The organism is Proteiniphilum sp. X52 (assembly GCF_003712195.1).
Classification (GTDB): Bacteria; Bacteroidota; Bacteroidia; order Bacteroidales; family Dysgonomonadaceae; genus Proteiniphilum.
Genome location: NZ_RDSD01000028.1, coordinates 1 through 49,593 on the forward strand (window position 1 = coordinate 1; position 49,593 = coordinate 49,593).

General features: G+C 46.7%; 38 protein-coding genes. 26 read left to right on the forward strand and 12 right to left on the reverse strand.

What is annotated here, in order from left to right; translation table 11 throughout:
• Window positions 1-96 precede the first annotated feature (96 nt).
• The 20 genes from D7D25_RS15760 to D7D25_RS15855 all read left to right on the forward strand — a co-directional run bounded on the left by D7D25_RS15760 (window position 97) and on the right by D7D25_RS15855 (window position 30,148).
• A complete protein-coding gene (locus D7D25_RS15760; RefSeq protein WP_122969919.1) occupies window positions 97-3,672 on the forward strand; it encodes a TonB-dependent receptor in 3,576 nt (1,191 codons plus the stop codon).
• 30 nt (window positions 3,673-3,702) lie between these two features.
• Window positions 3,703-5,433 carry a RagB/SusD family nutrient uptake outer membrane protein gene (locus D7D25_RS15765; protein WP_122969891.1) on the forward strand — a complete coding sequence of 577 codons (1,731 nt, stop codon included), beginning with the start codon at window positions 3,703-3,705 and terminating at the stop codon, window positions 5,431-5,433.
• Between the two features lie 113 nt (window positions 5,434-5,546).
• Complete coding sequence (locus D7D25_RS15770; protein WP_158602644.1) at window positions 5,547-9,257, forward strand: TonB-dependent receptor; 3,711 nt, start codon at window positions 5,547-5,549, stop codon at window positions 9,255-9,257.
• 19 nt (window positions 9,258-9,276) lie between these two features.
• A complete protein-coding gene (locus D7D25_RS15775; protein WP_122969893.1) occupies window positions 9,277-11,061 on the forward strand; it encodes a RagB/SusD family nutrient uptake outer membrane protein in 1,785 nt (594 codons plus the stop codon).
• Between the two features lie 81 nt (window positions 11,062-11,142).
• Complete coding sequence (locus tag D7D25_RS15780) at window positions 11,143-12,510, forward strand: DUF4623 domain-containing protein (protein WP_255417351.1); 1,368 nt, start codon at window positions 11,143-11,145, stop codon at window positions 12,508-12,510.
• A 127-nt stretch (window positions 12,511-12,637) separates the two neighbouring features.
• The gene (locus tag D7D25_RS15785; RefSeq protein WP_122969895.1) at window positions 12,638-14,098 is read left to right on the forward strand and encodes a glycoside hydrolase family 10 protein; all 1,461 of its coding nucleotides are present in this window, start codon (window positions 12,638-12,640) and stop codon (window positions 14,096-14,098) included.
• A gap of 115 nt (window positions 14,099-14,213) precedes the next feature.
• Window positions 14,214-17,282 (forward strand): xanthan lyase, encoded by a 3,069-nt coding sequence (locus D7D25_RS15790; protein ID WP_122969896.1) that lies wholly within the window; start codon window positions 14,214-14,216, stop codon window positions 17,280-17,282.
• 301 nt (window positions 17,283-17,583) lie between these two features.
• Window positions 17,584-19,050, forward strand: coding sequence for a glycosyltransferase family A protein (locus D7D25_RS15795; RefSeq protein WP_122969897.1), 1,467 nt, complete (start codon window positions 17,584-17,586; stop codon window positions 19,048-19,050).
• Between the two features lie 105 nt (window positions 19,051-19,155).
• The gene (locus tag D7D25_RS15800) at window positions 19,156-20,478 is read left to right on the forward strand and encodes a SpoIID/LytB domain-containing protein (protein WP_122969898.1); all 1,323 of its coding nucleotides are present in this window, start codon (window positions 19,156-19,158) and stop codon (window positions 20,476-20,478) included.
• A gap of 104 nt (window positions 20,479-20,582) precedes the next feature.
• The gene (locus D7D25_RS15805) at window positions 20,583-20,948 is read left to right on the forward strand and encodes a four helix bundle protein (RefSeq protein WP_122969899.1); all 366 of its coding nucleotides are present in this window, start codon (window positions 20,583-20,585) and stop codon (window positions 20,946-20,948) included.
• A 38-nt stretch (window positions 20,949-20,986) separates the two neighbouring features.
• Window positions 20,987-22,303: an MFS transporter gene (locus tag D7D25_RS15810; RefSeq protein ID WP_122969900.1), complete on the forward strand. Its 1,317-nt coding sequence runs from the start codon at window positions 20,987-20,989 to the stop codon at window positions 22,301-22,303.
• Window positions 22,304-22,413: 110 nt separating this feature from the next.
• Complete coding sequence (locus D7D25_RS15815; RefSeq protein WP_122969901.1) at window positions 22,414-23,658, forward strand: exo-beta-N-acetylmuramidase NamZ domain-containing protein; 1,245 nt, start codon at window positions 22,414-22,416, stop codon at window positions 23,656-23,658.
• An 83-nt stretch (window positions 23,659-23,741) separates the two neighbouring features.
• A complete protein-coding gene (locus D7D25_RS15820) occupies window positions 23,742-24,914 on the forward strand; it encodes an acyltransferase family protein (RefSeq protein ID WP_122969920.1) in 1,173 nt (390 codons plus the stop codon).
• Window positions 24,915-24,990: 76 nt separating this feature from the next.
• Window positions 24,991-25,830, forward strand: a complete 840-nt coding sequence (locus tag D7D25_RS15825) for an ATPase (protein ID WP_122969902.1) — start codon at window positions 24,991-24,993, stop codon at window positions 25,828-25,830.
• Window positions 25,831-25,993: 163 nt separating this feature from the next.
• A complete protein-coding gene (murQ, locus tag D7D25_RS15830; RefSeq protein ID WP_122969903.1) occupies window positions 25,994-26,815 on the forward strand; it encodes an N-acetylmuramic acid 6-phosphate etherase in 822 nt (273 codons plus the stop codon).
• Window positions 26,816-26,841: 26 nt separating this feature from the next.
• Window positions 26,842-27,183 carry a hypothetical protein gene (locus D7D25_RS15835; RefSeq protein WP_122969904.1) on the forward strand — a complete coding sequence of 114 codons (342 nt, stop codon included), beginning with the start codon at window positions 26,842-26,844 and terminating at the stop codon, window positions 27,181-27,183.
• Window positions 27,184-27,315: 132 nt separating this feature from the next.
• Window positions 27,316-28,146 carry an alpha/beta hydrolase gene (locus D7D25_RS15840; RefSeq protein ID WP_122969905.1) on the forward strand — a complete coding sequence of 277 codons (831 nt, stop codon included), beginning with the start codon at window positions 27,316-27,318 and terminating at the stop codon, window positions 28,144-28,146.
• A 48-nt stretch (window positions 28,147-28,194) separates the two neighbouring features.
• Window positions 28,195-29,319: a peptidoglycan bridge formation glycyltransferase FemA/FemB family protein gene (locus D7D25_RS15845; RefSeq protein WP_122969921.1), complete on the forward strand. Its 1,125-nt coding sequence runs from the start codon at window positions 28,195-28,197 to the stop codon at window positions 29,317-29,319.
• Between the two features lie 136 nt (window positions 29,320-29,455).
• Window positions 29,456-29,680 (forward strand): hypothetical protein, encoded by a 225-nt coding sequence (locus tag D7D25_RS15850; protein ID WP_185140280.1) that lies wholly within the window; start codon window positions 29,456-29,458, stop codon window positions 29,678-29,680.
• 162 nt (window positions 29,681-29,842) lie between these two features.
• The gene (locus D7D25_RS15855; protein ID WP_122969922.1) at window positions 29,843-30,148 is read left to right on the forward strand and encodes a DUF433 domain-containing protein; all 306 of its coding nucleotides are present in this window, start codon (window positions 29,843-29,845) and stop codon (window positions 30,146-30,148) included.
• Window positions 30,149-30,237: 89 nt separating this feature from the next.
• Here D7D25_RS15855 and D7D25_RS15860 read toward each other — a convergent pair whose 3' ends face one another.
• Both D7D25_RS15860 and D7D25_RS15865 read right to left on the reverse strand, forming a co-directional pair.
• Window positions 30,238-31,320, reverse strand: coding sequence for a 3-oxoacyl-ACP synthase III family protein (locus D7D25_RS15860; protein WP_122969906.1), 1,083 nt, complete (start codon window positions 31,318-31,320; stop codon window positions 30,238-30,240).
• Between the two features lie 137 nt (window positions 31,321-31,457).
• Window positions 31,458-32,771 (reverse strand): mechanosensitive ion channel family protein, encoded by a 1,314-nt coding sequence (locus D7D25_RS15865; protein WP_122969907.1) that lies wholly within the window; start codon window positions 32,769-32,771, stop codon window positions 31,458-31,460.
• 355 nt (window positions 32,772-33,126) lie between these two features.
• Here D7D25_RS15865 and D7D25_RS15870 point away from each other — a divergent pair, with 355 nt between their 5' ends.
• From D7D25_RS15870 to metA, 4 genes are all read left to right on the forward strand, one after another.
• Window positions 33,127-34,329 carry a saccharopine dehydrogenase family protein gene (locus tag D7D25_RS15870; RefSeq protein WP_122969908.1) on the forward strand — a complete coding sequence of 401 codons (1,203 nt, stop codon included), beginning with the start codon at window positions 33,127-33,129 and terminating at the stop codon, window positions 34,327-34,329.
• Between the two features lie 78 nt (window positions 34,330-34,407).
• Entirely contained in the window at window positions 34,408-35,328 is a 921-nt protein-coding gene (pyrB, locus tag D7D25_RS15875; protein WP_122969909.1) for an aspartate carbamoyltransferase, read from the forward strand.
• A gap of 166 nt (window positions 35,329-35,494) precedes the next feature.
• Window positions 35,495-35,947, forward strand: coding sequence for an aspartate carbamoyltransferase regulatory subunit (gene pyrI, locus D7D25_RS15880; RefSeq protein ID WP_122969910.1), 453 nt, complete (start codon window positions 35,495-35,497; stop codon window positions 35,945-35,947).
• 17 nt (window positions 35,948-35,964) lie between these two features.
• Window positions 35,965-36,900 (forward strand): homoserine O-succinyltransferase, encoded by a 936-nt coding sequence (gene metA / locus D7D25_RS15885; protein WP_122969911.1) that lies wholly within the window; start codon window positions 35,965-35,967, stop codon window positions 36,898-36,900.
• Window positions 36,901-36,939: 39 nt separating this feature from the next.
• Here the strand turns inward: metA and D7D25_RS15890 are convergent, their stop codons facing one another.
• From D7D25_RS15890 to D7D25_RS15925, 8 genes are all read right to left on the reverse strand, one after another.
• The gene (locus D7D25_RS15890) at window positions 36,940-37,257 is read right to left on the reverse strand and encodes a PG0541 family transporter-associated protein (RefSeq protein WP_122969912.1); all 318 of its coding nucleotides are present in this window, start codon (window positions 37,255-37,257) and stop codon (window positions 36,940-36,942) included.
• An 84-nt stretch (window positions 37,258-37,341) separates the two neighbouring features.
• On the reverse strand, window positions 37,342-40,500 hold the full coding sequence (locus tag D7D25_RS15895) for an efflux RND transporter permease subunit (protein ID WP_122969913.1): 3,159 nt from the start codon (window positions 40,498-40,500) through the stop codon (window positions 37,342-37,344).
• Window positions 40,501-40,545: 45 nt separating this feature from the next.
• Window positions 40,546-41,613, reverse strand: a complete 1,068-nt coding sequence (locus tag D7D25_RS15900; RefSeq protein WP_122969914.1) for an efflux RND transporter periplasmic adaptor subunit — start codon at window positions 41,611-41,613, stop codon at window positions 40,546-40,548.
• Window positions 41,614-41,651: 38 nt separating this feature from the next.
• Complete coding sequence (locus D7D25_RS15905; protein ID WP_158602645.1) at window positions 41,652-43,148, reverse strand: TolC family protein; 1,497 nt, start codon at window positions 43,146-43,148, stop codon at window positions 41,652-41,654.
• A 270-nt stretch (window positions 43,149-43,418) separates the two neighbouring features.
• Entirely contained in the window at window positions 43,419-44,186 is a 768-nt protein-coding gene (locus tag D7D25_RS15910; RefSeq protein ID WP_122969916.1) for a LytTR family DNA-binding domain-containing protein, read from the reverse strand.
• Between the two features lie 11 nt (window positions 44,187-44,197).
• Window positions 44,198-45,280 (reverse strand): sensor histidine kinase, encoded by a 1,083-nt coding sequence (locus D7D25_RS15915; protein ID WP_255417349.1) that lies wholly within the window; start codon window positions 45,278-45,280, stop codon window positions 44,198-44,200.
• A 188-nt stretch (window positions 45,281-45,468) separates the two neighbouring features.
• Window positions 45,469-46,110, reverse strand: a complete 642-nt coding sequence (locus tag D7D25_RS15920; RefSeq protein ID WP_158602646.1) for a porin family protein — start codon at window positions 46,108-46,110, stop codon at window positions 45,469-45,471.
• Between the two features lie 196 nt (window positions 46,111-46,306).
• Window positions 46,307-47,509: a lactonase family protein gene (locus tag D7D25_RS15925; RefSeq protein ID WP_255417350.1), complete on the reverse strand. Its 1,203-nt coding sequence runs from the start codon at window positions 47,507-47,509 to the stop codon at window positions 46,307-46,309.
• Between the two features lie 239 nt (window positions 47,510-47,748).
• Between D7D25_RS15925 and D7D25_RS15930 the strand changes: the two genes are divergently transcribed.
• Both D7D25_RS15930 and D7D25_RS15935 read left to right on the forward strand, forming a co-directional pair.
• On the forward strand, window positions 47,749-48,192 hold the full coding sequence (locus D7D25_RS15930) for a DUF5606 domain-containing protein (RefSeq protein ID WP_122969925.1): 444 nt from the start codon (window positions 47,749-47,751) through the stop codon (window positions 48,190-48,192).
• 90 nt (window positions 48,193-48,282) lie between these two features.
• Window positions 48,283-49,119 (forward strand): phosphatidate cytidylyltransferase, encoded by an 837-nt coding sequence (locus D7D25_RS15935; RefSeq protein ID WP_122969918.1) that lies wholly within the window; start codon window positions 48,283-48,285, stop codon window positions 49,117-49,119.
• 152 nt (window positions 49,120-49,271) lie between these two features.
• Here D7D25_RS15935 and D7D25_RS18305 read toward each other — a convergent pair whose 3' ends face one another.
• Complete coding sequence (locus D7D25_RS18305) at window positions 49,272-49,409, reverse strand: hypothetical protein (protein ID WP_221408019.1); 138 nt, start codon at window positions 49,407-49,409, stop codon at window positions 49,272-49,274.
• A 92-nt stretch (window positions 49,410-49,501) separates the two neighbouring features.
• Window positions 49,502-49,585 carry a T9SS type A sorting domain-containing protein gene (locus D7D25_RS18835; protein ID WP_370453863.1) on the reverse strand — a complete coding sequence of 28 codons (84 nt, stop codon included), beginning with the start codon at window positions 49,583-49,585 and terminating at the stop codon, window positions 49,502-49,504.
• Window positions 49,586-49,593 lie beyond the last annotated feature (8 nt).

Consider the following 49,593-nt stretch of genomic DNA (forward strand, 5'->3'; position numbering starts at 1 on the left):
TATTGGTAACAAATTATAATTCAAAACAAAGGTATGCAAGAAAAGTATAAATGTAAACTATTTACCACGAAAAAAAATGACAAGTTTTTAAAAATCATGAAAATCTATTTTTTAATCACTTTCTTTTGCATCTTTTCAGTCACGGCTGAAAATATTTACTCACAGTCTAAAACGGTGAGTGCCGAATTGAAAAATGTGACGCTGAAAGAAGCATTTCGTGAATTGGAGAAAAACAGCGATTACCTCTTCCTCTTTATGGATAATACGGAGAACAGCCTGTCGAGAAATGTCAACGCTTCCCTGAGCAATAAATCCATGGAGGAAATTCTGGATATGTTGCTGAGCAATACGGACCTCACCTACTCCATTGTCAACCGGCAGATTACCATCTCAAGGAAACCCGGTGGTGTGGAGACTAACAAAGAGGCTGAAAACAAAATCAATACCCGGGAAGTGCGGCAAACCCGCAAGACAATTAGCGGAACGGTGACGGATGTGAATGGTGAGTCCATCATCGGGGCCAACATTATTGAAGTGGGCACCTCCAACGGCACCATCACCGATGTAAACGGAAATTTCACGTTGCAAGTGGCAAACGATGCAACCATACAGGTCTCCTATATCGGATATTTGAACCAGACAATCAATACAGAGGGAAACACAAATTTCAACATCACGCTCATAGAAGACTCTCAGGCATTGGAAGAGGTGGTGGTCGTGGGATACGGTATACAGAAAAAAGCCAATTTAACTGGAGCCGTGTCTACCGTGGATGTAAGCAAGACACTGGAGGCTCGCCCCTATTCGGATATTTCCAAAGCCTTACAAGGAGCGGTCCCGGGATTATCCGTCATAAGCAGCAGCGGCAAGTTAGGGGCACAGCCCACAGTTACGATCAGGGGGTTGGGAACATTGAGCAATGATGCGAAAAGTAATCCTCTGATAGTTGTGGATGGGGTACCGATGGACGACCTTTCCTTATTGAATACACAGGATATCCAAAGTGTTTCAGTGTTAAAAGATGCGGCCTCAACTTCTATTTACGGCACCAGAGCCGCTTTTGGGGTAATACTCATCACCACCAAATCAGCCCGCCAGGTCGACCGGGTATCGGTGAACTATAATGGAAATGTCGCTTGGGATACACCTACCATACTACCCGACTACCCCGACGTGCCCACTCAGTTGAAAGCGTTAATCGCGGCAAACGGTCGGAGCGGTGCGGCAAATGAGTTGTTCGGCATGTATTTGGATCAAATGCTTCCATATGCCGAAAAATGGAGAGATGAGCATAACGGTAAAAAATCAGGTTATAGGGAAATGATCCCGGGTCACAGAGATGCCCTTACGGATAGTTCCAAGCCACTCGGAGATTTCATTCTCGACAACAACGGAGTGGGTATGTATTTTGCCGATTGGGATGTGGTAGATATCATGTTCAGGAACTGGAAGCCGTCGCAAAGCCATAACTTGTCCGTACAGGGAACAAGTGGAAAAACATCTTACTACATGTCGGTAGGATACAACCATGATGAAGGTGTCATGACCTTCTTCCCCGAAAAACTGGATAAATGGACGGCCATGATGAATGTAACCACCGATGTAAAGGACTGGTTGCAGGTGGGAGCCCGATTCAATTACAGCAATAAAGACTTCATCGGGCCTGCCACCCGTAGAACGACTTATCAGTATATGTGGCGATGGGGAAGTTTCTTCGGCCCTTACGGCACCTATCAAGGTACTGATTTCAGGAATGATATAGCATACCGGAAGCAGGCAGGAGATTGGACCGACAATAATGGTTTTATCCGCATGGGTACGTTTGCAAAAGCTACCCTCGCAAAAGGGCTGACGTTAAATGCCGATTACACCTACGATGTAAATAACTATACTTACAAGGGTGCCTATATTCCCGTACAGGCTTGGAACTCTTGGGGTGGAGCCATTGAAAATATTGGAACTTTTGAAACCACCTCATACCTGATCCAGGAATCACGAAAGGATAAGTCATTCGCGTTCAATATTTTTTCCAATTATGAATTCTCGCTTGCCAATCAACATAATTTTAATTTTATGTTGGGAGCCAATGCTGAGAGCGGCACCCATTTCAGACATTCTTCCAGACGAGACAACCTTTTGGATTACAAGCTCCCGGAGTTCAATCTGGCAACCGGCCCTCAGTACGTGACCGGACAGCATAACCATTGGGCGACAGCAGGTTACTTCGGCCGTATTAATTACGATTACAAGGGTGTCTGGTTACTGGAGATGAACGGCCGTTACGACGGTTCATCACGTTTTCCCGCGTCCGATAGATGGGCGTTCTTCCCTTCCGCCTCGGCAGGTTACAGGATCAGCGAAGAATCATTTTTTATTCCTCTGAAAGAATCCATTAGCAACCTGAAATTCAGGGCCTCTTATGGTGAAATTGGTAATCAGGCGGTAGGGGACAACATGTTCCTGTCCACGTTGGCAAAGCGCTCCGATACCGATACCTATTGGCTGGCCGATGATGGCACCAAAGTGGTGGCATATGATTTACCCAAGTTGGTTTCGTCCACATTGATGTGGGAACGGATTCAAACGCTTGACGCGGGATTGGATTTAGGGCTGTTGAACAATGAACTGAACTTCACGTTCGACTGGTACCAACGTACCACAAAAGATATGTTGGCTCCCGGTCAAACCATGCCTCAGGTATTGGGTGCCGATGCTCCATATGTGAATGCCGGCACACTCCGCACACGTGGTTGGGAACTCACAGTGGACTGGCGTCACCGTTTCAATCAACTGCTTGTTTATGCCAATGCAAATATAGGAGATTTCGTCACCGATATTACCAAATGGGAAAATGAGGCGAAGTTACTGAATCAAAATTACTCCGGAAAAAGATATGGTGATATCTGGGGATTTGAGACTGAGCGTTATTTCACACAGGATGATTTTAATGCCGATGGGACTTATAAGACTGGGGTTGCTTCTCAAAAGGGACTGGAACAGGGAAGTTTCGTATTTGGTCCCGGTGATGTCAAGTTCAAGGATCTAAACGGAGACGGCGTGATCGATGGTGGAAAAGGCACTGCCGATGATCACGGCGACCTGAAAGTGATAGGTAATACGACCCCTCGTTATCAATATAGTTTCAGATTAGGTGCGGAATGGAAGGGTTTTGACATTGACATGTTTCTCCAGGGCGTGGGCAAACGGGCAGTTTGGACCCAAAGTGCTTTTGTTATGCCGATGATGCGCGGCGCCGATGCTATTTATGCAAACCAGACCAGCTATTGGACAGAAGAAAATCCCGATCCCAATGCTGATTTCCCCCGTTTATTCCCCGGTAATGCGGGAAGAGGAACTATCTCTGTGTTAGAGTTAGGAAATCATAATTTCTATCCCCAATCCAAATATCTTGTCAATATGGCCTATTTGCGGTTAAAGAATTTAACGGTCGGATATACTTTGCCTTCAGAGATTGCATCGAAGATCTACATGCAAAGAGCCAGGATATACTTTAGCGGGAATAACCTGATGGAGCTGATCAACAAAAGCAATGCTCCTGTCGATCCCGAGGTAAATGATAAAGAAGAAGGTGCAAGCCTGGGTAACGCCACATGGGGGCGTATAGACCCGATGTACAGGACAGTATCATTTGGAGTTCAGCTTACCTTCTAAATTGTTTTATTATTGAAAAAAGAAAGTAATATGAAGAATATAAATATAATATGCATATCTACTATCGCTTTAGTGCTGGCCTCGTGTAGCGATTTTCTGGACAAAGGACCGCTGGATACGTTCACTAACGATAATTTTTGGACCAATGAAAATAATGTGACCGGCTACGCCAACACCTTCTATCAAACATTCCTGGGGTATGGCAATGCCGGTGGAAGCGGACTCTTTTATTACCGTACTCTGTCGGATGATCAGGCAGGCAACAGTTTTGCGAACTGGACCTTTCAGAATGTGCCGGCAAGTAGCACCAACTGGCGGGACGGATGGGTGGAAATACGCCGAGCAAACATTTTGCTTGAGAACGTGGACAATGTGGATATGAGTGACGAGGCAAAAAACCATTGGAGAGGCGTGGGCCGTTTAATGCGCGCATGGCATTACTATCAGCTTGTGCGTGCCTACGGCGATCTACCCTGGGTCGATCAGTCTCTGGATATTACGGATGATGGATACCTCTACGGTACGCGTGAAAATCGTGACGGGATAATGGATAAAGTACTCGAAGACCTGAATTATGCTTGTCAGAATATGTATGATAACTCAGCAAAAAATAAGCTGAACCGGAATGTGGCTTACGCGATGAAAGCGGAGATATGCCTCTTTGAAGGAACTTACCGTAAATATAGGAAAGCAGAAGATAACCAATCGGCACCGGATATGACGGGAGCCAACAGGTTTCTGAATGAAACCAAGAGTGCAGCGGCCTATTTGATGGGGAAAGGATTTTCCCTAAACAGCTCATATCAGGGAAATTACAACTCAACTGATTTGTCGGGTAATCCCGAGATGATTTTTTATAAAGCATACAAGCAAAGTGTTTTACACCACTCCCTGATCGCTTATATCAGTTCATCGACACAGATCAGTGGAATGTCGAAAAACGCTTTTGAATCTTATCTGTTTACCGATGGTAGACCATTGGCATCGACATCACTCGACACAAGCGATGAAGCAGAATTCCTGGTAGGAACTAAAACAGTTGCCGGAGAAGTGGTCCCCGATACGGTATTGTCCATTAGGAAAATGTTGGAAATACGTGATAAACGGCTCAGTGAGACGATTGATACGGCGCTCTGTTATGTGGGAAGAGGGTTCACTCGTTTTGGAACCGGTATTTCCATGACTTCGTCTACCGGCTATGGAGTATCCAAATACGACAACAAGAATCTGGAGAACATATACAGGAACCAGACTTCGGCTAATTTCACGCATGCTCCTATTTTCTGGTTGGCGACCGTCTACCTGCAGTACGCGGAAGCTTGTGCGGAGTTGGGCGATATGAGCCAGGAGGATCTTGATAAATCGGTTAATAAATTGAAGAGCAGGGCTGGACTTCCTCCATTAACTGTGGATGTGGGTTTTTCCGATCCTGCCAATAATATGGGAGTAAGTGATCTAATCTGGGAAATCCGTCGTGAACGCCGTACCGAACTGATGTTTGACAACTGGACACGCTACTGGGATCTGATCAGATGGCATCAACTCGATAAGCTCGACTCGTCGGTATATCCCGATATCCTGCTGGGCGCCAATATTGCGAACGACCCCTATAACCGTGTCATAGACAAGGTGGGAACCTATATTGACGGTAGCAAGGAAATGACACGTCTGTTCGATAAGAAACACTATTGGTATCCCATACCCTCAGATCAGATTTCTTTGAATCCTCAATTAGGGCAGAACCCCGGATGGAAGCAATAGATCAAGTGAATCGAATGTATTGGTAACAAATTATAATTCAAAACAAAGGTATGCAAGAAAAGTATAAATGTAAACTATTTACCACGAAAAAAAATGACAAGTTTTTAAAAATCATGAAAATCTATTTTTTAATCACTTTCTTTTGCATCTTTTCAGTCACGGCTGAAAATATCTACTCACAGTCTAAAACGGTGAGTGCCGAATTGAAAAATGTGACGCTCAAAGATGCATTTCGTGAATTGGAGAAAAACAGCGATTACCTCTTCCTCTTTATGGATAATACGGAGAACAGCCTGTCGAGAAATGTCAACGCTTCCCTGAGCAATAAATCCATGGAGGAAATTCTGGATATGTTGCTGAGCAATACGGACCTCACCTACTCCATTGTCAACCGGCAGATTACCATCTCAAGGAAACCCGGTGGTGTGAAGACTAACAAAGAGGCGGAAAACAAAATCAATACCCGGGAAGTGCAACAAACCCGCAAGACAATTACCGGAACGGTAACGGATGTGAATGGTGAAGCCATCATCGGGGCCAACATTATTGAAGTGGGGACCTCCAACGGCACCATTACAGACATTGACGGAAAATTCAGCCTGAGGGTGGCCGATAATGCCTCCATCCGTGTCACTTATATCGGTTTTCTGCCCCAAACCCTTAACACAGCAGGAAGGACAAGTTTCAATATCATACTGCAGGAAGATGCCCAAGCATTGGAAGAGGTGGTGGTTGTAGGCTATGGAATCCAGAAGAAAGTAAATCTCACCGGAGCCGTATCCACAGTCAATGTGGAAGAGGCAATGGGAAGCCGACCTATTCCCGATCTGGGACGCGGGCTACAAGGCGCCGTTCCGGGACTTTCCATCCTTGTGCCCAGTGGCGAAGTGGGTTCCGACCCGGTCATGAAAATTCGTGGCCAGGTAGCCTCTATTGCCGGCTCTAGCGATCCTCTTATATTGGTAGATAATGTTGAAATCCCAAGTATTCAATATATCAATCCCAATGATATCGAAACCATTACGGTATTAAAAGACGCGGCAGCCAGCTCTATATACGGAGCCAAAGCGGCATTTGGCGTAATCCTCATCACAACGAAAAAAGGGGTTCAAACGGAGACCACCAATATCACTTATACCACCAATTTATCTTGGCAACAACCTTTTAAGGAAATAGAACTGGCAGGAGTGGAAGGATTGGAATATACCTTGGATGCACACCGCAACATGAAATCCAGTGGACCGGCCGGAGGGTTTTGGCGTGTAAATGAAGAAAGCCTTGAAAAAATCAGGGAATGGCAAAGGCTGTATGGCTCAACTGTCAAGAATTCCGATCCGGTATTATACGGTCGGGATTGGTTTTATGACGGTACTGATAAGTTCGGTTACAGAATCTACGATCCGGTGGAAGCGATGGTCAAAAATTCCGCGTTTTCACAGAATCATAATCTGTCACTCAACGGGAGACGGGGCGATACAAGTTATAATCTAAGTATCGGTTACCTCGGACAAGAGGGAATGATGAAACCCGCCAATCATGACGATTACAAAAGACTTACCGGAAATCTGAACATCTCTACAAAAGTAACCGATTTCCTCACAATAAGGGGAGGTGCCCGCTATTCCGACGCCACCAAACGGTATCCCAATTCGACGAGCGCATGGGCATTTGCAGCCGACCCATGGCTTTACCTGTACAGGTGGAGCAGGCTTTTCCCTATTGCCACTACCGAACACGGACAAGAAATTCATGACCCCTATTGGGATACAAAGAATACCAACGATGTGATCAAAAGGGACAGGTATATAAACCTGAACGTGGGAACCACTATCGACATTACAAGCAACTGGAACGTGGAGGCGGATTATGCCTACACTTCCGAAATGAAACCCCTTACCATGTCACTGCCGGTATCCACCGCCCTTGAACACTGGTACGCACCTGTTGCTTGGGTAGATGATAACGGAGATCGGGTATATGTCGACGAGACCGGACAAATTACAAACGATGGGGGTATGCCTGCCTACCGGTTCTACACATCGAACTATATAACCGAAAACCAAAGTTATTTCTATCAGAACTCTTATCTTTCCGATAAAAGCACCTTTAATGCCTATTCCACCTACAATTTAAATTTGCAGGATACCCACAAATTCAAATTCATGGTAGGTTCCAACGTTGTGGCTTATAAGTGGAATAATCATTGGTCAAACAGGACAGACCTGTTAGACAGCAATAATCCTCAATTCGCTTTCACGGTGGGTGAAGAAACAGTAGGCGGAGGAGCAAACTGGGATTCACAAGTGGGTTTCTTCGGACGTATCAACTACTCATTGATGGATAAATACCTGTTGGAGGCGAACCTGCGCTACGACGCCACATCCAAATTCCCCGCGCATATCCGCTGGAAATGGTATCCCTCATTCTCGGGGGGATGGATCCTCTCAAACGAACAATTTATGAACCCTTTGCAACCGGTATTGAGCTTTGCCAAGCTCCGCGCTTCATGGGGATCCATCGGCGACCAGTCTGTCTCAAACAGTCTCTACCAGCCCACTATGAGTTTAGGTAAAAACAATTGGTTGAGCAGTGATGGAAAGCAATTCTTCCAATTGGGAACACCTGTCCCCATTTCGGAGGGAATTACCTGGCAGGATATCGAATCGCTGAACTTAGGACTTGACCTACGCTTTTTCAAAGACAAATTGGGACTTGTCTTCGAGTGGTTTCAACGCGACACAAAAAACATGATCATCGCCGGTGAAGCCTTGCCGGCCACCTACGGAGCAACGGCACCCCAAGGCAACTATGGCAATTTGCGTACCAAAGGATGGGAAATTGCGGCCGATTTCCAACACCGCTTCAGCAATGGTATCAACGTCCGGGTAAATGCCAATATCTCCGATGCTATTACCGATATTACCAAGGGAGCCGATTGGAACACTCCTTGGGAAAACAGAAATATTCACGACACTTACACAACCGGTAAACGGTATGGCGACATATATGGATTTGTGACCGACAGGCTTTATCAAAAAGATGATTTTCTGTATGATGAGAATGGCAATATCCAACAAACTGTGATCATCTGGGAAGGAACGGCCAAACGTACCAATCAGTTAGCGGGGAACAATCCTGTTTACCAAACCTTCTTCGAGGATGGGAACCAGGTGCTGTTGGTCAGCCCCGGTGATGTTAAGTTTGTGGATGTGAATGGCGACGGATATATCACCGCAGGAAAAAACACCTTTGGCGATCCCGGAGACCAAGTGGTTATCGGCAACTTCACGCCCCGCTATGAGTATGGGTTGAGGCTGGGGATCGATTATAAGGATTTCGATGCTTCCATCTTCTTCCAAGGTGTGGGAAAAAGAAAAATATGGGGATCAGGACAATTGGCTATCCCCGGATATTTCTCGAAAGAGGGAGCCATGCCCAAAGCCATCGCCGAAAACTACTGGAGGGAAGACCGTACCGATGCTTTCTATCCACGGGCATGGAACTTGAATGGTGCTGATGAGGGATTTGTCATGAGGAAGCAGACCCGTTATTTGCTGAACATGGCCTATTTGAAAATTAAAAACATCACCTTCGGCTACAGTTTGCCAAAAAATATCACGCAAAACATCCATCTGTCGAACGCGCGCGTATATGTTTCAATGGAGAACTTCTTCACCTTCGACAAACTGCGTGGACTTCCCATTGATCCCGAAACCATTTCCGGACACTCCATGCTTCGTGATAGCGGTTACAACAACAACCGTACCGGAACCGGTAACCCCACCTTTAAATCGGCCTCGATAGGTGTACAAATTGGTCTATAAATTGAAAAAATTTAATCGTATGAAGAATATAAGCATAATTATCGTTTTATCTGTGATCATGCTGATGATTACCGGATGTGAAGATTTTCTCAACCGTCCGCAATTGACCCAGGATACCGATGAAACCGCATGGACTTCCGAACAAAAAGTAAGACTCTATGCCAATAAATTCTATCCCACCTTCTTTGTCGGATACAGTAATGATGTGTCTTTATTTACCGATGATGTAGTGCAACGAGGGAATCAGGGAAATTTCACCCGGGCTGTTCCTAACAGCGCTATTTGGAGTATGACTTCATTGCGATCCATCAATATCATGATCGACAGGGTTGGAAGCCGCATGGAGGGTGTCCTCTCGGAAGAGGCATATAACCACTGGATGGGAGTCGGCCGGTTTTTCAGGGGATTAAGGTATTCCGAGCTGGTTTTTGCCTACGGTGACGTTCCCTATTACGATCATGTGGTGAGTGATATCGACAAGGATGACCTCTATAAACCCCGCACTCCGCGCAATGAGGTGATGGACGCCGTTTACAATGACCTGGAGTTCGCTTTTGCCAATGTGCGCCTCAACGATGGCGACCAATCCCTGAACCGGTACATTGTCGCGGGATTTATTTCCCGGATCGCCCTGTACGAAGGAACCTGGCAAAAATACTATTATAAAAATAACGCGAGGGCAGAAAAATTCCTCGCCTTGGCCATGGAAACCGCGGAATTCCTGATGAACAGCGGAAAATATGCAATCGACACCGACTTCCGGAGCCTGTTCACCTCAAACGATCTGAAAAACAACAGGGAATGTATCCTTTACCGGAAATATGACAATGCCGTTAGCGTCACGCACAGTGTGGCACATTATAATAATCCGCTTAACTCCATCAATTACGGAGGAACTACCGCCTTGCTCAAATCCTTTATTTGTGTCGATGGAAAGGTATGGCAAAACTCCGATATTGAGGGAGCTAATGACTTCAGGATTGCAAGCCTGGTAAAGACAAGAGACTCCCGCTTTGAAGGGACATTTTACGACAAACCCAATATCAACGCAAAAGGATCCTTCCTGTTCCCCATCAAGTTCTACCCCAGGTATGGAGTAAAAAAGGCGGAAGAGGAAGGAACTACTCCTGATGAATTAAAAGGTAGTAAAAATATCACCGACGCACCCGTCCTTCGCTACGCGGAGATTCTACTTAACTGGATCGAAGCCAAGGCCGAATTGGCATCCATAGGCGGTGATGCTGTCACGCAAGCCGACCTGGACAGGACTATCAACCTGATACGTAACAGGCCGTTAGCACCCGAAGCTATTGAGAAAGGCGTACAAAAAACAGCTCCCCTGATGCTCGATGCGCTCCCGGACGATCCCGGCAAAGACCCCAACGTTTCGCCCCTGTTATGGGAAATCAGACGTGAGCGCCGTATGGAATTTATATTTGAAGATGGAAGGCTTATCGATTTGAAGCGCTGGTACAAACTCGAATATATGGATACCGACAGTGATCCGGAATTACTGACAGGCGCCTGGGTGAACTTCCCGGCAGAGGCAAACGATTACCTTGCCAGTGCAAAACCCGAAGCTTTCTCGGTAACAAAAGCCGATGGATCAGTAATCGTCTATAATGGAACGAATGGTGCCCAAATGGTGGGTTTCTATAAAGACATCGTGACTAACGGGCGACAACCGTTCCTGAACCAGGTGAACGTAAATCCTTACCTCTCTCCTGTCGGAAAAACGCAAATAGATGATTATGCCAGTAGAGGATATGTTTTGCAACAAACCGAAGGATGGCCACAGAATTAATCACATTAAAAAAATGATCCTACTATGAGAATAATCAATATCACACCAAAATGCGGAATAATTTTCGCTTCATTGCTCATAATGTTCTTCCTGTCTTGTGAGGAAGATTTTCCGAAAAATATGGAATCAGACAAATATACCGTATTGAAATCTATCAAGATACTCAATGCCGGTGTAGAGGGAAATACCGTTGTGGAGGGAACGGTGGACGAGGTATCAAAAAAAGTATCATTTCCCAGAATAGATCCCGAAACGGATGTATCCGCTATCCGTTTTGAGGTTGAACTGTCAGATGGTGCCAAACTGGACCGTGAAACCTACAGTTTCAACTTTGCCGAGGGAGTGGATGCCAATACAATTGTGGTAAAAGTGATCAACGAACCCAGGTTTCGTGAATATTTTGTTGAACTCAGGCTCAACATTCCACTCTTTGGCGCTGATTTTAATAAACCTCAGATCATCGATCATACCAACAATGAATTGGGAAATCCCATTTACCCCGTTTTCACCGGTTCAACAACCCGAGGTTCCGGATTCGATGGTCAACACGTATTAATTGTCACCCGCAATGCCATGGGGTCACATTTATTAGACGTAAAGGATCTGAGAAATGGCGAGATCAACCCCATCCCGTTAAATCTCACTGGCGTAACGGGGGGCACCTTCTCGGTGAACTTAGGAGCCCAGGTACACGGGCATACCTATATCGCCAATCTGTCGGCTGGACTTGTCTCGCCGCTAAAGATTTATCACTGGACAGATCCTTCACAGGAACCGCAGGTAATCGCCAATATCAATAAGGCAACGATAGCCGGTGCGGGGGCACGTCATGGCGACAACCTCTCGGTAAACGTGGATGAGAACGGAAACGGCCACATCTACTTCGGAGACAATGCCGTAACACAGATACTACGGCTTAAGGTAACCAACTTTACAGAGATATCCGAACCAACAATCTTAGGAACCCAGAAAGGCCTGGGAGGATTCATGAATATAAACCGTATCGGGGACAGCGATCAATACCTGCTTACCGGCCACGAAGCACCCATTATGGTCACTAACGCTGATGCCGAGGTGGTATATAAAATGGACAATACCTCCATCCCCATCAGGGCTTCCGATCCCAGAGTGGTCTATTTTAACGGTGAACGTTACCTGTTGACAGTTACTGCGGCAAGAGGTGGAAGCGATCCGGTGGTAATGTATGTATATGATATTACCAGGGGTGGATCCATCACAGAGGCTTTGGAAATATTTGAGGCCGGAAGCAAATCCCCCGTTTTCCAATATTCTCTCCTTGGACCGGTAAACGCGTCTCCTTCTACCCAGACAGGCTGGAATGTCACCAAAGATGAGGAAGGCAACGATGATAAATTGGTGCTCTACGGCGCTTCCAACGATGCAGGGTTTGTTATGGTTGAATTTCCTAAAAAATCACTGGATGATTAAGGATGAAATTAAGGATGAAATAAACTCTCCTTAATGAGAAATGGCTTTGCCGGTCTCTTTCCGGCAAAGTTATTTTTCTGATCATTTGTTTTATCCGCGGTAACATTACTGCATAAACTTTCTGAAAATGAGAAAAAAAATCTATTATTATATTCTATTTCTGTTCACGGCTTTTGTTATCTCCTGTAAGGATGACATCCCCGATACCGATACTCCCGATAATCCGGATCCGAAACCGACCGCTGAATTGATCTTCCCCAAAAAAGAGATGCGTTCGGTATGGATCACTACCGCCTGGGGACTCGACTGGCCTATGGGTAAATATGGAATCCAAGCCCAGAAAGACCAATATATCCAATATCTCGACCGATTCGAAGAACTGAATATCAACACGGTTATCTTCCAGGTTAAACCGATGGGAGATGCCTTCTATAACTCTCCTTACGAACCATGGAGTGTGTCCATTACCGGTGAAAGGGGGAAGGATCCGGGGTATGATGTGCTAAAGTTCCTCATCGACGAGGCACACAAAAGAAACATCGAATTCCATGCATGGATGAATCCTTATCGCATCGCCACCCGTGCCAGTAACGCGACTCCCTATCCTGCTTTGCATCCATCGGTCAACCCCGAGTGGGTAGTCAGCCACGAGAAAATACAGATATACAATCCTGCTTTACCCGAAGTAAGGCAGCGTCTGGCTGATATAGTGAAAGACCTTATAACGAAATACAATGTAGACGGAATTCATTTTGACGACTATTTCTATCCTGATCCTTCTTCCGCAGGCACAATGGTTTCCGATGCACCCGACTATCAGAAATATGGTGCGGGCTACAACTCTATTGAAGACTTCAGAAGAGCGAATGTGGATATGGCTATCAAGGGAGTACACGATGCAATTGTGGCCACCAAACCGGAGGTTATTTTTACCATTTCCCCCGCAGCCAGTCCCGATTATAATTTAAACACCCTGTTTGCCAATGTGCGCAAATGGTGCCAGGAAGGCTGGCTGGATGTGGTAATGCCGCAATTATACCAGGAGGTGGGCAACCCCTACAACGATTTTCAGGAAAGATTGGGCTGGTGGACACAATACAGCTATACCGCCGCGCCGATGATAGGGCATGCCCTTTATAAATTCGGCGATGGTACAAGTCCCTCACCCTTTCAATCGACTGCCGAACTACAACGACAGTTCGACTTGACCCGCAAAAACCAGAAAGTGAAGGGAAATGCCATGTATAGCGCCAGATTTGTACTTTTCAACAACATCAACATCACCGATAAACTGGCTGATATTTACAAAAATCCGGCCGTTATTCCGTTTTTGGGACGTGAAGTGGCTCCTGCTCCAACAAAACCGACAAACGTGAAAATTGAAAACGGGCAATTGACCTGGACTAAACAGGGAAACCTCAGATCCGTAGTCTATTATTTCGCCGATGTCAAAAAAGAGGGTGTGGTACTGGCAATCACAGACAAAAATAGTCTTCCGGTGACTTCCCGGGGATCCTACTGTGTGACAACCATCAATGCGGACAATAGTGAGAGTGAACCATCAGAAATAGTGGAAATGAATAACTAATATCTTTATATTTGATATCTTTGTCTGTGAGAGGAAGATTACTGTGTCAAAAATGATGCTGTTGTACTTGATCTCATTGTCCAAAAGAAAAAGATAAAAAAGATAAAATAGCCGCATGAGAAAATCCATTTTTATCCTGTTGATACTACTCATATCTTATTCTGCTTTTTCCCGGAATCTTGCCAATGATTCTCTGAAACAAAAGTTGAACAGTTCCCTCACCAATATCTATAAGGAGGTCATGCTGCGCCCCGGAAGGGTTACGGTGGACAGCATCGCGATGAATGAACGGGAAAAGAGTATGGAGTTGCACACCAACCTGTCACTATCATACCTACCCATGCGGGAGAATACCGTACTGCATATCTACGACAGCGTGCGTTACCACCTCCCCCAGCCACAGAAAAAATATCACATAAGCGTTTTTTCCGACGGACAGGAGATCAGCCACCTGATCCCCAATTTCTTCCGGACCAAGCAGAAAGACAAAAACCGGATGATCGCGCACCGGGTGGAAAAACCGCTCGTCACCAATATCTCTTCTCCTGTGGGCGATTTCGACAAAGGATTGCAAAACAACCATATTGCACTGTGGCAAAGTCATGGTTGGTATTACGAGCAGAAGCTGGGACGGTGGGAATGGCAGCGGGCACGTATCTTCCAAACGGTAGAAGACCTCTACACACAGAGTTATGTGCTTCCGTTCCTGGCACCGATGCTCGAGAACGCGGGAGCGAACGTGCTGATGCCGCGCGAACGGGATTATAACAAAACGGAACTGATCATAGACAATGATGATGTTGCCGGAGGAAACCGTTCCGGCCATTCAGGCCGATATGGCGATTCGCATTATGGGGAAATCGATGGAAAAGAAAGATGGCGAAATACCGATTCCGCAGGTTTTGCCAATCCAAAAGAGATCTATCGCGATGGTGAAAATCCGTTCAGGATGGGAACAGCCAGACAAATCAAGACGATCACCCGCGGTGAAGAGAGTCTCGCCGAATGGTGTCCCGATATTCCCGAAAAGGGAAAATATGGTGTCTATGTCTCCTATCAGACAGTCAGGAACAGTACAGACGACGCGCTCTACAGCGTGTATCATGCCGGCGGAAGGACCGATTTCCGGGTCAACCAGCAAATGGGGGGCGGCACCTGGATATTTCTGGGATATTTTCATTTCGACGAAGGGAATAGTCATAAAATAACACTCACCAACAGGAGCAGCCGCGCAGGGAGGATTGTCATTGCCGATGCGGTAAAAATAGGCGGGGGAATGGGAAATATCGCAAGAATGCCCCATCCCGACGGATTTGAAAAAGAAAATACAAAAAGTTCCGAAAAACAGGTCGCCAAGGAAACACTTATACCAAAGATCAACTATTCACCCGAGACAAGCGGCTACCCGCGCTATACCGAGGGAGCGCGTTACTGGATGCAGTGGGCGGGCGTACCCGACAGCGTGTACAACCGTACTGAAGGGAAGAATGATTACACCGACGACTATGCGTCACGCGGCGCATGGGTGAACTGGCTGGCAGGCGGCTCGCCGGCACTGCCCAAAGAAGAGGGTCTCAATATCCCTGTGGACTTGGCTTTTGCTTTCCATACCGATGCGGGGACTTTCTGGGGAGACACCATCGTGGGAACACTCGGTATTTATATGACGCATTTTAACGACGGGGTATTCGAAAACGGAAGATCGAGATGGGCCTCGCGCGATCTCTCCGAACTGGTGATGGAAGAGATCGTCAGCGATATACGACGCGAGTTCGAACCGGAATGGACACGCCGCCATCTCTGGAACCGTTCTTATGCCGAGGCGCGTATGCCTAACGTGCCGACCATGCTGCTGGAGTTGTTGTCCCATCAAAACTTCGCAGACATGCGCTACGGGCTGGATCCCTCTTTCCGCTTTACCGTGAGCCGCTCCATCTACAAAGGGATGCTCCGCTTCCTGGCGAACCAGTACAACCGTCCCTACGTAGTACAACCCCTTCCTGTAAAAGAGTTCAGCACCCGCTTCTGCGGCGATACGGAAGTGGAATTGAAATGGCAGCCATCGCCCGATCCCGCGGAACCGTCAGCCACGCCCGCCCGGTATATAGTCTATACCCGCCTCAACGGCGGAGGATTCGATAACGGTGTGATGGTGAAAAATAACCGTTATGTGGCATCCATACAAAAAGACACTGTTTACAGTTTTAAGGTAGTGGCTGTGAACGACGGTGGCATCAGCTTTCCCTCGGAAATACTATCCGTATGCCGTAAAACGGCCCAGAGAGGGGAAGCCTTAATCGTAAACGGATTTACCAGGGTGTCCGCTCCGTTCAGTTTCACTACCTCCCAAGACAGCATCGCCGGTTTCGCGGGAAATGTGGACAATGGCGTACCCTATATTGCCGACCATCATTTTATAGGCCATATGCATGAATTCCGCCGCGTGATACCATGGATGGATGACGACGCGTCGGGATTCGGTGACAGCGGCGCGAATTACGAAACTACCGCCATCGCGGGTAATACTTTCGATTACCCCTTTATTCACGGGCAGGCCTTCGCCAAAGCAGGCTATTCATTTGTATCCTCATCTGTCGCTGCTATTGAAAATAAAAGCTTATCTTTAAACTCCTATGGTATTGTGGACTGGATACTGGGTAAACAACGGGAATGGTCGGTGGCCCGGGGAGCTAAACCTCCTCGCTTCAAAACATTCTCCCAATCCACCCAGGAAGCCATTACCGATTATTGTAACCATGGCGGCAACATCATCGTTAGCGGCGCTTTTGTGGGAACCGATCTGTGGGACAATCCCCATGCTTCGGCGCGAGACAGGGAGTGGGCGCAAAACACCCTCAGATACAAATGGCGCAACAATCATGGGGCAGTAACCGGAGAGGTCAAAGCGGTGGCTTCTCCCTTTCCCTCTCTTCACGGTAATTGGTCCTATTATAATACCCTGAACAGTGAAAGCTATGTGGTGGAATATCCCGATGCCGTTGAACCGGCAGACCAGAACGCCTTTACCGTCTTTCGCTATTCAGAGAATAACCTAAGCGCCGGCATCATATATAAAGGGGAACAATATGGCACCGCCATACTGGGTTTTCCGATAGAAGCCATAAAAGGGGCGGAGAACCGGAATAAATTGGTGAAAGGACTGGTGGATGCCCTCACTGATTAGTTGATTGGATGATTGGGAAATTGAGAACTGAGAAATTAGAAATTAGAAATTAGAAATTAGAACTTCGAGATCTAAATGTGATCTGATCAGTTATAAATTGGATAATGGAACTGTGTACTCGCAAATTGCTACTTTGAACTGTGTACTGGGAAATTGAGAACTGAGAAATTAGAAATTAGAACTGGGAAATTGAGAACTGGGAATTTAGAATTTAGAACATTAGTCACTACTACCCGAAAGATCGGGAGCAGTCATCCCGACATATCGGGATTGCCATATTAGCGACTTTAAAAAAAATCCTATGCAAAAAATAAACGCATTTATTCTTTTCACACAACCTGAACAGGCAAGAAAAACAGTAGAAGAACTTAAACAGTCGGAACTGATACAAAATATTTATCTGCTTACTCCGGATGAGACTCTCACAACTTTGGAAGGTTGTGAAAAGATTATCATCGATAGACTGCAAAGCACCGAAACCATCAAAAAAATCGCCGGCAAATCTACTACCGCCTACACATTGATCTATCAGAAACCGTCCGTGCTGAAACCGGGTTATTTTGCCCTCGAACGGATGACTCGCATTGCCGGAGATATGCAGGCGGGAATGGCATACGCCGACTATTACGCGGTGATCGACGGCGAAAAAAAGAATCACCCTGTGATAGATTATCAGGAAGGAAGCCTGCGCGATGATTTCAATTTCGGGTCGTTGCTGCTCTATAACGCAGACGCGCTCAAAGAGGCGGCAGCAAGGATGAATGAGGATTACCGATTCGCCGGACTATATGACTTGCGGCTCAAAGTCTCACAACACCATCCGCTCATACATATCAATGAATACCTTTACACGGAGATAGAAGAGGACAAACGCGCGTCGGGAGAAAAAATATTCGATTACGTGGATCCCAAAAACCGGCAGGTGCAGATCGAGATGGAACAGGCCTGTACCCAACACCTGAAAGAAGTGGGCGCCTACCTGGCACCACAATTCGAAGAAATCGAATTCAACAAGGATCATTTCGAATATGAAGCTTCGGTAATCATTCCGGTGCGCAACCGTGTAAAAACCATTAAAGACGCCATCGCATCCGTATTGAAACAGAAGACCGGCTTCCCGTTCAATCTCATTGTGGTGGATAACTACTCTACGGACGGCACCACAGAGGCTATCGACGGATTTAAAGATGATGAGCGACTGATACATATTATCCCGGAGAGGGACGACCTGGGCATAGGCGGATGCTGGAATCTGGGAGCACACCACCCCCAATGCGGGAAATTTGCCGTACAACTCGACAGTGACGATGTCTACAGCGGTGAAGATACTCTGCAAAAAATTGTCGACGCCTTCTACGAACAGCAGTGCGCCATGGTGGTAGGCACCTACCGGATGACCAACTTCCATATGGAGGAGATTCCACCGGGCATTATCGACCATCGCGAATGGACACCCGATAACGGCCGGAATAACGCTTTGCGCATCAACGGGCTGGGAGCCCCCCGCGCGTTCTATACGCCGGTACTGCGCGATATCAAAGTGCCCAACACCAGCTATGGTGAGGATTATGCCCTGGGATTGAATATCTCACGGCGCTACCAGATAGGCCGCATTTATGATGTGCTTTACCTCTGCCGCCGTTGGGAGGATAATAGTGACGCGTCGCTCGATATAGTGAAAATGAACGCACATAACACCTATAAAGACAGGATCAGGACATGGGAATTACAGGCAAGGAAGAAATTAAGAGTGAAGAATGAAGAATGAAGAGTGAAAAGTGAAAAGTGAAGAGTGAAGAGTGAAAAGTGAAGAGTGAAGAATGACAGTCAACAACCCACAATCAATTGGCAGTTAATAATTGGTATTTAAAATATGGACGCACCGCTGATTCATGTAGGCATATTATTGCAACAGCAAAAAATTGATTTTTCGCTGCCTGACGGCTATAAGTCGAAGGGCCGGGAAATAGCGCCGGGAGATTATTCGGTTGAAATCTCGGGGGAAAAGATCCTTTTCAACGGGGAGATATCCGATGAACTCGTTTTCGAAGCCGATGATCCGCATCATAATGCTTTCGGATTGAAAAATGTGATCATCGGCGTGCAATTTCACTGGGAACGAAAAGAAGATCAATATTTTTTGGGCAGCCTGAAATTTATCGTGGAAAACGGCAGTCTCACGGCAATTAACATCGTTTCATTAGAAGATTACCTCACCAGTGTGATCTCATCCGAAATGAGCGCTACAAGTTCCGAAGAGTTGCTGAAAGCACATGCTGTCATCTCCCGAAGCTGGCTGCTGGCGCAGATACAAAAGAGACAATCTCTTGGAAATTCAGAAACCGTTTACCGGACTTGGTTTGAGACACCCGCAGAAATAGTCCGTTGGTACGACCGGGAAAATCACCATCGGTTCGACGTCTGTGCCGACGACCACTGCCAGCGCTACCAGGGAATCACCCGTCAATCCACCGAATTGGTAAAAAAGGTGATTCAGGAAACATGGGGGGAAGTCCTTTTCTATGACGGTACCATTTGCGATGCCCGCTTCTCAAAGTGTTGCGGCGGCGTGATGGAAACATTCGAGAACGTATGGGAACCCGTAATACATCCCTATCTGCAGGAAAAACCCGACTATACCGAAGGTTCCCCCCTACCCGACCTGACCATCGAAGAGAATGCGGAGGAATGGATCCGCGCTTCCCCTCCCGCTTTTTGTAACACTCAGGACGCAAATGTATTAAAACAAGTGCTGAACGATTATGACCGGGAAACAGCCGATTTTTACCGCTGGAAGATGACCTATTCCCAGAAAGAGTTATCGACGCTTATCAAAGAACGTTCCGGGATCGATTTTGGTGATATCATTGCCCTGCAACCGCTCGAAAGAGGTGCTTCCGGCCGTATCATCCGCCTGAAGATCATCGGCACCGAACGGGTGATGACGATAGGGAAAGAATTGGAAATACGGCGCACTTTATCCAAGTCGCATCTTTATAGTTCCGCATTCGTAACCGATACTCAGGACGAAGACGAGAACGGAATCCCGCAGACATTCATACTCACCGGTGCCGGATGGGGTCATGGTGTGGGGTTATGTCAGATTGGCGCCGCCATCATGGCGGAAAAAGGATACAGCTATAATGAGATACTGGCGCATTATTTCCCTGCATCTGAAACAATTACTAATTACTAATTACCAATTACCAATTACCAATTACTAATTACCAATTACTAATGATTGGTTGGTTTATATCAGGAAAGGGATATTAGACTTATGACTAATTACAAGGGTTGATTATGGTTCATCGTGAGAAAGAGAATATTATATTAGATAAGACATATAACTATGCGATAAGAATTGTGAAGTTATATCAGTATTTATGTAAAGAGAAAAAGGAATTTGAGTTATCTCGACAAATTCTACGAAGTGGAACATCTATCGGTGCAAATGTCGAAGAGTCTGTCGGAGGGCATTCCCGAAAGGATTTTCTGGCCAAATTGGGCGTATCATACCGGGAAGCCCGTGAAACTCGTTTCTGGTTAAAATTATTGAGAGATACCAATTATATCTCTACAGAACAATGTGAAAGCTTGTTAGAAGATCTGGAGGAAATTATCCGTATTATCACGGCAATTCAAAAAACCACAAAAAGCAATATCTAATTGGTAATTAGTAATTTTTAATTGGTAATTTTCATAGTATGAAATCAACACGCAATCCTTGGGCATGGATCCCCACCTTGTATTTTGCCGAAGGTTTACCCTACGTAGCGGTAATGGTCGTTTCGGTGGTTATGTACAAACGCTTCGGATTATCTAATACCGAAATAGCCCTGTACACCAGCTGGCTCTACCTTCCATGGGTCATCAAACCCTTCTGGAGCCCGTTTGTGGATATCCTGAAAACCAAACGATGGTGGATCGTATCCATGCAGCTGCTCATCGGCGCCGGATTCGCGGGTATCGCCTTTACCCTTCCCACCCCATTCTACCTGCAGGCATCACTCGCATTCTTCTGGCTGATGGCCTTCAGTTCCGCCACACACGACATCGCCGCCGACGGCTTTTACATGCTGGCGCTGGACGACTCTCAACAATCTTTCTTCGTCGGTATACGCAGCACCTTCTATCGCCTCGCCTCCATCGCGGGACAGGGACTGCTGGTGATCCTGGCCGGATTCCTCGAGAAAAGTACCGGCAATATCCCATACGCGTGGAGCATTACCTTTTTCATTTTGGCGGGCCTGTTCATCGCTTTCTTCGCCTGGCACCGCTTTATTCTGCCCTACCCTGCAACCGATGCGGGAAAAGCCGCGCACACCCCGAAGGAGGTAATGACAGAGTTCGAGAACACATTCAAATCGTTTTTCACGAAGAAAGGGATCGGTTTGGCCATCGCCTTCATGCTCTTATACCGACTGGCTGAAGCCATGTTGGTGAAGCTGGCATCACCTTTCCTGCTCGATGCCCGCGAAGTGGGCGGAGCGGGGTTAAATACTCAGGAGGTAGGTCTCGCCTACGGTACGGTCGGCGTGATATCCCTGACCCTTGGCGGCATCATAGGCGGCATCGTCGCGTCGCGTAAAGGATTAAAATACTGGCTTTGGCCTATGGCACTGGCCATCACACTTCCCAATGCCGCTTATCTCCTGTTGGCGATATACCAACCCCAAAGTTTCATTTGGATAAATGTGGCAGTGGCCATCGAACAACTCGGTTACGGGTTTGGCTTTACCGCCTATATGCTCTATCTGATCTATTTCTCTCAGGGCGAACACAAGACTGCGCACTACTCCATCTGTACGGGATTCATGGCACTGGGAATGATGCTCCCCGGTATGGCGGCCGGCTGGATTCAGGAACAACTGGGATATGTGAATTTCTTTATCTTTATCCTGATCGCGACTATTCCCACCTTCCTGTTGATCCCCTTTATGAAAGTCGACAAGGATTTTGGGAAAGCAAAGAAAGAAACACCAGCAGCAGAAGAAGAATCAGCAGAAGAAGAAGCTGAGTAATCAGATAGTAGGTCACGCGTGACAGTGTCTTGGGTGACATATACCGCGGATGATAATCCCGTGGCGATATTTCGTAATTCGTAATTCGTAATTCGTAATTTAAAAAAGACATGAATAATTTGAGGTTAATAACAGCATTTACCATCTGTGGTCTACTCATTTCCTTCTCCTCTTCCGCCCAGAAAATAAACGTGAAGAGCGGGATCGAAGTGCTGAAAGAAACCAACTTTAAAATATTGCAGGGGAAACGAGTGGGCCTGATCACTAATCCGACGGGAGTCGATAACAACCTGAAATCGACCATCGATATCCTGTATGAAGCGCCCAATGTGCAACTGGTGGCACTTTATGGCCCGGAACACGGCGTACGCGGTGATGTGCATGCCGGCGATAAGATAGAATCATTCACTGACCCCAATACCGGGGCACCTGTCCATTCCCTCTACGGAGCTACCCGAAAGCCCACCCAAGAGATGCTGGAAGGCGTGGATGTGCTGGTGTATGATATCCAGGATATAGGATGCCGGTCTTATACCTATATATCCACCATGTATCTGGCTATGCAGGCCGCCGCGGAAAACAACATCGAATTCGTGGTGCTCGACCGCCCCAACCCGTTGGGCGGCCTGAAAGTGGAAGGCAACCTGGTGGAAGAAGGTTTCTTCTCTTTCGTAAGCCAACTGCGGATCCCTTATCTCTACGGCCTTACCTGCGGAGAATTGGCAGAAATGATCATCGGGGAAAAGATGATCCCTCATCCTTGTAAGCTGACGGTGGTAAAGATGAAAAAATGGCGCCGGAAAATGAATTTCGAAGACACAGGGTTGCCCTGGGTTCCCACCTCACCCCATATACCGTTCGCCCATTCAGCCTATTTTTATCCTGTTTCGGGCATCATGGGTGAACTGGGATATATGTCTATCGGCGTGGGTTATACGCTTCCCTTTGAGATGTTCGCGGCCGAATGGATCAATGCCGAGGAGTTTGCCCGGGCATTGAATGCGAAGCGACTGCCGGGAGTAACGTTCCGTCCTATCCACCTGAAGCCCTATTATTCGGTTGGGCAAGGAAGTAACTTCCAGGGAGTACAGATATATCTGACCGGTTTCCGACAAGCACGCCTGTCGGATATCCAGTTCCATGTAATGGAGGTAGCCGCGCAACTTTACCCCGACAAGAAGGTGTTTGATCATGCTTCCGAAAACCGTTTCGACATGTTCGACAAAGTGAGCGGAAGTGATTTTATCCGACTGGAATTTTCCAAAAACCACCGTTTCGCTGAAATTCAATCCTACTGGACAAAAGATGAAGAAGCATTCAGGAAATTGTCGAAGAAGTATTATCTTTACAGATAATATAGCTCGCAGGATAATGACTTCGGCGACAATGCGCTTCGCGCGATAGATAAAAGATAATGGATTTTGAATTTGAAAATGATATGAATACAATCACCACACCCCAGCAGAGCGGCCGGTTGCTCTCACTCGATATTCTTCGCGGAATCACCATCGCCGGTATGATTATGGTTAACAATGCCGGTTCATGGAGCGCTGTCTATACTCCTCTCCGCCACGCGCATTGGCATGGGCTCACCCCCACCGACCTGGTATTCCCGTTCTTTATGTTTATCATGGGCGTATCCACTTTCATGTCTTTGAGAAAATTCCACTTCGAACCCTCTAAGGCGGCTATCTGGAAAATTGTACGGCGCGCCGTCCTTATTTTCGTGATCGGATTGGCGCTGGGCTGGTTCGGACAACTGTGCAGGGGACTGGCTTCGGGAGAGTCCTTCACACAAGCTGCCACCCATTTCAATACCCTCCGCATATTAGGCGTACTGCAACGATTGGGGCTGGCTTATGGCTTTGCAGCACTGATCGCCATATTTGTAAAAAGCAAGTATCTGCCCTGGGTGATTGCCTTGCTGTTATTGGGATATTTCCTCATCCTACAATTCGGGAAAGGTTTTGAGATGTCGGAACAGAATATCATCGCCGTAGTCGACCGCGCCTTATGGGGTACTGATCATATGTACAAAGATACCGCGCCGTCAGGAGAACGGATTGCGTTCGATCCGGAAGGTCTGCTCAGCACACTTCCTTCCATTGCCCATGTACTGATCGGCTTCCTCTTCGGCAAGCTTATCGTTGACAACAAGGAGAATCATACCCGCGTGGAAAAACTGCTGATCTGGGGAACCGTACTTGCATTTGCCGGATTACTGTTACAATATGGCTGCCCTATCAACAAGAAAATATGGAGTCCTACTTTCGTCCTTGCAACCACAGGTTTCGCCGCCCAACTGTTGGGATTGCTGATCTGGATCATCGATATCAATAAAAAAGAGCGATGGAGCCGGTTTTTCCATGCATTCGGTGTGAATCCGCTTATCGTGTATGTGTTCGCGGGAGTATTTGCCACCCTGCTTTCCAACATCAGGTTTACAGTACAGGGGGAAGCTGTTTCCATCAAAGGGTTTGTCTATGAAATGTTACTGCGTCCCTGGGCGGGTGATTATTTCGGATCGTTGCTTTACGCGCTCCTGTTTGTCGCTGCTTGTTGGCTGTTCGGATATATCCTCTACAAACGGAATATCTACATCAAATTATGATAGCCAATTTCATTGCGATCACGCGTTATGGGCGACAATTAAAAGGAATTTACCAATTATCCATGGATTTTGCCATATGCAAGAACTATTAATAGCCGACAGCGGCGCTACAAAATCAGACTGGTGTCTTACAAGAAACGGAGAGATAACACACCGTTTTTCCGGGAAAGGTATTAGCCCTGTATATCAGACACAAGAAGAGATCGCTGAAGAGATACGGCTAAATGTGTATCCTCTCTTAAAAGAGGCCGATATAGAAGCGATTTATTTCTATGGAGCAGGGTGTATCCCTGAGAAAACGGGTCTGGTACGCGATGCCATTCGTCAATCATTTCCCGTTGACACTGTCCAAGTCTACAGTGACCTGATAGCGGCCACTCACAGCCTTTGTGGACGCGGATCCGGAATTGCCTGTATCCTGGGAACCGGAAGTAATTCCTGTGAATGGGATGGTACAAGTATCGTGAACCAGATATCTCCCCTCGGTTTTATTTTGGGTGACGAAGGAAGTGGTGCCGCATTGGGAAAAAACCTGATAGGAGATGCTTTGAAAAATCAACTTACGGAAGGGCTGAAAGAAACATTACTCGACGAGTATGATCTTACACCCGCGCTAATTATTGACAAAGTATACCGTCAACCTTTCCCTAATCGTTTTCTGGCAAGCCTCTGCCCGTTTCTGCACAAACATATCGAAGACCCGACTATCCGCAGAGTCGTTACCCGCAGTTTTTCCGCTTTTTTTGAAAGAAACGTGATGCAATACGATTATCATAATAATAAAGTTAATTTTGTGGGCTCTATAGCTTGGTATTTTTCCGAACCGTTGAAGGAGGTCGCGGCAGAGAAAGGGATTGAGTTGGGAACAATATCCCAATCACCTATGCCGGGGCTGATTGAATTCCATAATCACTAACGACAAATTACAAACAGTAACGACAAATTACGAATTTAACTATGCCAACCAGTTATCCAGATTTGCACTACCTGTCGCAACGCGTCGGGACGTGCACATTTAACTACGCTTCGCTCCGTTGAACGTTGTTTGTCACATTATATTAATCATCACATCAACAGTCATGTCTTTTACTAAAATAACAGAGCAATCATCGCTCTATGACAACTTAGAACAAAAATCCGTTCTCGAAATTCTTACAGAGATCAATCAAGAAGATCAGAAAGTGGCGCTTGCCGTACAGAAAACCATTCCCGAAATAGAGAAATTGGTGACCGGCATCGTGGCAAGAATGCAGCGAGGCGGACGTCTTTTCTATATCGGCGCGGGTACAAGCGGGAGGCTTGGAGTGCTTGACGCCTCCGAGATCCCACCAACCTTCGGCATGCCCGACACTTATGTGATCGGGTTGATTGCCGGAGGAGACGTCGCGTTACGTAATCCGGTGGAAGCAGCCGAAGACAACCTTGAGAAAGCCTGGGAAGAGCTTATGGCACATAAGATCGACCAAAACGATGTGTTGGTCGGTATTGCAGCTTCTGGCACTACTCCTTATGTGATAGGGGCGTTACGCCGGGCCCGTGAAAAGGGTATCCTTACGGCAGCCATCTGCTGTAATCCCGACTCTCCCGTGGCAGCTGAAGCGGAGATCAGGATAGAACCCATTGTCGGGCCGGAATATGTGACGGGCAGTACCCGGATGAAGGCCGGGACAGCCCAGAAGATGGTGCTCAATATGATCACAACAAGTACCATGATCCAGCTTGGGAGGGTAAAAGGCAACCGTATGGTAAATATGCAACTCACCAATCAAAAACTGGTGGACAGAGGCACACGTATGATCGTCGATGAACTGGGGCTGTCGTACGAACAGGCTAAAAACCTGCTATTACTCCATGGATCAGTCAAAAATGCCATCAACAGTTATCACTCTAAAAAGCAATAACACTATACTAAATAAGATTAAGCTATATGGCCATCATCATTTACACCGATCACCCCGATCTCTTACTGGACAAGATATATGAGGCAATAGAAAACGGAAAGGCGGATAAATGGGTGGCGACTGCCGACGGTTATCTCACCTACGGATCACTTCTTTGGAAAAATGAAGCTTTTTTTAAGCCTGAGATCTGGGTGGATGACAAACAACTCCGTTTCGGATTGATAAAGCGAAAGGACAGAAAACATATCTCGACAAAACTCTATACAGCTTTTCACACCAAACTGGTTGAGTTGTTGCTCTCCCGTTTCGACCGGGATTTCCGCAATGTCACAGCTACCGCCACTCGCACAGAACCCGACCGGTTCTGAATGGTATATTCCCTATTTTCCTAGTTCCTAGTTCCCAGTTCTAAGTTCCAAGTTCTAAGTTCCAAGTTCTAAGTTCCAAGTTCTAAGTTCCAAGTTCTAAGTTCTCATTTCCAAGTTCTTATCCAAATAATTATGACCAAAAATATAACCCTCTTCCTTTTCATTGCATTATCCCCATCCCTGGTAGCACAGGAGATAGGATACAAAACTATTTCCGACATTCCCTATTATGCGGAAGAAATGCTTCGACAAGACAGCTATATGGGAGAGCGATGCCTGCTCGATATTTACTATCCGGTAAATAAAAAAGATTTTACCACGGTCGTCTGGTTTCACGGTGGTGGTCTGACAGGAGGCAATAAAGAACTTCCCGAGGCACTGAAAAATAAAGGTCTGTGCATTGTCGGCGTCAACTATAGGCTTGCCCCGGGGGTAAAAGCACCCGCTTATATTGAAGATGCGGCAGCAGCGGTGGCTTGGGTCTTTAAAAATATCGGGAGATATGGAGGTGACAGTTCGCGGATATTTGTATCGGGGCATTCTGCCGGAGGATATCTGTCCATGATGATTGGACTGGATAAACACTATCTCGCAGTTCACGGCATCGACGCCGACAGTATTGCCGGTCTGATCCCTTTCAGCGGGCAGGCCATCACCCACTTCACCATACGAAAGGAGAACGGTATCGACGACAAACAACCGGTTATAGATAAATATGCCCCGCTGTTCCATGTCCGCTCCGATGCCCCTCCCATGCTGCTTATCACGGGAGACCGCGAGCTGGAAATGCTGGGTCGCTATGAAGAGAACGCCTATCTTGCCCGCATGATGCAAATAGCAGGACATCAGGATACCCGCTTGCTCGAACTGCAAGGTTATGGGCATGACATGGCATATCCCGCATTTCCTTTGATGTTAAATGAGATAACACGCTTAAACAGGGACAAAAAACGATTTCCCTGAAGAAACAGCTTTATTTTGCCTACCTTTGCGGGTTTAAATAAAGAAGATATGCTAACGAACGTCTGCCTCAAGGAGACCGAAGAGTTGTATGCCACACCCATTTTACAGCAAACGGCCTTCTGGTCGGAGGTGAAAACATCCCTGGGAGCCGACACCCTTGCCGTCAATTTCACGTCACAAAGGCCCGATCTCTTTCCGAAATTAGGCGATCGGTCGCACATTCAATCGGATCTGCTGGTTATCTTGCAACAGATCAATCGGAATCATTCCGTAGCGTATGTGCCTTACGGCCCGGAAATTGAACCGGCCGACGAATTCCAGGGTATATTTTTAGAAGAACTCTCCGAATCTCTCCGCTCAGTGCTGCCTCCCGATTGCATACATATTCGTTACGACCTTTGCTGGGAATCATACTGGGCCGGGGAGAAAGATCATTTCCACGAGAACGGGATATGGAAAGGCGAACCGGAAAGTCTCTCACAGGAACTACGGTTCAATTTCAGTACGCATAACTGGAATTTCAAGAAAGCCCACTCCAATATTTTACCGGCCAATACCATCTATCTCGATCTGGCACAGGATAAAGAAACCCTTCTCCAGAGGATGAAACCGAAAACACGTTACAACATCAAATTAGCACAACGCAAAGGGGTGACGGTAAGATCGATGGGTATGGAAGGAATGGATATCTGGCATGAACTCTATAAAGAGACAGCGACCCGGAATCGCCTTTTCCTGAACGATATCAAGTATTTCCGGGCAGTGCTTGACGCCCGCGCGGACAATACCAGTTCCCCGGCCGATGTGAGCCTTCTTATTGCGGAACACGACGAAAAGCCGTTAGCCGCTATGTTCCTGGTCATTACAGGTAACAGAGGATCTTACCTTTACGGTGCATCCTCATCGTCACACCGCAACCTTATGGCAACCTACGCATTGCAGTGGGAAGCGATCATGAGATCGCAACAGGCGGGTTGCACCCAGTATGACATGTTCGGCATTTCCCCTTCCCCCGATCCCGAACATCCGCTCTACGGCTTATACAAATTCAAATCGGGATTCGGAGGTGAAATATACCATAGTCTCGGCTGCTGGGATTATCCGTTAGATAAGGAGACCTATAACCTCTTCCGGGCATCGGAACTGCGCAGCCAGGGATATCATTTAAGTTAAAACCGTCTTAAGAAGCCGTTTTGAATTTTCATGCAAAATTCAAACCTTGTTCCTCTAGTGACGATGCATCTTTTCTCAAAAAAAATGCCTACTAATATCAAAAACCAATGCTAGCCTGAAAAAAGGTGTAATTCGTTTGGAAGGTATTTTGTATCTTACAGATAAACATATCCTGTTTATCGGGACAGAGTTTTTTGACCGAAATAAAAAGTTGATCTGCTTACCTTTACATTCAATAGCCGGACATGAGCTTGACGATAATTATCAACTGAAAATAAGAGAAGACTCTGGTAAAGAGTATATCATTGCTTTAGAAGGAGCTTTCGAATTTCTCTCAAAACTGAACAATGTCTTGGAGTAGTATGAACTCAAAATGGAACGTCATAAAAAACATAATTTTGTTCATCTTTTTTTTTCGTATATTTGTATAATACAAGATGAGTCTTGGGCAAGCTCAAGCAAGCTTGTCTTGTCTCTCGACTTTCCGTATATTTGTAAATCCTTTAAAAAAAATGAATTTATTATGGTAGATTTTAATCACATTATCCGGATCAATCCGAAAAAACGTTTTGGTAAACCTTGCGTAAGGGATACCCGTATTACGGTTTACGATGTGTTGGGCTGGCTTTCGGTAGGAATGACCTACGATGAAATTATCGCTGATTTTCCTGAGTTGACAAAGGAAGATATTCTTGCTTGCCTGGCATTTGCCGCCCGACGCGAACGCTCTTTGCAAACAGCTCTCCAAGACGGAGGACTCGGAATTGAAGAAAGTCCCATACTCCGTCTTCACAACGATATGCAAATTTGCCAGCACCCATACATATAGCCCAAAATGACGGCGCCACGTTAAGTTACTGACATTAGATGCGGAGAGGTATGCCAGAAAATCCAAATTTCCCGTTTTAGCCGGGCGTACTACGGGATCCGGTAAACAATACTGTTGATATTCATACCGGCACCTACCGAAGCCAACACAATATTGTCGCCGCTGGCGAGGGTATGCCCCTTCATCTCACCCCGTGTGATGATATCGAGCAACGTGGGGACGGTAGCCACCGATGAGTTACCCAACCATGAAATAGTCATCGGCATAATATGTGCAGGCACCTCCTTGAGGTCATACAATTTAAATAACCGCTTCAGGATAGCATCGTCCATCTTCCCGTTTGCCTGATGAATCAACACCTTACCGATCTCACTGACATGTAACTTCAATTTATCAAGTCCGGATTTAATGGCTTTCGGCACGTTCTCAAGGGCGTACTGATAAAGACGCCGGCCATTCATCTTCAGATAATACTCTTTTTTCTCTGCCAATTCCGGTTTATAAGAATAACCTAAATAAAGCATATTGACATATTCCAATGCATCGCTGCGCGAATTATGACCGATGACACCCACTGGAGTATCGCTTTCTCTGGCCTCCATGACGGCCGCGCCCGCGCCGTCGGCATAGATCATGCTGTCACGGTCGTGCGGGTCGGAAATACGTGACAACACATCCGCCCCTACCACCAATATCTTCTTCGCATCTCCGGAACGGATATAGTAGTCGGCCTGAATAACCGCCTGCACCCACCCCGGACAACCATATAAGATATCATAAGCCACGGCAGAGGGATTGGCAATGCCCAGCTTATGCTTCAAACGGGCAGCCATCGTCGGCAATATATCTATCCGCATATTATCTTGGGTTGTCTCTCCGAAGTTATGGGCGAAAATAATATAATCGAGTTCCTCCTTATCCACGCCGGCCGCCTCCAAAGCTCTCCGTGATGCCACAAGGGCCAGATCGGAAGTCGACTCGTCATCGCTGGCATAGCGCCGCTCGGCAATAGTGGTGATCTCTTCAAATTTCCGAGTGATTTCTTCATTGGGTGTGGGCAATTTTTCTCCCGTAGAGTCATAAAACTCATAATCATGAAAAAACTCGTTCTTTATCTGTTTGGCAGGAACATAACTCCCTGTTCCGGTAAAAACACTATAAAACTTACTCATTGTAAATCTTTCTTATTTGACTTGATAACCGTGTACCTTTTTTACCTCTCTATTCCCTGTAAGGGAATACAAAAGTACATGATTTTTTCCAAATAAACCACACACAGTTAAAAATAACCGTTTTAATCGACGGAAAACTAATTGTATGAATGGGTTATTCCCGCTTCGGGTATTTGGGTGACGACCGGATTAGAGACATCCTCGTAAAGTTCCAGATCGAAATATTTAGCTGCCGCTGTCACGTGGTCAAAAACATCCGATACAATGTCTTCATATTGCACCCAAACGGTAGTGTCAGTAAAGAAATAGAGTTCCAGGGGAAGCCCCTTTGAAGTGGGTTGCAGTTGACGCACAATCAGCAGCAACTCTTTATGGACATAGGGGTGATTTTTCAGATAGTTTTTGACATACTGTCTGTAAAGCCCCATATTGGTCAGATTTCTTCCATTGATGGAAAGTGACTTGTCCACACCCCTGGCCTTGTTGTACTCATCGATCTCGGCACTCCTTGAACGGATATAATCCGAAATAAGTCCTATTTTCTCCAATTCTTTCAACTCCTCATCCTTTACAAACCTTATGGTGGACTGTTTCACGAAAACAGAACGTTTTAATCTTCTCCCGCCAGTATCCACCATACCGCGCCAGTTCTGGAACGACTCCGACACCAGCGAGTAAGGAGGGATAGTGGTGATGGTCTTATCGAAATTCCTTATCTTCACGGTAGTGAGTGAAATTTCGAACACATCCCCGTCCGCGTCATACTTGGGCATGGTGATCCAGTCACCAATGCGCACCATATCATTGGCCGACACCTGGATACTGGCCATAAATCCAAGGATAGGGTCTTTGAATACCAGCATCAATACGGCGGAAAGGGCTCCCAGGCCGGTCAGGATATGAGCAGGATTTTGTCCGGTGAGGATAGAGAAAAAGACGATAAAACCGACACAATAGAGCACAATCTTCACCACCTGGGCATAACTCTCCAGCGGCTTATCCCTCATCCTCGGTTTCTTGGCCAGCGAGTCGAAGAATGCATTAAAAACAGACATCAGAAGCCATATCACATAGAATATCAGGAAAATGTCGATTAATTTATTGATCAACACCATTGTTTTCGGGAATTGGTCAAAAATAATAGGGACGGAACCCTTTACCAGACTATAGGGTATCACCATGGCCAGGTAATGAGGAAATCTTCTGTTAGAAAGATTTTTAGGGAATTCGGCGCGTGAAATCTTGCCAAAACGGTTGAGTATCTTCTGCAGGATAGTGCGGGTAAGATATTGCACTATAAATACCAGTGCTGTCAATACTATCAACAGGATGACCAAGTTGATATACTTAGCCCAGGTATCGGTAATGCCGAGGCTTTGGAGTAATTGGAGCGACCAATCGCTGACAGCATTGGTCGAACGTGAAATTTGTTGGATGTTCTCTTCGTTCATAAAATCATTTGTCTTTTAAAGAAGCCTGACAGCGCAAAGATGAAGCGCAAAGATTATCAGGGTCAGGAATCAAAACCTGGGTTGTTTGATTAACTAATGAATACATCATCAGACAAGGTGATGAAGCGACAAAGGTATAATTTTTTAGGTTAAACACGTCCCATTTCACCGATTCATTGTATATTTGTGGAACATAGGATGCGGTTCGGCAGAATCTTCAAAACAAGTTTGATTTTCCGCGCTCATCTTTCACTATCTTTGTGGAATGCGATTTATCAAGGCAGTCATTTGACTGATTATGTGGTTATTAAATAAAAATTCACCAAACTATTCATCTAAACAACTTGACAAGAATATGGGAAAAGTACTGATTATCGGCGCCGGTGGCGTGGGAACAGTGGTAGCCAATAAAGTGGCACAAAACAGCGATATCTTCACCGATATTATGCTGGCAAGCCGTACCAAAAGCAAATGCGACGCCATTGCCGAAGATGTGAAACGCCGTACCGGCGTAACCATTCAGACGGCACAGGTGGATGCCGACAATGTGCCGGAATTGGTAAAGCTGTTCAACGAACAAAAACCGGAATTGGTGGTGAATGTGGCGTTGCCCTATCAGGATCTGACCATCATGGATGCCTGCCTGGAATGCGGTGTGAACTATCTCGACACGGCCAATTACGAGCCGAAAGATGAAGCCAAGTTCGAATACAAATGGCAGTGGGCCTATAAAGAAAAGTTCGAAAAAGCGGGACTGACAGCCATCCTCGGCTGCGGCTTCGATCCCGGAGTGACAAGTGTCTTTACGGCATACGCCGCCAAACATCATTTCGATGAGATCCACTATCTCGACATTGTGGATTGCAACGCCGGAGATCATGGCAAAGCCTTTGCCACCAATTTCAATCCCGAGATCAATATCCGCGAAGTAACCCAAAAGGGAAAATACTGGGAAAACGGGCAATGGGTTGAAACGGAGCCGCACGAAATCCACAAGCCGCTCACCTACCCCGAGATCGGCCCCAAAGAGTCCTACGTGATCTATCACGAGGAATTGGAATCGCTCGTGAAAAACTTTCCCACCCTCAAGCGGGCACGCTTCTGGATGACCTTCGGACAGGAGTACCTCACCCACCTGCGTGTGATCCAGAACATCGGTATGGCCCGGATCGATGAAGTGGAATACAACGGACAAAAGATCGTCCCCATCCAGTTCCTGAAAGCGGTGCTTCCCGATCCCGGCGAACTGGGAGAGAATTACACGGGAGAGACATCCATTGGATGCCGTATACGGGGCATGAAAGACGGTAAGGAACGTACCTACTATATCTATAATAACTGCAGCCACCAAGAGGCCTACCAAGAGACAGGCGCCCAAGGTGTAAGCTATACTACCGGCGTACCGGCAACCATCGGGGCGATGATGTTCTTACAGGGTATCTGGAAGAAGCCGGGGGTGTTCAACGTAGAAGAGTTCGATCCCGATCCCTTCATGGATCAACTCAACAAACAGGGATTGCCCTGGCACGAACAGTTCGACATAGACCTGGAAGTGTAAAAGAAATTATTTTAAACCTTGCATCACCAGTTGCAAGGTTTTTTTCTAATTTTGTCAATAATCTCAAAACAGCGACAAATGGGGATCAAAAGTTTAGTAAATATCGATGATTACGACAGGGATGATATCTATCGTATCATCAAAAGCACGTCCAGGTTCAAGCAAAATCCTGACCGTGATTTGTTGCAGGGAAAAGTGTGCGCCACGCTTTTCTTCGAACCCTCTACCCGTACACGGCTCAGTTTCGAGACGGCAGTCAACCGCCTGCGCGGACGCATCATCGGCTTCTCCGACTCGGCCACCAGCAGTTCCACCAAAGGAGAGTCGCTCAAGGATACCATCATGATGGTAAGCAACTATGCCGACCTGATCGTCATGCGTCACCATTTGGAAGGGTCGGCCCGCTACGCCTCGGAGATATCACCCGTACCCCTCATCAATGCCGGGGACGGCTCAAACCAGCATCCCACGCAAACAATGCTCGACCTGTTCACCATCTACGAGACGCAGGGGACATTGGAAAACCTCACCGTCACCATCGTGGGCGACCTGAAATACGGGCGCGCGGTACACTCGCTTATCCAGGGACTATCCCACTTCAACCCCCTATTCAATTTCGTGGCACCGGAAGAGTTACATATCCCCGACAAGTACAAAACGTTCTGCGACAACAAACAGATCCCTTACAGGGAATTTACGGAATTCTCCCCCGAAGCGATCAACAGCGCCGACATCCTTTATATGACCCGCGTGCAGAAAGAACGTTTTACCGACCTGATGGAATATGAAAAAGTGAAGAATGTATATATCCTGCATAACCGCATGCTGGATGAGTCCAAAGAGAATCTGAAGGTGCTGCACCCACTTCCGCGCGTGAAAGAGATCGACCAGGATGTGGATGAAAACCCGAAAGCTTACTATTTTGAGCAGGCAAAAAACGGCATGTATACACGCCAAGCAATCATTTGTGATTTAATGGGAATCGTAGACAATGGATAATCGATAAGTGCGGGATTGAAATTTAAATCCAGATCCATCAAAAAATGGCTAAAAAACAATGGATGAAAAAATTCAAAACAGTTTCTTAGCGTTTCCTACTTAATTGGTATTTCGTAATTGGTAATTGGTAATTGGTATTTCGTAATTGGTAATTTTAAAAAAAATTATGGGAAAAGAACTACAGGTTGCAGCGCTCGAGAATGGCACAGCCATCGATCACATACCCAGTGATGCCGTTTTCAAAGTGGTCTCACTGCTTCAACTACAGAAGCTGAACAACCGGATAACTATCGGCAATAACCTGAAAAGCAACAAGATGGGATCCAAGGGGATCATCAAGGTATCGGACAAATTCTTCCGCGAGGATGAACTCAACCGTATTGCCCTGGTTGCACCCAATGTGAATTTGAATATTATCCGTAATTTCGAGGTGATAGAGAAAAAGAAAGTGGTGCTTCCCGATGAGATTGTGGAGATCGTGAAGTGCAACAATCCCAAATGTATCACCAACAATGAACCGATGAAAACCCGGTTCCATGTGACAGACAAAGAGAAAGTGGAACTTCAGTGCCACTACTGCGAAGTAAAAATAAAAAAAGAAGAAGTGGTGCTTCTTTAATTGAAATTGAACGAATCATGCCCGTCAATATACCCGATAAATTACCCGCGATTGAGATATTAAAAAAAGAGCATATTTTTGTGATGGACGATTTGCGCGCGTCCACACAGGATATACGTCCGCTGAAAATCCTGATCCTCAACCTGATGCCCATCAAAATCACGACAGAGACCGATCTTATACGCCTTCTGTCCAATTCTCCGCTTCAGCTTGAGATTGAATTTCTGGGACTCTCCACGCATACTCCCAAGAATACGCCTATCGAGCACCTCATGTCGTTTTACACCACTTTCTCCAAAATAAAAAATGCCTATTACGACGGGATGATTATCACCGGGGCTCCGGTGGAAATGCTGCCTTTTGATGAGGTGAAGTATTGGAAAGAGTTCACCCAGATTTTAGATTGGGCACGTACGCATGTCACCTCCACTTTCTATATCTGCTGGGGGGCCCAGGCTGCGTTGCATCATTTTTACGGTATCAATAAATATCCGTTGGAGAAAAAACTCTTCGGCGTCTTCAAGCATAGGATAAACGATCCTTCATTCCCCTTGTTCCGCGGCTTCGACGACGAATTCCATGCGCCTCACAGCAGGCATACCACTATCCTGGCCGACGAGATCAACCGGCATCCCGCTCTGACCATTCTCTCCGAATCGGATGAAGCCGGCGTATATATTGTCACTTCGCGCGGCGGAAGGGAGTTTTACGTAACCGGCCACTCCGAATACTCTCCTTCCACCCTGCATAAGGAATATATACGTGACAAGGAGAAAGGGATGGACTCTGTCGCACTGCCTGAAAACTATTACAGGAACAATGATCCTGAACAACCGCCGTTAGTGCGATGGAGATCTCACGCCTATCTGTTATACATAAACTGGCTGAATTACTTTGTGTATCAGGCCACTCCATTCCACATCGAAGAGGTTGCCCAGTTGGGGGAGTTGTAAAGCATTCCTAGCCGGGAAAAAGCAGTGAGAGGGCCCGCGTCATTCAACCGGTTTTACCACGGTGCACTCCTCTATTCCCCACATGTAGGCGGCGACAAGTTCACTGTTGTTGAACGCTGCCGCGTTCATCTTATTGATTTCTCCGATCAACCCCTTCGCTTTCTCCGGATCAACCTCCTGCACAATAATGGCAGAGTTGTAACCCGGCCATACGGCGGTATTTTGCCGGGGTTCTCCCCATCGGCTCATGGCTGTCACCTGCTCTATTACCTGATAATCGGCATACTCCATTTCATCGAGCAAAAGTGTCAGGCTTTCCAGCATACTTACGTTACATGTAATATAGATAAATTTCATTGTAAAACTATGATGAATGTTTACAGCGGGGGCGCAATCTTTCATTGTCGCCCGCCGCGAAAAATTGTTAAAAGCAATGAGTGATTAATTTGTCCTGTTCTCTTCTGTTTTACCCGTTCCCTTGGCCAACCGAACCGAGATACGATCCTTTATCAATGTACGGTGATAGAGCGCCGTATACATGGTGGGAACCAGTATCAGGGTTGTGAGCACCGACACGAACAGTCCGCCAATAATCGTGACACCCAGCGGGGCGTACATCTCTTTTCCCATTCCTGTACTGAGGGCCATGGGCAACATACCGAGAATGGTGGTAAGCGAGGTCATCAGTACGGGGCGCAGACGCGAGCGGCCGGCCTCCATCACGGCATCGCGAAGAGAATAGTTTCGTTTACGCAACATATTGGTATAGTCGACCAGCACGATTCCGTTATTCACCACGATCCCGACAAGCATGATCAATCCGATGAAGGTGACAACGCTTAACGTGATATTGGTGACAAAGAACGCCAAGATAACCCCCACAAGGGTAAAGGGAATAGCAAAAAGAATGATAAAGGGGTCTTTAAACGATTCGAATTGCGCCGCCATCACCATATACACCAGCGTTATACCCAAAAAGAAAATCAGATAAAGCGATTGAAATGATGAGGACTGGTCATTTACCTGTCCACCGATCTCAACGGTTATGCCCTCCGGGACGGTGGTTTCATCGATCAACTGCCGGGCCAGACGGGTAGCTTCACCCAGGGAGATATCGTTCAAATTGGCGACAGTTTTCACATATCTCTGTTGTGACAGGCGCTGTATCTCAATGGGACCGCTCTCTTCCACAATGTCGGCCACCGACGAGAGGGGTATTTGTTGCCCCAGCAGGTTGGTGATTTGCATTCCATGGAGTTTCGACACTTCATCGCGATACTCCGGCGCATATTGTATCACCACACCGTAATCGTTTCCCTCTTCGGTAAACTCACCCGACTCGGTACCGTACAGGTTCTGTCGCACCTGCATCCCCACCATGGCAACATTTAATGCCATCTGTGAGGCTTTCTCCTTATCCACCCGCACTTGTACCTCTAACTTGCCGGGATCGACAGTGGTGGAGACATCGGTGAACGATTTCTCGGCAATCATTTTCTTCTCAAAATCAAGAGCCACCGCTTTGATTTTATCCAGATCATTTCCGGAAACAATAATTTCGATGGGTTTTTTATTTCCCGTCACGGCAGTAGCCAAAGCGCTCCCTCCCTGTATACTCACTTCCTCTATTTGCGGGATCGCTTCCACCCGCTGACGGATAGATTCGGCCACTTCGGCGGCAGAGCGGCTCCGTTGCTCAACCGGCACAAGGTGACAAAGCACCGTGCCCACGTTTTTTCCCTCTTTGAAACCTACGGTTGTAAGCGCCCCGTCACGCGTCTGACCTGAGATAGACGCGATAGCGCCGTCGGCTATTTCAGGGATCTCCTCGAGCATGATTTTTAATATCTGCTGCCCGACGCTGTCTGTTTGACTTGCCGCCGTTCCCACTTCGGTTTCGAACACCACGGACACCGTTCCCGCGTCAAAATCGGGAATATAGTCGGTACCGATTCCCCTGCCTATAAGAATCGTTATCACAAAGACCAACAATGCGATGGCCAATGTCATCCCTTTGTGAAAAACCGCCCAGCCCAATATTCTTTTGTAACCGTTTTCAATTCTGTTGAATAATTTCTCACTGGCCACATACAGTTTGGAACGGCGCTGTGCCCGCCTATCGCGGGAAACCCTTTTCAACAGTTTCGATGAAAGCATGGGAGTAAGCGTAAGGGCCGTGAAAAGCGACATGATCATGCAGACGACCGTAAGAATGGCAAGTTGCTTGAACATGATCCCTACAATCCCCCCCATAAAAAGTAACGGGAGAAATACCACCAGCGTGGTCGCCGTTGAGGCTGCAATAGCCATGCCCATCTCCGAAGTGCCAAAGATAGCCGCCTGTTTGGGATCGGCTCCCTTTTCGATATGCTGCGTGATATTCTCGAGTACCACGATCGCGTTATCCACCACCATTCCTATGGCAATCACGAGCGACATCAACGAAAATATGTTGATGGTGTAGTCCATGATATACATCGCTATGAATGCGGAAATAAGAGATACCGGCATGGTGATGAAAACAATGAAGCTCGATTTCCACTCACGCAGGAACATAAGGACTACCAACGTCACAAAGACCAGGGCGTACCATATGGAAGAGGTGAGGTTCCGGATGGAACCAGTAATGATCTCTTCGGAGCTGAGCACCTCGTTCACACGGATGTCCGCAGGCAGTTGTCGCTCAAGCTCTGCCATCTTGGCGCGGACGGCATCCACCACCTCCACGGTATTGGCTCCCGACTGTTTCTGTACCATCAAAGCCACCCCTTCGCCGATGTGATTACGGGCAAACGATTCTTTTTCCTTGAACGTGTCCTCGATGTCGGCCACATCTCTCAACCGCACAACCTGACCGTTGAAGGCTTTCAACACCGTATTGCCTATTTCATCCACCGATTCGAATTTCCCGGGCACACGCACGGAGAAATCGTACACACCCAGATTGATATTTCCCGCGGGGATATTGATGTTATTGGCTTTAAGCATTGTGGATATCTGCGATGTTGACAGTCCGTACGCCTTCATCTGTTGCGGATTGATATTCACTTTTATCTCACGTTCGGGTTGCCCCAGATAAAGCACTGTCCCCACCCCTTCCACTTTGCGCAGGACAGAGGCGATATCTTCCTCCACGATATGCTCTATGCCGTCGTAATGGGCATCGGCATTGATGGCATAGGCCAGGACCGGCATCATCGAGGAGTTGATCTTGTAGATGATGGGTTGTTGTGCTGCTGCCGGCAGTCGGCTCTTTCCCAACTCGATCAGGTCGCGCGCGTTGTTTGCCGCGGAGGTCACATCACCACCCCATTCATAACTGAGTTGAATGAATGAGACGTTCTCCTTCGATGTCGATTTGATTTCCTTCAAACGCTCCGCGGCAGAGAGCACGGTTTCCAATGGCTTGGTGACCTGTTCTTCCACCTCGTTGGCCGAGGCTCCGGGATATACGGTGATCACCGTCACGGAAGGGAACTCCATTTCCGGCATCAGGTCAAGCGGCAACATTTTGAGCGAGACGATACCCAGCAGGATAATTGCCATGAACAACATGGCGGTTGCCACAGGTCTTCTCACACCTATTTCGGGTAATTTCATTTGTATGTTGTTTATAAGATGATCAAAAGTAGGATAAACACCCTGTTATTTATTCACTATTTCAATAGGCGAACCGTCGTCCAATTTATTTTTCCCATCGACAACCACATATTCATCGGCATTGATTTCGGGGATCCGGATAAGGTTCCCTTTTGATTCGCCGCGAGTGACTTTCCGGCGGGTGACCCGGTTCTGGTCGACGACCATAAAGAGATAGTCATCGCCCGTTCCCTGTTGCCTGTACAGGGCATTCACGGGGACAAACACGCCGGTTGTCCGCGGCATGGAGATCGAAACCCTGCCGAACATACCCGGTTTGAATTTCATTTCCCTGTTGGGAATGGTAACCTCTACCGTGGCGGTACGGGTCACCGACGACAGGACAGGTGAAATATAGCTCACTTTCCCTGAAACGGGTTCATCCGGATAAGCATCAAACACCACCTCCGCATGTTGTCCCCGGCTGATGGAGTTAATCTGTTTTTCGTTCACTTCTATAATTATCTTGAGCGGATTGAGCTGGCGTATGGTAAGTATGCCGCTCTGCATTTTCAGGTCGGAGCTTACCGAAGGAACAAAAGTATAATTCTCTCCCTCCTGCACCGTTATATCGGTTAACACCCCCCCGAAAGGAGCGGTAATGGAGGTATTCTTCTTCAGCATGTCCACCTTGGTTTGCGATGCGTCGAACTTGGCCTTGATATGGTCGTAGTCCATCACGCTCACGCTCTCTTTTTCTTTCAGGCGGCTGATCCGCTCAAAATCCTTGCGAATCGCTTCCAATTCAATTTGTGCCTGAATCAGCATTTCGTCCGACATCTCGGCTATCACGGCTCCTTCCGGGACATAACTGCCCTTGGAGAAATGAATCTTTTCCACCCGTCCCGGGATGGAAGCTCCGAGAGCAGCTTCCCTGTTTGCTTGGGCCGTACCTGCAAAATTCAGCACGGGAATATACTCCATCTCTTTGGCAACATGCACCGTGACTTTTGTCGCAGCTGCCGGACTTGTTGCGGAATGAGGGCCGTTCTCTGTCGTTTTTGTACTGCATCCGCCCGCAAAAACGGCGAGCAAACAGGTTGTGTAAGCTAATTTATTTGTCAGTCGCATCATTGTATTGTAATGTATATTTTTTGTTTAAAATGCAAGTCTCAATAAAGGTGATTGTAAATCTCGCCTGTCGATTTATCCAGTTCGAGCAATGTTGTCCTCATCTCCACAAGTGCGTCGATATGTTCCGAGGAGGCATTCTCCCATTGCAGTTGGGCTTCAAGCAATTCCGTCAGGCGGCTCCGGCCTTCCATCAGGTTCTCTTTTGCCATGCGCATATTCTCTTCAGCCTGCTTCCTGGAAAGGCCGGTCATCTCCGCCTTTTTCAATGCCTCACTGTATCGATAGCGATTCTGGCGAATTTGCAGGTCAATCATTTCGCGGGCTTCATTGAGTTCAAGCTGCACATTCTCCATCTTCAGCTTTGCGGCATGCAGATCATGTCGGCGTTCACCCCAGGTGAAAATAGGTATCGAGACCATTACTCCCACGCTCCAATTTCCCCCGAACTCACTTCTCAATCCATTGTAGGGATTAGGATTCATCCATCCATACCCGCCGGTAAGCATCACATCGGGCATAAATTTGGAACGTTCGATATTTCTTTTCGACTCCATGATGGCGGCCTTCTCCTTCAGCATGGCTATCTCTGCCCGCTTATCGGGAGAGATTTCCTGGGAGAAAGAAGCCGGCATGGAAAGCGGAAGCTTTTCCATATTATCCGGATCGACCTCTATCTCGCTCTCTTCCATGCCGATAATCTGTGCCAGCGCCATTTTTGAGAGCGCACATCCGTTTTCGGCCTGCAACGTTTTCAGTTTTGCTTCGTTTTGTTTTACCTGGGCTTTCAACACATCATTCCGCGTAATGATACCTTCGGCATACATATTCTCCAGGTCGGTGACCAGCCTGTCGAGCAACGCTTCATAAGCGTTTGCCAGCTTCAATTTCTCCTGTAGAGACACCACACGCCAAAAAGCTTCGTCGGTCTTGGCCACAACCTCCGCCCGGGTCAGTACCTCCTTCTCTTTGGCGATATTTTCGGCTCGCCTGGCAATGTGGTTGGCTTCCGTAATTTTAAAACCCGTAAAGATTGGCTGGGTAACGGTAAAACGGGCGTAATAACTGTTCTTATGGTCAAAAACAAGTTTATCGGCCGGCAGCATCGCATAATTCCTGAAGATGGGATTCCCCTCCTGATCGACCATGGGCGCCCCGGTTTGAGGATTAATGACAAGCGTGTTCATAGCCGTTTCAGGATCCGTCAATGCTTCCGGGTTAAATCTTCCCGTTGCGGGATCAATAGTATTGAACGGCACTATCGGAAGGAACAGGTCATTCTCCAGCGGTTGAAGAGCCTTGCCTGTACGTAACCATGCCCCTCCGAAACTTACTTTGGGAAGATATTGTGTTTGCGCGGATTTTCTGGCATGTGTGGCTGTCCGCATCTCGTTTCGCGCGATACGGATTTCCCTGTTCTGCTCAAGCGCCATGCTACGGCACTCGTCGAGCGAGAGTTTTTGCTGCGCGGAGAGAGGGAATAAAAAGAGTGTGAACAGTGTCAATAAACAGGTAAATTGCTGTCTGTCTGGGTTCATAATTCTCATTTTCATCTATTTTCATTCTACATTTACGGCTGCAAAATTATGAAACAACAGCTGACCCTGTGTTGAAAAAAATGCTGAGCTGGAAAAATTGAATCTTTAAGCGACAATAACGTATCTTAAAGCGATTACAGGAAAACGTGACAGGGAGAGGGAGGCAACAATCAATATTTCTGGCCGGGAACGGTCAAAGGCAACAGCAGGCTCTTCCGGCAAGAGGAGTCGAGCGGTATTTATCACAAGAAGGAGGAGGTAAGGAAAAGCCTACAGGATATTATCCATGTACCAGTCTTTAAAGTCACGATTGCGCGCCCGGCTTACCATGATTCGCTCGGGCGTCTCCACTGAAAGATTTACCGCCAGCTTGCCTCCGAACCAAACCGACATATCCTTTATGGCGCGGTGGGATACAATATATTGCCGGTTAGCACGGAAAAATTGTGCCGGATTCAACTGTCCCATTAACTCATCGAGGGAGCTATCCAGAGAGAATGTCTTTTGATTGAAGCAAACAATTTTCGCTATTTTATATTCGGTATAGATATAGGCAATGTCATCCACCGGCAGCGGGATAAGCTTATCCTTATTGGGAATGAGGAAATGCCTCTTATAGGGTATCTTCGATTCATGCATCGATTGCATAATTTGCGAGACAAGCTCCCTGTTATTTTGTCGAGAGGTCAGTGAAGTGAGCTTGTTCAGCGCCTTCTCAAGATTCTGCCGGTTGATCGGCTTCAGCAGGTAATCGATACTGTTTACCTCGAACGCCTTGAGTGCATATTCATCGTACGCGGTGGTAAAGATAATGGGGCTAAGGATTTCAACTTGCTCGAAAACCGAGAAAACATCACCATCGGCCAAATGAATATCCATGAAAACAACATCAGGAGAAGCGTTCAACGAAAACCATTCCACAGACTCCTCCACACTTTGCAGCACGGCCAGAATTTCCATACTTCCATCCACCGCCTGTATCATCCGTTCCAAGTTTTGCGCGGCGACAATCTCATCTTCCACAATTACTACTTTCATCGAATATGGCTTTACGTATATTTATAGCTATCCCTATCTTTTATGAGCGGGATCTCAACAGAGAATACCCCGTGGGCAGAACTGACAACAATCTCCTTTCCGAATAACAATCTGTATTGTTCGTTCAGATTCGACAGTCCCAGGCCGTTACTTCCCTTCTCGCCGGTTTTTATCTGCAGATTATTCTCCACACGAATCCTGTCATCCGGGAGGGTTTCAATCACGATACGAAGCGGCTTCCTCCGGCTTATGACATTATGCTTAATGGCGTTCTCAATCAGTACCTGCAGTCCTGACGGAATCATATAATACCCCTTTTTCTCATCGTCGACACGTATTTGCACATCCAATCCGTCGCTATAACGGATCTTCATCAGGTAGATATACGACTCTGCAAACTCCAACTCATCGGACAATCTGGATACCACCCTGTTCTGCATCGTATAGCGGAACACATGGGAAAGTTGTTCGACATAATCCCTGGCTCGTTGATCATCATACCCGATCAGCCCGTTCAACGTATTCAGCGAATTGAACAGGAAATGCGGATCGGTCTGGTTCTTAAGCGCATTGTATCTGTTTTGCAGATTCTCTAAAACCAGGTGTTGATTTTCGGTCACCCTCTTTTGATTCTGATTGATAAAATAGATCAACATCGTAAAGAGAAAAGAGATGATAAGGATAATAAAGTCTTTCACATAGTGCAATGTGAAATAGGCTCCGGGCGATACTTCACCGCGAAACCACCACCACTGCATCTGTGAAAAAAAGGGGCTCAGGAAGATAATCACCACAAAGAGACTCAGCAAGAGCAGCCACATTTTATATGGGCGGCTCAGGAAGTGCGTTACCGCCCAAAATTGCAGTCGGAAAAGGAAATAGAAAACCAGCGTATTGACCAGCAGCGTGACAACAGACTCCGGTGTGATGATATCAACCAGCCCTATCTCGCTTTTCTTATTTAACGATATGGTGTAGTACATCGACGACGACAGCATGACGAAAGCCAGGATAAAACTGATGATAACCGCAGCTGTGAGCGCCGTTTTTTTATCGTAACTGAGGATAAAAGAACGTTCTTTTCGTAGTTTCATTTTTTCAATTACCGTTTCCATTATGACTGACTTACAAATGTACGGAAAAAGAGAGAGAAAAAAAACCCGATGAACATCGGTTATCTGGCGGATGTCCATCGGGATCGGAAAAATCGACCCAGGGTTCATTTCCGGCCTCCATGACCGGACCTTGAGACAATCTCTTTGGGTTCAGCGTTCCGCTTCTGTCAGAAACGATATCCTATACCGATATTCACAGTTTGGGTCCGCATCTTAGCATCGTCCGAACCGCTGATCACATTTTTCAAACCGGTCAACTCGTCCGCCTGATTTACCAATCCGAACTGGTAGCCTGCGTTCACTTGAAAACCACTGTTGAACTCATATCCCAGCAGGAGCCCAAGACCAAAATCCCAACGGTTCAAAGGCGTTTTACCCGCTACTTCCTTATACAGGTCTATGTCAAGATCATCAAGTCTTGCATCAAAACCCAATCCTACGAACGGCCCCACACCTCCATAGAACAATCCGTGATTGGTTCTGTATTGACCCAAAGCATATATCGGGAGCTGCATTCCCCACTGCTTGAATGTGTCATCTTCCGAGAGAGCTTCCATTTTAGCATTTCTATAGAAAAACGACAGCTCCGGTTGAAGCGCAAAATTATCGTGTAATTCAACTCTCATGAACCCGCCTAAATTAGGGCCCAGCTTCATTTTACTCGATAGATGATCGAAGTCGCTCAATAAAAAGTTCGACAAATTCATTTCACCTTTCACACCCCAATAGATAGGTGTTCGTGCATTTACACCTGTTGTCCCTATGGTTATAAGGGCAATTAAACTTAGTAAAATTGTTTTTTTCTTCATTGTTTCAATATTTAAATTTGGACAAATTTTGACTGTTCTTCTCTTCAAGCTTGACGACACAAAAGTAGCACACGATATCATGCCAGATACAAAAAAAGTATCCAACCGAAAAATCAGAGGCTTGAAATGTGAAAAACCAATACTGAAACGATCTTGAACCTCAATGTGAATTGAAAAAATTATGAAGGCGTAAAACTCAGTCGTTCCCGGCTGTCCCTGCAAACTTCAGGCAGACCGGTTTACTGACGGAGATATCCTGATGGGTGTCGGTCAACAACCCTGTCCCGGGATCAACGCGGAACACCTGGATCTTATCATCATCCCTGCCGGCTACCAGAAGGAACTTCCCATTCGGTGTGATCACAAAATTACGCGGATGCTTTGCGGTCCATTGATAACCCGTTTTGGTGAGTGTTCCCTCGGCCGGGTCAATGGAAAAGATAGCGATCCCGTCGGCCTGCAACCGGTTCGAGGCATACAGAAAACGCCCGTCGGGTGAGACATGGATATCGGCGCTACCCCTGGCACCCGTCGAATCAGCCGCGATGATCTGTTTTTGGGTCAACTCACCGAAAGCATAATCAAAAACAATCACTTCCCCCGATAACTCACCCAACAGGTAAAAATATCTGCCTCCGTGGGGGTGGAAATCGAAGTGGCGCGGCCCGGTGCCCGCAGGTAAAATAAATTCTTTCAAGCTATTCTCCATCAACGCGGGCTGTCCCTCAAACGGGGTATCGTTCACATCGAAACGATAAAGTTTATCACTCCCAAGATCGGCGGCAAACAGATATTGCCCGTCGGAAGAATACCTCACGCAGTGCGGGTGGGCGCGCTCCTGGCGGACAGAGTCCGGGCCGGATCCATTGAAAGCGATCATCGAGACGGCTGAAGTGAGTGTGCCGTCCTCTTTTACCTGAAACGAGGTAATGGTTCCTCCTCCATAATTTGCAGTATGCACATTCCGGCCTTTACTGTCGATAGTGATATAACAAGGGGCGCTACTCTTCACAGGGCGGGAGTTCAGCAATTCCATCTTCCCGATCCGTTTATCGAGCGAAAAAGCATGTACGGCACTACCTGACTCGTTATTTTCACTTACCGCGTAAATAAACCGCTCGTTCGGACTCAAGGTCAGGTATGATGGGTTATCGACTTCCACCATGCTGACTGAGTCGGAATTCCCGGTATCGGTATTGAAACGGTACAAATATATCCCTTTACCACCCTCTTCTGAAGTGTAGGTTCCTGCCAATAAAAAGAGGTCTCCACTCATAGTCTCTGTCGCGGCAAGCGTCTCCTCCGACGCGTTACCATCGCCTGCCTTTCCGGAACGGCTTCCTGTACATGAAATAAACAAAGCCGCCGCCATACCGGCCACCATTACTTTCTTGATCATCTTTCTTACATTTATCGGTCACAGCATATATTATCGCGCAAGGCGCATTGTCAACGAAGGCGCGTTGTCAACGAAGGCGCTATCGTGCAAAACACACTATGCGCGAAGCGCATTTCACGAAAGTAACTTATTTTTCCGAAACAATTTCTCTTTTTTGGAAAAAGTTTGCGAATGTGGCGCGGACTCCGTATTTTTGCACCGTCAAAAAATCAAACCCGATTGCTAAACAGAAATTAATTATGTTGTCCGAAATATTATCCATCACCGGCCGCCCAGGCTTATATAAACTCATCTCCACCAATAAAAATATGAATATCGTTGAATCGCTTGCCGATGGAAAACGTGTTCCTGTATATGCACAGGAAAAGGCGGTGGCCCTGAGTGACGTATCCATATATACCCAAAGTGGGGATACTCCGTTGCGGGAGGTATTGAAAAAAATAAAAGAAAAAGAGGGAGGCAAACAGGTATTCCTGGGATCGAAAGCGTCCGGCAAAGAGTTGTTCACATATCTGGGCGAGGTACTCCCCGATTACAGCCGGGACAGCGTCTATGCGGGTGATGTGAAAAAAATAATTTCCTGGTATAATATTTTGACAGAGCACAATATCGACCTGGAAGAAGCGGAAAAAACGGTAGAAAGCGCTTCTGATGAATCTCAAACAAAAGAAGGAGAAAAATAATTCTCCTATTCTGGACTTTGCAGCGAAGGTTCTTGTTTCCCTAAGGAAAGAAAAGCGTATCTTTGGCAGGTCTTAAAATCATAAGGAAAATTGAACATAAAAGATATCTCTACCCGCGCGGGAGCCGGCATCATTTATATCCTGGTCATACTTTTGGGTCTGCTGGGAGGCCGGTTTTCGTTCCTTGCCGTTTTCGGGGCCATACTGGGTTCCGGACTGTTTGAGTTTTATCGCATGGTTGAGAAAGACACCTCACACGCCATCAGCAAGGTATTCAATATTTTGTCAGGGGTTATCATTTTTATCTCGGTCTTTCTCTATCTCGAAGGTATCCACACCTATCTCTTGCCCGTCTTCATCCTTGGCTACCTGCTTATACTGATTGCCTCAGCCATTTTCCTGCGCAGGCATGATGTCCTTCACGGTATCATCTATTCGGTTTTCGGACAGGTTTATATTACCATGCCGTTGAGCCTGCTCATGTTCATTTCCTATTCTCCCAATGTCGGGGGCAACGAGTACGATTGGCTTCCGGTACTGGCGCTCTTTGTCTTCCTGTGGGTGAACGACACGGCCGCTTATTTCATCGGATCGCTGATTGGCAAACACAAGTTGATAAAACATATCTCCCCCAAAAAATCGATAGAGGGTTTTATCGCGGGTATCCTGTTCACCATGCTTGCCTCGCTGATCTTCGCCCGGCTTTATCCCGGCTTTTCCGTCCCTTTCTGGATGGGATTGGCCATAGTGGTCTGCCTGTTCGGAACGTTGGGCGATCTGTTTGAGTCGCTTATCAAGCGGACATGCAACGTAAAAGATGCCGGCGACCTCATTCCCGGGCATGGCGGTATACTCGACCGGATCGACAGTCTTTTAGGGGCTGTCCCTGCCGTTTTCCTCTACCTGATTCTGTTCCTCTTTTTTTAAGAAACTGTTGTGAATTTTACGAGTAATTGTTTTACGCTTATTTTTCCACTCTTTCATATATAAATTGTTTGATATATAAATATCTATTAATTAATGATTTAATTTATTTTAAAAATTATATCTCTTCGTTTTGACAAAACAAAAGACAGCACTCATCTTTTTTTGCATTCCCATGTACCGATTATTTGCTGTTTCATAAGCTCGGTTTCCGATAATTCTTTCTCGCAGTCCATTCCTACCATCATCATGAATAGGGCGATTATGCTAAATAAAATTGTTTTTGGTTTCATAGTTCATCATTTTTGTAGTTAAAAATTCGGTTATATATTCTTTTTTTCGCTTGCAAACAAGGACTGCAAGCGGTTTTTAACATTCCTTCCGGTCATCTCTTCAACAACTTCTTCGTCTGGGTTTTCCCGTCTTTTATCACCCGCACAAAGTACATGCCTTTGGGTAGATCTGACACGGAGATTT

Coding starts and splice junctions, on each gene's coding strand:
- D7D25_RS15760 (WP_122969919.1), top strand. CDS start 97: ATGAAAATCTATTTTTTAATCACTTTCTTTTGCATCTTTTCAGTCACG.
- D7D25_RS15765 (WP_122969891.1), top strand. CDS start 3,703: ATGAAGAATATAAATATAATATGCATATCTACTATCGCTTTAGTGCTG.
- D7D25_RS15770 (WP_158602644.1), top strand. CDS start 5,547: ATGAAAATCTATTTTTTAATCACTTTCTTTTGCATCTTTTCAGTCACG.
- D7D25_RS15775 (WP_122969893.1), top strand. CDS start 9,277: ATGAAGAATATAAGCATAATTATCGTTTTATCTGTGATCATGCTGATG.
- D7D25_RS15780 (WP_255417351.1), top strand. CDS start 11,143: ATGTTCTTCCTGTCTTGTGAGGAAGATTTTCCGAAAAATATGGAATCA.
- D7D25_RS15785 (WP_122969895.1), top strand. CDS start 12,638: ATGAGAAAAAAAATCTATTATTATATTCTATTTCTGTTCACGGCTTTT.
- D7D25_RS15790 (WP_122969896.1), top strand. CDS start 14,214: ATGAGAAAATCCATTTTTATCCTGTTGATACTACTCATATCTTATTCT.
- D7D25_RS15795 (WP_122969897.1), top strand. CDS start 17,584: ATGCAAAAAATAAACGCATTTATTCTTTTCACACAACCTGAACAGGCA.
- D7D25_RS15800 (WP_122969898.1), top strand. CDS start 19,156: ATGGACGCACCGCTGATTCATGTAGGCATATTATTGCAACAGCAAAAA.
- D7D25_RS15805 (WP_122969899.1), top strand. CDS start 20,583: ATGGTTCATCGTGAGAAAGAGAATATTATATTAGATAAGACATATAAC.
- D7D25_RS15810 (WP_122969900.1), top strand. CDS start 20,987: ATGAAATCAACACGCAATCCTTGGGCATGGATCCCCACCTTGTATTTT.
- D7D25_RS15815 (WP_122969901.1), top strand. CDS start 22,414: ATGAATAATTTGAGGTTAATAACAGCATTTACCATCTGTGGTCTACTC.
- D7D25_RS15820 (WP_122969920.1), top strand. CDS start 23,742: ATGAATACAATCACCACACCCCAGCAGAGCGGCCGGTTGCTCTCACTC.
- D7D25_RS15825 (WP_122969902.1), top strand. CDS start 24,991: ATGCAAGAACTATTAATAGCCGACAGCGGCGCTACAAAATCAGACTGG.
- murQ (WP_122969903.1), top strand. CDS start 25,994: ATGTCTTTTACTAAAATAACAGAGCAATCATCGCTCTATGACAACTTA.
- D7D25_RS15835 (WP_122969904.1), top strand. CDS start 26,842: ATGGCCATCATCATTTACACCGATCACCCCGATCTCTTACTGGACAAG.
- D7D25_RS15840 (WP_122969905.1), top strand. CDS start 27,316: ATGACCAAAAATATAACCCTCTTCCTTTTCATTGCATTATCCCCATCC.
- D7D25_RS15845 (WP_122969921.1), top strand. CDS start 28,195: ATGCTAACGAACGTCTGCCTCAAGGAGACCGAAGAGTTGTATGCCACA.
- D7D25_RS15855 (WP_122969922.1), top strand. CDS start 29,843: ATGGTAGATTTTAATCACATTATCCGGATCAATCCGAAAAAACGTTTT.
- D7D25_RS15860 (WP_122969906.1), bottom strand. CDS start 31,320: ATGAGTAAGTTTTATAGTGTTTTTACCGGAACAGGGAGTTATGTTCCT.
- D7D25_RS15865 (WP_122969907.1), bottom strand. CDS start 32,771: ATGAACGAAGAGAACATCCAACAAATTTCACGTTCGACCAATGCTGTC.
- D7D25_RS15870 (WP_122969908.1), top strand. CDS start 33,127: ATGGGAAAAGTACTGATTATCGGCGCCGGTGGCGTGGGAACAGTGGTA.
- pyrB (WP_122969909.1), top strand. CDS start 34,408: ATGGGGATCAAAAGTTTAGTAAATATCGATGATTACGACAGGGATGAT.
- pyrI (WP_122969910.1), top strand. CDS start 35,495: ATGGGAAAAGAACTACAGGTTGCAGCGCTCGAGAATGGCACAGCCATC.
- metA (WP_122969911.1), top strand. CDS start 35,965: ATGCCCGTCAATATACCCGATAAATTACCCGCGATTGAGATATTAAAA.
- D7D25_RS15890 (WP_122969912.1), bottom strand. CDS start 37,257: ATGAAATTTATCTATATTACATGTAACGTAAGTATGCTGGAAAGCCTG.
- D7D25_RS15895 (WP_122969913.1), bottom strand. CDS start 40,500: ATGAAATTACCCGAAATAGGTGTGAGAAGACCTGTGGCAACCGCCATG.
- D7D25_RS15900 (WP_122969914.1), bottom strand. CDS start 41,613: ATGATGCGACTGACAAATAAATTAGCTTACACAACCTGTTTGCTCGCC.
- D7D25_RS15905 (WP_158602645.1), bottom strand. CDS start 43,148: ATGAACCCAGACAGACAGCAATTTACCTGTTTATTGACACTGTTCACA.
- D7D25_RS15910 (WP_122969916.1), bottom strand. CDS start 44,186: ATGAAAGTAGTAATTGTGGAAGATGAGATTGTCGCCGCGCAAAACTTG.
- D7D25_RS15915 (WP_255417349.1), bottom strand. CDS start 45,280: ATGAAACTACGAAAAGAACGTTCTTTTATCCTCAGTTACGATAAAAAA.
- D7D25_RS15920 (WP_158602646.1), bottom strand. CDS start 46,110: ATGAAGAAAAAAACAATTTTACTAAGTTTAATTGCCCTTATAACCATA.
- D7D25_RS15925 (WP_255417350.1), bottom strand. CDS start 47,509: ATGATCAAGAAAGTAATGGTGGCCGGTATGGCGGCGGCTTTGTTTATT.
- D7D25_RS15930 (WP_122969925.1), top strand. CDS start 47,749: ATGTTGTCCGAAATATTATCCATCACCGGCCGCCCAGGCTTATATAAA.
- D7D25_RS18305 (WP_221408019.1), bottom strand. CDS start 49,409: ATGAAACCAAAAACAATTTTATTTAGCATAATCGCCCTATTCATGATG.